Source organism: Yersinia sp. 1252 StPb PI (genome assembly GCF_048593885.1).
Lineage (GTDB): Bacteria > Pseudomonadota > Gammaproteobacteria > Enterobacterales > Enterobacteriaceae > Yersinia > Yersinia enterocolitica_E.
Genome location: NZ_JAZGQE010000013.1, coordinates 1 through 48,758 on the forward strand (window position 1 = coordinate 1; position 48,758 = coordinate 48,758).

Consider the following 48,758-nt stretch of genomic DNA (forward strand, 5'->3'; position numbering starts at 1 on the left):
TTCTAAATATTCCTTTTTTGTGTCGCAACGCATATTAGGAAGCAACACCATGAAAAAAGAGTGGTTTGCCGCTAAGGAACTGGCAGGTCTTGAGGGATTACCCTCATCACCACAAGGCATTAACCTCATGGCGAAACGTGAGGGGTGGGAACAGCGCCGTCGTCGTGGCGTTCAAGGGAAGGCGGTGGAGTATCATGTTGAAAGTTTACCTTGCACCATACTGAATTCATTACATTTAAGAGAAGAGCCGGCACAGTATACGCCAGTACGGCAAGACCCATTAGCCCTATGGATAGAGGCTTACTATCGTTTTACGGAGGCTGAACGGGAGCAGGTTATTACCTTTATTTTTCGTGAAGGAGCTAAAAGCCTGATCGAGCAATTGAGAATCGATTAAGCCCGCCAGATGTGCACTTTGTGCCAGGAACTTGCTACAGCAGCTCATTGATAGAGAATGGATATGAAAAAACAATGGATTACCGCTGCTGAGCTTATTGGTATTGGCGGGTTGCCTAAAACGCCTGCAGGGGTTAATGGTCGAGCCAGAAAGGAAGGTTGGGAACGAAGACGTAAACTTGGGGTGCAGGGAAAGGCGGTAGAATACGCTATCGAGGGGCTACCATCTGATGTACTGAGTGTTTTACGCTTGAAAGAAACCCCCGCGGAATATGTTGTGCAGCGCAATGACCCATTGGCTATATGGATTGAAGCTTACAATCAACTCACTGATGCTGAGCGCTCGCGAGCTATTGCATTTTTGCTGCGGGAAGGGGTAGGAACACTGATGAAACGTTTGGATTAATAGCAAAAAAGATAAACCCGGGCGGCAAAGCGCGGGTTTCTTAATGGTTTCTCAAAAATCGCGTTGTACGGCAATGTGCGCTAAACCCTCAAGAGCCAGACGGTATTCACTTTCAGGGAGAATCTGTAACGCAGCAATAGCTTTGTCAGCCTCTTCCTCTGCACGCCGACGGGTATAGTCAAGTGAGCCACACTGCTGCATTGCAGCCAATACGGGTTCGAGTAAATGGCGGCCATTGCCTTGTTCAATTGCTTGCCGAATCATGGCTGCTTGTTCCACTGTGCCATTACGCATGGCATGCAGTAGGGGCAATGTAGGTTTACCTTCATTGAGGTCGTCACCGGTATTCTTACCCAAAGTGGTGCCATCAGAGCTGTAATCGAGCAGGTCATCAATGAGCTGGAATGCAGTACCCAGATAACGGCCATAATTCTGTAACGCCAACTCCTGCGTTTCAGTGGCATCCGCCAGCACGGCCGCAGACTGTGAGGCTGCCTCAAACAAGCGAGCCGTTTTGCTGTAAATAACCTGCATATAGTTTTCTTCAGTGATGTCTGGGTTATTACAGTTCATTAACTGTAAGACTTCACCTTCAGCAATAACGTTTGTGGCTTCTGACATCAAAGTAAGAACGCGCAGTGATTCGAGGCCGGTCATCATCTGGAATGAGCGCGTATAGATATAGTCGCCCACCAATACACTGGCGGCATTACCAAATGCCGCATTAGCCGTCGCTTTACCACGGCGCATATCAGATTCATCGACCACATCATCATGCAGCAAGGTCGCTGTGTGGATAAATTCAATCAATGCCGCGACAGTGATATGCTTACTGCCTTGGTAGTGCAACGCACGGGCCACCAAAACGGCGATCATAGGGCGAATTCGTTTCCCGCCACCACTGATAATGTAATGGCCCAATTGATTGATGAGAACAACATCAGAGTTCAACTGGTCGAGAATTGTTGTGTTTACTGCCGCCATATCCGGCGCGGTTAACTCGATAATCTTTTCTAGGTTCATTGTTATATTCAGCTGTTTTTCTCTTTAACTGCGATGAGATTACCGCCCACATTATTACATGACGTTCCCTGAGACTATGATTGTACTTGAAAAATCCATCAAATAAACATGATGTAAGAAACTGTGCTTTTTTTCTTCGCTTGGGCTGATTATATACTTGTCATTCACTACATTTTTGCGTAGAATTCGCGCCCTATTGTGAATATTTATAGTGCGCTCTGGACTACAAAAGTGGAGTGCACGGAAAGCGGAGTTTTATATGTACGCGGTTTTCCAAAGTGGTGGTAAACAACACCGAGTAAGCGAAGGTCAAACCATTCGCCTGGAAAAGCTGGACATCGCAACTGGTGAAACTGTTGAGTTTGACCAAGTTCTGATGATTGCTAACGGTGAAGAAATCAATATCGGCGCTCCTTTAGTCGATGGTGGCAAGATCAAGGCTGAAGTAATTGCTCACGGTCGTGGCGAGAAGATTAAGATTGTTAAATTCCGTCGTCGTAAGCATTACCGTAAGCAGCAAGGTCATCGTCAGTGGTTCACTGATGTTAAAATCACCGGTATCAGCGCTTAAGATTTAGGAGAGCGGATAAATGGCACATAAAAAGGCTGGTGGCTCGACTCGTAACGGTCGTGACTCCGAAAGTAAACGTCTTGGCGTAAAACGTTTTGGCGGCGAAGCAGTTCTGGCAGGCAGCATCATCGTTCGTCAACGTGGAACTAAGTTCCATGCAGGCACCAACGTAGGTTGCGGTAAAGACCATACTCTGTTTGCTTTGGCTGACGGTAAAGTCAAGTTCGAAGTTAAAGGCCCGAAAAACCGTAAATTTATCAGCATCGAAGCTGTATAAGTTTTTCGCGTCCTGTAAATAGATGTAAGCCCTGCAATTTCGTTGCGGGGCTTTTTACATTTCAGGGTTAACCCCCTTCGGTAAAAAATGGATACGAAGCAGCAGGCTGGTTTAGGTATTTTTTTGGCACTAACCACTGCCGTATTCTGGGGTGCCTTGCCGATCGCAATGAAGCAAGTGCTTGAGGTGATGGAGCCTTTTACCATTGTTTGGTATCGCTTCACGATGGCGGCTATCGGCTTGGGGATTATTCTGGCTTCGCGTCGTCAGCTACCCTCGCTTACACTTTTTCGCCAACGTCGCTGGCTGGTATTACTGATAGTTGCGACGTGTGGCCTGCTGGGGAATTTCATCTTCTTCAGTTCATCATTACAATATCTAAGTCCGACGGCATCCCAGGTTATCGGGCAATTATCACCAGTCGGTATGATGGTTGCCAGTGTGTTGATTTTAAAAGAGCGGATGCGCATTACCCAGGTTATTGGTGCGGGTATGCTGATTTGCGGCTTGTTGTTATTTTTTAATACCAGTCTGCATGAAATCTTTACCCGTTTGACTGATTATACGCTTGGCGTGGCATTGGGTGTCTGTGCAGCGGTTGTTTGGGTCAGCTATGGTGTCGCCCAGAAGGTGCTATTAAGGCGTATGGCATCGCAACAAATCCTATTATTGTTGTACACTTTATGTGCAATTGCATTATTCCCAATGGCGAAACCAGCCGTTATTTTTCAGCTAAATGGGTGGCAGTTTGCCTGTTTACTATTTTGTGGGGTTAATACCCTGGTGGGTTACGGTGCTTTGGCTGAGGCCATGGCGCGCTGGCAGGCAGCTCAGGTAAGCGCACTTGTCACATTGACGCCGTTGTTTACCTTGTTTTTTTCAATTCTATTGGCGCTGGCCTGGCCAGAAATGTTTGCTGCACCGTCCCTCAATCTTGTGGGATACGCAGGCGCATTCGTGGTAGTGGCCGGCGCAATGTTTTCCGCAATTGGACATCGTTGGTGGCCACGTCGGACAGAAATAAACCTGGTTGCTCCGCAAAAGCAGCGGCCCGGTGAATGATTTACGGAGAAAGTAAATGAAGTTTGTTGATGAAGCTACGATTTTGGTTGTAGCCGGTGACGGTGGTAACGGTTGTGTCAGCTTCCGCCGCGAAAAATATATCCCTAATGGTGGTCCTGACGGTGGTGATGGTGGTGATGGTGGCGATATTTACCTGCTGGCCGATGAAAACCTTAACACGCTGATTGATTACCGTTTTGTGAAGTCTTTCCGTGCTGAACGTGGGCAGAATGGCCAGAGCCGTGACTGTACCGGCAAACGTGGTAAAGATATCACCATTAAAGTCCCGGTTGGTACCCGCGTACTGGATCAGGGTACGGGTGAGATTGTGGGTGATATGACCCGCCATGGTCAGGTTCTGATGGTCGCGAAAGGGGGGTTCCATGGGTTAGGGAACACTCGATTCAAATCATCGGTAAATCGTGCGCCACGCCAGAAAACCATGGGTACTGAAGGCGAAACACGTGAATTGATGCTTGAGTTGTTGCTGCTGGCTGATGTGGGGATGTTAGGTTTGCCAAACGCGGGTAAATCCACCTTTATTCGTGCGGTTTCTGCGGCTAAACCAAAAGTAGCTGATTATCCATTTACGACATTGATCCCAAGTCTGGGTGTGGTACGAATGGATCATGAGCAGAGCTTTGTGGTTGCCGATATCCCCGGTTTGATCGAAGGCGCATCAGACGGTGCTGGTCTGGGTATTCGCTTCCTGAAGCATCTGGAACGTTGTCGTGTACTGTTGCACTTGGTTGATCTGGCTCCGATCGATGAATCAGATCCGATTGAGAATGCCAAAGTCATCGTTAATGAGTTACAGCAATACAGCGAAAATCTTGCAGAGAAGCCACGCTGGCTTGTTTTCAATAAGATTGACCTGATAGGTACAGAAGAAGCTGAGGTCCGCGCTAAGGCCATTGTAGAAGCGCTGGGATGGGAAGATAAGTACTACATGATTTCCGCAGCAAATCGCGACAATGTAAATGCGCTGTGCTGGGATGTCATGAAATTCCTTAACACCCAACCTAAAGCTATGGCCATTGCAGAAAGTGCGCCAGAAAAAGTTGAATTCATGTGGGATGATTATCACCGTGAACAACTGGCTGAAGTGGAAGCGGCAGCGGTAGAAGAAGATGACGACGATTGGGATGAGGAAGATGATGACGGCGTAGAGTTTATCTACGAACGTTAAATTTCCGGTTGTTGTGAGTCATAACGTTGTTATGAGTATAAATGAGGGCTGCCACTTCACCTGTGGCGGCCCTTTTATTTGAACACCTAATGGGCGACACTAGCTAAATGGAGGTAACGCCGTGCCATGGGTGACGGCAGGTATCCAGCATTGCGCCTGCAGTCCTGAACGGTCTGGGCGGTTCTCCAGTGTTAACCTGCCTTGGTGCAGTTGAACAATACGGATCACGATATTTAGCCCTAACCCACTGCCGCCATAGCGTTGATCCATACGACGAAACGCTTGAGTCAGTTCACCCGCCTGTTCTGGTTTTATTCCCGGCCCTTCATCCATCACTTGCAGAATGGCACCCAAGTTTTCAGTAACGAGTTTGACTGAAATCTGGCTACCAACCGGGCTATAACGATGGGCATTTTCAACCAGATTTCGCAACATCAGGCGCAGTAGCGTGGCGTCACCTTCTGTCTTGGCATAAGGCGGAAATTCCCACTGGATAGTTTGTTGCCGAAGATCACACATTTCCTGTAATTCATCTTGCAGTGGCTGCACCACATTTTCAGTCCAATCAAGAGATTGATATAGGCCACTAGCAAAATTTTGGCCTGCTCTGGAGAGTGTCAGTAACTGTTCAATAGTATGCATCAATAAGTCGATGCGACTAATCAATGAGTTACTTTCAGTGATCCCTTGTTGTTCCATCAACTCAAGGTGCAGACGAATCCCGGCCAGAGGTGTGCGTAACTCATGTGCGGCATCGGCAGTGAACAGGCGTTCTTGCGCAATAGTATTAGAGAGCCGGAATAACAACTGGTTAAGTGTCGATGTTACAGAGACGATTTCTTGCATATCGCTCTTAACAATCACTGGGGTGAGATTATCGGCTGAACGTTCAGCCAGCTTTTTTTGCAATTGATCCAGTGGACGAATAATCCAACTGATCGCCCAGAAAGAGAGCAAAAGGGTGATGGCCATCATGATGAGCGACGGCGCAAGCAGTGATGCAATGGCTTCCGCTATTTCCGTATCAACCCGCTCATTACGCGCTTGTGCGCTAAGGGTTTCATCAACCAGGAAGCTGATTTGCTCCTGACTTTCATGCCATAACCAAAAGGCACTGATCAACTGGGTAACCAATAATATTAACGCCAGCATTAAAATCAGACGGCGTCGCATACTGATCATGATTGTGCCTCCAGACGATAGCCAATACCCCTTACGGTACGAATACGATCTTTGCCTAATTTGCGGCGAAGATTATGGATATGCACTTCTAGCGTATTGGAGCCGAGATCATCATTCCAGGTATACAGATCCTGCTGTAATAACTCACGGTTAACGGTTTGACCGGCCCGCATAATTAAGCGCGAGAGGATCGCAAACTCCTTGGGCGTGACTTCCAGCGGCTGATCCTGCAAACAGACTTGCTGTGTTGATAAGTTAAGGCTCAGGTCATCTTGTTGCACCAAATTGTCACTTTGCCCCTGATAACGACGAATCAATGCGCGAACGCGTGCCAGTAACTCGGCTAACGCGAAAGGTTTGATAAGGTAATCGTCAGCACCGGCATCCAGCCCGTCAACCCGATCTTCCAGTGCATCACGGGCGGTGAGGATAAGTACCGGTAAGGTGACATGCTGGCGCCGCCATTGACGCAACAACACGGCACCATCTTGATCCGGCAGGCCGAGATCGAGGATTACCATGCTGTACTGACTGGTGTGTAATAAACTGTGCGCTTCGGCTGCGGTACCGGCACAGTCACAGGCATAGCCCTGATTGGTCAGGGCCATAGCTATCCCGCGTTGCAGCAGTTCATCATCTTCAACAATCAGTAGTTTCATAATTTTTAATTATTCTGATAGATGTCTTTATACAGGCGGCTTTCGAAGCGAACCAAAGGTGCCCGACGATTTTTTTGATCTTCAGGTGGTACGGCGTAACCCGACAAGAATTGGACAAATGCCATGCGTTGCCCACTGGCGGTAGTAATAAATCCGGCCAGATTGTATACGCCTTGTAGTGCACCGGTTTTGGCCGAAACTTTGCCATCAACACCCGCTTCATGCAGGCCACCACGATAACGTAATGTACCGTCATAGCCCGATAATGGGAGCATTGAGATAAAATTAAGTTCTTGATCATGTTGAGCTATATATTGCAAAGCTTGCATCATGGTTGCCGGTGAAATGAGATTATGACGTGACAAACCCGATCCATCCACGACAATACTGTTCCCCAGATCCACACCGGCCTTCTGGCGCAGAACCTGACGCACCGCATCGGCACCGGCGCGCCATGTGCCCGGTACACCAAATCGCTGATGACCAATGGTCCTGAATACGGTATCGGCAATCATGTTGTCAGACTTTTTCAACATGATTTTCAGTAAGTCATGTAACGGTGCTGACTGCGCTTGCGCTAGCACGGTGCCAGCGGCATTGGGGGTCGTCTGCCGGCGTAGGCTGCCGTCAATCTGAATATCCGCTTTTTTCAGTTCATCTTTCAAGATGGCACCGGCATAGCTGGCACCATTTTGTACTGCAAAGGCCAGAGGCAGCGGTTCACTGCGTTGTGTCAGGCATCCGGTAAGCGTGAATCGGTTTAATTCGCCTGGAACGACATCTAACTCGCAATATTGCGCATCTGGTGAACCTTTAGCTAAAGTACGTACTTCACTGAACATTTGCACCGGATAATAGGATGCAACTCGGATAAATGCCATGTCACCCGGATTAGGTGCGCTGTATAGTGAGACTGAAAAACAGTTACGATCGACAATGGCCGCCGCAGGTGGGGCACTAAAACATTGTGTCATATCGTTCCACGGCCAACCGGGTGCTTTGTCGTGGCTGGCAAAAACCGACGTATCAATGATCAAATCACCTGCAACTTGTTTTACACCGGCTTTTCTTAGCGTAGCCACCATATTACGCAACTGCTGGCGTGTTAAAGTGGGGTCACCATCAAAACGTGCAACTAAATTGCCGCGCAACACACCGTCGGTGATCGGACCGTGACTTTCTAGTGTGGTATTGAAGCGAAAATCAGGTCCAAGCTGTAGCAAAGCGGCCAATGCGGTCAGGACTTTTTGCGTACTGGCGGGTAAGGCCATCTGCTGAGCGTGATAGTCTATTGCTGGGGTCGTAGCCCCGATTTTTTGTACTACTAACGCAAGATTTGCCCCATCAGGCAGATACTGTGTGTAATTTTCGACCTGAGCCGCATTGGCGTTAGATATGCTGATATTGATCGCAATAGCACAGGCCAATCCACTGACAATTCGTGAAAAATGCATAATTTCGGTATAACTGCTGAATAACGTGTTGCCATACTACGGTGCAACGAGGGCGAAAGTAAACGATGACCCTAAAGGAACTCTACGTTAAAATGCATATCAAAATGCAGAATTGATCCTGACTTGGGGTTTTGGCTCCGGGGTGATTTTTTTTGTTTATCGCCTGGAGGCGGGTAGGCTATCAAACTAGCCGCATTTTCATTCGAAAACGTTAGGATGACGGTTTTTTGAACAGGATAGATTTAGAGGTATTTAAAAGATGAAACAGATTCCGATGACGGTAAATGGCGCAGAGAAACTGCGTGAAGAGCTGGATTTTTTAAAAGGCGTTCGTCGCCCTAAAATTATTGCTGATATCGCCACTGCCCGCGAACACGGTGACTTGAAAGAAAATGCGGAATATCATGCAGCCCGCGAGCAACAAGGGTTCTGTGAAGGCCGGATTCAAGAAATAGAAGCAAAACTCTCTAATGCGCAGGTGATTGATATCACCAGAATGCCTAATAATGGCCGCGTTATTTTTGGTGCCACGGTTCGTGTATTAAATGTGGATAGCGAAGAAGAGCAGCAATACCGGATTGTGGGTGATGATGAAGCGGATTTTAAACAAAATCTTATTTCGGTTAACTCACCTATCGCTCGTGGCCTGATTGGTAAGGAAGTCGATGACGTCGTTGTTATTCGAACTCCAGGCGGCGAAGTAGAATATGAAATTCTTAGCGTGGATTATGTGTAATACTTGTCCATCTGAGCAGCTATTACGCGTTATTTCTCAAAAATGAAGTTGTAAAGAAAAGTAAAAGGCCGCTTGCGGCCTTTTATCAGAACAAAGTGCATGGCACCTTTTCTCTAAAACAAGCGTCATTAACGCGGTAAAATAATTTTCCGCTCTTTCGCTGGGCGATAGAGCACTAAAATATTACCGATGATTTGGACGTTAACGGCACCGGTCTCACGCACGATGGCATCAGCAATTAGGGCTTTGGTTTCACGCTCTTCAGCAGTGATCTTCACCTTAATAAGTTCATGATGTTCCAGCGTTTGTTCGATTTCAGCCAGCACCCCTTCGGTTAACCCGTTATTGCCCAGCATGACTACTGGCTTTAATGGATGGGCCAGGCTTTTCAGGTGCTGTTTTTGTTTGTTATTCAGATTCATCGTCTTTTTTGCTTAAGTTGGGATTGAAAACGGTTCATTCTACCGCCATCTCATGTGTATCACCAAATCGGTCTACGTCGATGGGGAGTTTACGCGAGCTAAGCAACAGATGCGCGGGCTCTTAATTAAGATAGTTGGAAAAAGAGATGTCTAATAAAAAGCGTTCGGCTAGCTCTAGTCGCTGGTTACAAGAACACTTTAGCGATAAATATGTAATTCAGGCACAGAAAAAGGGGCTACGCTCCCGCGCCTGGTTTAAACTTGATGAAATACAACAGAACGATAAACTTTTTAAACCCGGTATGACAGTAGTCGATTTAGGCGCTGCACCCGGCGGTTGGTCCCAATATGCAGTAACCCAAATAGGCGGTAAAGGGCGGGTCATCGCATGTGATCTTCTACCAATGGATCCTATCGTTGGTGTCGATTTCCTTCAGGGCGATTTTCGTGATGAACTCGTCCTGAAAGCTTTACTTGAGCGTGTTGGGGATAAAAAAGTTCAGGTGGTCATGTGTGATATGGCCCCGAATATGAGTGGTACTCCGGCAGTCGATATACCTAAATCAATGTATCTGGTTGAATTAGCTTTAGATATGTGTCGTGATGTACTTGCGCCAGGCGGAAGTTTCCTGGTGAAGGTGTTTCAGGGAGATGGCTTTGATGAATACCTACGGGAAATTCGCTCCCTGTTTACGAAAGTTAAGATTCGTAAGCCAGACGCTTCTCGTGCGCGATCGCGTGAAGTGTACATTGTAGCGACAGGGCGGAAACTGTAGTACCCTAACGCTGTTTGTTAACACAGTTGTAATATGAGGTTAATCCCTTGAGTGACATGGCGAAAAACCTAATTCTCTGGTTAGTTATTGCAGTCGTACTGATGTCTGTATTCCAGAGCTTTGGACCCAGCGAATCGAATGGCCGTAAAGTGGATTACTCTACTTTCATGTCCGACGTAACCCAAGAACAGGTTCGTGAAGCGCGTATTAATGGGCGTGAAATTAACGTCAGTAAGAAAGATAACAGCAAATATACGACTTTCATTCCGGTCAACGATCCAAAGCTGTTAGATACCTTATTGACTAAAAATGTGAAAGTTGTTGGTGAGCCACCGGAAGAGCCGAGCTTGCTGGCCTCTATCTTTATTTCCTGGTTCCCAATGTTGTTGTTGATTGGGGTCTGGATCTTCTTTATGCGTCAAATGCAAGGTGGCGGCGGCAAAGGGGCGATGTCCTTTGGCAAGAGCAAAGCCCGCATGCTGACAGAAGATCAAATAAAAACCTCTTTTGCTGATGTGGCCGGTTGCGACGAAGCAAAAGAAGAAGTCAGTGAATTGGTTGACTATCTGCGTGAGCCAAGCCGCTTCCAAAAACTGGGCGGTAAGATTCCGAAAGGCGTATTGATGGTTGGTCCTCCAGGGACAGGTAAAACCTTGCTGGCGAAAGCCATTGCAGGTGAAGCTAAAGTGCCATTCTTCACTATTTCTGGTTCTGACTTCGTAGAAATGTTCGTTGGTGTGGGTGCATCCCGTGTCCGTGACATGTTTGAGCAGGCTAAAAAAGCCGCACCTTGTATCATCTTTATCGATGAAATCGATGCGGTAGGCCGTCAACGTGGCGCTGGTTTGGGTGGTGGTCATGATGAACGTGAACAGACACTGAACCAAATGCTGGTTGAAATGGATGGCTTTGAAGGCAATGAAGGCATCATCGTCATCGCAGCAACTAACCGTCCAGACGTTCTTGACCCGGCGTTACTGCGTCCAGGTCGTTTTGACCGTCAGGTTGTGGTTGGCTTACCTGATGTCCGTGGTCGTGAACAGATTCTGAAAGTTCATATGCGCCGCGTGCCATTAGATACCGATATCGATGCTTCAGTTATCGCACGTGGTACACCAGGCTTCTCTGGTGCTGACCTGGCTAACCTGGTCAACGAAGCCGCGTTGTTTGCTGCTCGTGGTAACAAGCGTGTTGTTTCGATGGCTGAGTTTGAGAAAGCGAAAGATAAAATTATGATGGGTGCGGAACGTCGCTCCATGGTAATGACAGAAGCACAAAAAGAATCAACGGCTTATCATGAAGCAGGCCATGCGATCATCGGTCGTCTGGTACCTGAACATGACCCAGTACATAAAGTGACCATTATTCCACGTGGTCGTGCGTTGGGTGTAACATTCTTCCTGCCGGAAGGTGATGCTATCAGCGCTAGCCGTCAGAAACTGGAAAGCCAGATCTCTACCTTATACGGTGGTCGTCTTGCTGAAGAGATAATTTACGGGCCGGAAAAAGTCTCTACCGGTGCATCGAATGATATCAAAGTTGCCACGTCTATCGCGCGTAACATGGTGACGCAGTGGGGCTTCTCCGAAAAACTGGGGCCGTTGCTGTATGCTGAAGAAGAAGGCGAGGTATTCCTTGGCCGTTCTGTGGCAAAAGCCAAGCATATGTCTGATGAAACCGCGCGTATTATCGATCAGGAAGTTAAATTACTTGTCGAGCGTAACTATCAGCGTGCACGTACTTTGCTGATGGAAAATATGGATGTTCTGCATACCATGAAAGATGCTTTGATGAAGTATGAAACGATTGATGCACCGCAGATTGATGATTTGATGAATCGCAAAGAAGTTCGCCCGCCAGCGGGTTGGGATGATGCGACCAAGAATAAATCATCTGACAATGACAGCACACCAAAGGCACCAACGCCGGTTGATGAGCCAAATGTACCAACGCCAGGCAATTCAAATACCATGTCAGAACAGTTGGGCGATAAGTAAGTCAACTGTTGGCATCTAAAAGCGTTGTGATTAATATAAACCTCGGGCTTGCCCGGGGTTTTTCTTTTTCTGTCATATCCTGCTTACTTGGCGTTGCTGCGGTTCCCACTTGAATCACTGAACTTTGGTCTGTTCATCGGGGCTTGTTCGGTTTGCCTTGCTGCAACGCAATGACTTTGGGTATAAAATTAAAGTGAATTGCCACTTTTGAGGCGTAATTACATGCAGTTAACTGCCAGAGATCGTGTTCTGGATCTCTCTCTCCCACAAGTTATGGGTATCTTGAATGTCACCCCGGATTCGTTTTCGGATGGTGGACATCACAATAATATTGATAAAGCATTACAGCATGCCCAATTGATGTTATCAGCAGGTGCTACGCTGATTGATATTGGTGGCGAGTCCACCCGTCCTGGTGCTGCACAAGTGAGTGAGCAGGAGGAGCTTGATCGGGTAGTGCCAGTTGTCGAGGCATTAGCCAAGCGCTTTGATATTTGGTTATCTGTAGATACCTCTAAAGCGGCGGTTATCACTGAATCTGCTCAAGCTGGCGCCCATCTGATTAATGATATCCGCTCATTACAAGAGCCAGGTGCGCTTGACGCTGCGGCAAAAACCGGTCTGCCGGTGTGCCTGATGCATATGCAGGGGCAACCGCAAAGTATGCAGCAGTCACCGCATTACGATGATTTACTGGCTGATGTAAACCAGTTCTTTGAATACCATATCGCTCGCTGTGTTGCGGCCGGTATCGCAAAAAGTAAATTGTTACTCGACCCAGGCTTCGGTTTCGGTAAAGATTTGGCGCATAATTATCAGTTATTGGCGCGACTGGCTGAACTGCACCATTTTGGGTTGCCATTGTTAGTGGGAATGTCGCGAAAATCGATGGTGGGTCAGTTATTACATGTTCCGCCACAACAGCGGGTCATCGGGAGTGTCGCTTGTGCTGTCATTGCCGCTATGCAAGGCGCACAGATTGTCCGAGTGCATGATGTCAAAGAAACTGTCGAGGCGATGCGTATCGTCGAGGCAACACTTTCAGCGAAGGGATAAACAAAAATTATGAGTAACCGTAAATACTTTGGTACAGATGGCATTCGCGGCAAAGTGGGTGAGAGTCCGATTACGCCTGATTTTGTATTAAAGCTCGGCTGGGCTGCCGGTAAAGTTCTGGCTCGACATGGTTCTCGTAAAATTATCATCGGTAAAGATACGCGTATTTCCGGCTACATGTTGGAATCGGCGCTGGAAGCCGGCTTGGCTGCCGCTGGGCTATCGGCATCATTTACCGGCCCGATGCCGACCCCTGCTGTTGCTTATCTGACCCGAACTTTCCGCGCTGAAGCCGGTATTGTTATTTCAGCGTCCCATAACCCTTTCGAAGATAATGGCATTAAATTCTTCTCAATTGATGGCACCAAACTGCCTGATGATGTGGAGGAGGCCATTGAAGCAGAAATGGAAAAACCATTAACCTGCGTTGAATCTGCCGAATTGGGTAAAGCTAACCGTATCGTGGATGCGGCCGGGCGCTACATTGAGTTCTGTAAAGGCACCTTCCCGAGCGAACTTAGCCTGAAAGAGTTAAAAATTGTGGTCGATTGCGCCAATGGTGCCACCTATCACATCGCCCCAAGTGTATTACGTGAACTCGGGGCAAATGTTATCACCATCGGCTGTGAACCTGATGGCATGAATATCAATGAAGAATGTGGTGCCACGGATGTTCGCTTGCTGCAAGCGCGTGTGCTGGCTGAAGAGGCACATGTTGGCCTGGCATTTGACGGTGATGGTGACCGCTTGATGATGGTTGATCATCTGGGCAACAAGGTTGATGGCGACCAGATTTTGTATATCATCGCGCGCGAAGGCTTGCGTCAGGGCCAACTGAAAGGCGGTGCGGTTGGTACGCTAATGAGTAATATGGGCCTAGAGCTTGCACTGAAACAGCTCGGCATTCCTTTTGTTCGTGCCAAAGTGGGCGACCGCTACGTGCTGGAAGCCATGCAAGAGAAAGGCTGGCGTATTGGTGCTGAAAACTCAGGCCACGTGATTTTGTTGGATAAAACTACCACCGGTGACGGCATTGTTGCTGGTCTGCAAGTGCTGACGGCGATGGTGCGTAACCATATGAGCCTACATGACCTGTGCAGTGGCATGAAATTGATGCCACAAATTCTGGTCAATGTGCGTTTCTCCGGCGATCATGACCCACTGGAATCAGAGAAAGTTAAAGAAGTTAACCACCAGGTTGAAAAAGAATTGGGCGAGCGTGGCCGCGTTCTGTTGCGTAAATCAGGTACCGAACCATTAATCCGCGTGATGGTTGAAGGTGATGCTGAAGAATCATTGATTGCTGAAATGGCAAACCGGATCGCAGATGCGGTGAAAGCGGCAGGTTAATGGTGTTTTTATGGGGGAGGGTGTGACTCTTTCCCCCATAAATTGCGCTGAAGTTGAATAACTTGACGTTTTTTTCTGCAAATGAACTCGTGTTGTGAAATTGCCCTTGCGTGTACTATGCGCTTTGGTTAGTATTCACACCCGCTTAAGTGGGTGAATAAGTCCCCGCTGATGGGTGAAAAGCATTTGGCATGCGGTGAATCCGCAAGGATACAGGTACAACTATGTACGAAGCTCTTCTGGTATTTTTCTTGCTGATTTCGATTGGGCTAGTTGCTCTGATCATGTTGCAGCAAGGTAAAGGCGCGGATATGGGAGCCTCATTCGGAGCAGGTGCGTCTGCAACTCTGTTCGGTTCGAATGGTTCCGGTAACTTTATGACTCGCATGACGGCTTTATTGGCGACGCTGTTCTTCGTCATTAGCTTGATTCTGGGCAATATGAGCACCAACCAGGGCCATACAGGCAGCGAGTGGGAAAACTTGGGTACGCCTGCAAAAACTGAGCAGACTACAGCTCCAGTAGCACCAGCTAAGCCAAGTAGCGATATCCCGCAGTAATGTTTTGCCAGCAGTAAGTAGTAACGATAGAAAAAAGTTTTAAAATGGTTGTGACGACTTAAATAGTAAAAACAACCAGTTGAATCAGTGCCGGGGTGGTGGAATTGGTAGACACGCTACCTTGAGGTGGTAGTGCCCGATTGGGCTTACGGGTTCAAGTCCCGTCCTCGGTACCAAATCAGTCAGATAACTTGCTTTTTTGTCGTTATCAACGTAATATTTGCCACGTTTTCGGACGCGGGGTGGAGCAGCCTGGTAGCTCGTCGGGCTCATAACCCGAAGGTCGTCGGTTCAAATCCGGCCCCCGCAACCACTTTCCTAAAGTGTTTTTTTTCAAATGTTGTATTCGGTAGACCTCAGATACTTTCGATTTCAATTTGAAAAAAATACTTGTCAGAAAGTTGTACCGAAGCCGCTTTGCGGCAAACAGGGTCCAGTTGCATAAAGCCCCGAATTTCGGGGTTTTTTGTTATTTGACAGCAGAATCACTGGGCTATTAGGCCCTTTTTTTATGTCTTGGGGGTGGGCTTGTCCACATTAGAACAAAAGTTAACAGAGATAATTTCAGCACCGGTTGAGGCCTTAGGCTATGAATTAGTCGGCATCGAGTTCATCCGGGGGCGCCAATCGACGCTACGAATCTATATTGATAGTGACGACGGAATCACTGTTGATGCTTGTGCTGATGTCAGCCACCAGGTCAGCGCTGTATTGGACGTAGAAGATCCAATTACGGTCGCTTACAACTTAGAAGTTTCCTCTCCGGGCCTTGATCGCCCTATGTTCACCGCTGAACACTATACTCGTTACCTCGGTGAAGAAGTCACTTTGGTTTTGCGTATGGCAATGCAGAACCGCCGTAAATGGCAGGGCATTATTAAAGCCGTTGATGGTGAAATGATCACGGTTACTGTGGATGGAAAAGATGAAGTGTTCGCGCTGAGCAACATCCAGAAAGCGAACCTGGTACCCCACTTTTAAAGTTTGGATGAGGCAACTAGGATGAACAAAGAGATTCTGGCTGTTGTAGAAGCAGTTTCCAATGAGAAATCCCTTCCGCGCGAGAAGATTTTTGAGGCGTTGGAAACCGCTCTAGCGACAGCGACCAAGAAAAAATACGAACAAGAAATTGAAGTTCGCGTCAGCATCGACCGTAAAACCGGTGATTTCGACACTTTCCGCCGTTGGGTCGCAGTTGACGAAGTTACCATGCCAACGCGTGAAATCACGTTGGATGCGGCTCAATATGAAGATCCAACCCTCCAGTTGGGTGATTATGTCGAAGACCAGATTGAATCTGTTACTTTTGACCGTATCACAACCCAAACAGCTAAACAGGTCATCGTACAGAAAGTACGTGAAGCCGAACGTGCTATGGTGGTTGATCAGTTCCGTCAGTATCTGGGCGAAATTGTTACCGGTGTGGTGAAAAAAGTTAACCGTGACAGTATTGCACTGGATCTGGGTAACAATGCTGAAGCCGTTATTGGCCGTGAAGACATGCTACCGCGTGAAAACTTCCGTCCAGGCGACCGTATCCGTGGTGTTCTGTATGACGTGCGTCCAGAAGCTCGCGGTGCTCAGTTATTTGTCAGCCGTTCACGTCCTGAAATGCTGATCGAACTGTTCCGTATTGAAGTGCCAGAAATTGGCGAAGAATTGATCGAAATTAAAGCTGCCGCCCGTGATCCTGGCTCGCGTGCTAAAATTGCGGTCAAAACCAACGACAAACGTATCGATCCAGTCGGTGCTTGTGTCGGTATGCGTGGTGCCCGAGTTCAGGCTGTTTCCAGCGAGCTTGGCGGCGAGCGCATTGATATTGTATTGTGGGATGATAATCCAGCCCAGTTTGTTATTAATGCCATGGCGCCAGCTGATGTTGCGTCTATTGTGGTTGATGAAGACAGACACACGATGGATGTTGCCGTTGAAGCCAGCAACTTGGCCCAGGCAATTGGCCGTAACGGCCAGAACGTACGTTTAGCAGCACAACTGAGTGGCTGGGAACTGAACGTAATGACGGCGGACGATCTTCAGGCGAAGCATCAGGCCGAAGCTCATGCCGCTATTGATACCTTCACCAAATATCTTGATATCGATGAGGACTTTGCCACCATATTGGTAGAGGAAGGTTTCTCTTCTCTGGAAGAATTGGCTTACGTGCCAATGAAAGAACTTCTGGAAATCGATGGTCTTGACGAAGATACGGTTGAAGCGCTGCGTGATCGCGCCAAAGCTGCATTGACCACGCTGGCCCTGGCACAAGAAGAAAGTCTTGGCGACCAAAAACCCGCTGATGATCTGCTGAACCTGGCGGGTCTGGAACGTAGCATGGCATTCAAATTGGCTGCGCGCGGTGTGTGTACGCTGGAAGATCTTGCCGAGCAGGGTATCGACGATCTGGCAGATATTGAAGGGCTTAGCGATGAGCAAGCCGGCGAGCTGATTATGGCTGCACGTAATATCTGTTGGTTTGGCGATAACGCGTAATAAACTGTAGCAGGAAGGAACAGCATGACAGATGTAACCGTAAAATCGCTGGCAGCTGAGATTCAGACCCCAGTTGATCGCCTGGTACAGCAATTTGCTGATGCAGGGATCAAGAAGTCTGAAGTAGACTCAGTTACCCAGCAAGAAAAAGAAACATTGCTGGCGCACTTAAACCGTGAACACGGCAGTGCGCCTAATAAACTCACGTTGCAACGCAAAACGCGTAGCACCTTGAATATTCCGAGCACCGGCGGAAAAAGTAAATCGGTGCAAATCGAGGTCCGCAAGAAACGCACTTATGTAAATACGCCGGAAGCTGAACAAGCGAAAGCGGAAGAGCAGGCACAGCGTGAAGCGGAAGAGCAGGCACAACGTGAAGCGGAAGCAGCAGCGCAGAAAATCGCTGAAGAAAAAGCTAAACGTGCGGCCGAAGAACAAGCCAAACGTGAGGCCGCTGAAAAAGCTAAACGCCAAGCAGCGGAAAAAGAAAAAGTGACGAATCAACAAACCGACGAAAAAATCAAGCCAGCTCAGACCGATAAAGCACGCCGTGAAGCTGAAGCTGCCGAGCTGAAACGCTCAGTAGAAGAAGAAACACGCCGTAAGGTCGAGGAAGATGCTAAACGCGTTGCTGAGGAAGCCCGTAAAATGGCAGCCGAAAACGAAGGTAAATGGCCAGAACCTGTGGCTGAGCAGACTGAGTCTGCTGACTACCATGTAACCACCTCACAACATGCGCGCGCCGCGGAAGACGAAAACGACGCCAAAGTTGAAGGTGATCGCCGTAGCCGCACTCGTGGTGGTAAAGCAACTAAGCAGAAAAAAGGCAATAAACTCTCCGAGTCTAAAGCTGATCGTGAAGAAGCACGTGCTGTTGGCCGTAAAGGCAAACGTAAACCAAGCACACTGCAACAGAGCTTCAACAAGCCTGTTGTTGCGGTTAACCGCGATGTTGTGATTGGTGAGACTGTAACAGTTGCTGAACTGGCAAACAAAATGGCTGTTAAAGGCTCTCAGGTCATCAAAGCAATGATGAAACTGGGTGCTATGGCAACCATTAACCAGGTTATCGATCAAGAAACAGCACAGATGGTTGCTGAAGAGATGGGCCACAAAGTGATTCTGCGTCGTGAAAACGAACTGGAAGAAGCTTTGATGAGCGACCGTGATACTGGCGCTGAAGCCGCAGCCGAGCATCGCGCTCCGGTTGTGACCATCATGGGCCACGTTGACCACGGTAAAACCTCTCTGCTGGATTACATCCGCTCCACGAAAGTGGCGTCAGGTGAGGCCGGTGGTATTACACAGCACATCGGTGCTTATCACGTTGAAACTGAAAACGGCATGATCACCTTCCTGGATACCCCAGGACACGCCGCGTTTACTTCAATGCGTGCCCGTGGTGCTCAGGCGACTGATATCGTGGTGTTGGTTGTTGCAGCCGACGATGGCGTGATGCCACAGACTATCGAAGCTATTCAGCATGCCAAAGCGGCGAAAGTGCCGGTTGTGGTTGCAGTGAACAAAATCGATAAGCCAGAAGCTGATCCAGACCGCGTTAAAACCGAGCTGTCTCAGTACGGTGTCCAGCCAGAAGAGTGGGGCGGTGACTCTCAGTTCATCAACGTATCTGCGAAAGCTGGTATCGGTATTGATGAATTGTTGAACGCAATCCTGCTGCAAGCTGAAGTTCTGGAACTGAAAGCAGTTCGTACTGGCATGGCAAACGGTGTGGTTATCGAATCCTTCTTGGATAAAGGCCGTGGCCCTGTTGCTACCGTGCTGGTTCAGAAAGGTACCTTGAACAAAGGTGATATCGTACTGTGTGGCTTTGAGTATGGCCGTGTACGTGCGATGCGTGACGAGTTGGGCCGTGATATCACGTCTGCTGGTCCGTCTATTCCGGTGGAAATCCTGGGTCTGTCCAGTGTTCCTGCTGCCGGTGATGAAGTGACCGTGGTTCGTGACGAGAAGAAAGCTCGTGAAGTTGCACTGTACCGTCAGGGCAAATTCCGCGAAGTTAAACTGGCTCGTCAGCAGAAATCTAAGCTGGAAAACATGTTTGCTAACATGACCGAAGGCGAAGTTTCTGAACTGAACATCGTAATCAAGTCTGACGTACAGGGTTCTTGTGAAGCTATCTGTGATTCACTGGAAAATCTGTCTACCGATGAAGTGAAAGTGCGCATTGTTGGCTCAGGCGTTGGTGGTATCACCGAAACTGACGCAACACTGGCCGCAGCTTCTGGCGCAATCATCCTTGGCTTTAACGTTCGTGCTGATGCTTCAGCCCGTCGTGTGGTTGAAACTGAAGGTCTGGATCTGCGTTACTACTCAGTAATTTATAGCCTGATCGACGAAGTCAAACAGGCGATGAGTGGTATGTTGGCACCTGAGTACAAACAACAAATCATTGGTCTGGCTGAAGTTCGTGATGTGTTTAAATCACCGAAATTTGGCGCCATTGCAGGTTGTATGGTTACTGAGGGTGTGATTAAGCGTAACAATCCAATCCGTGTTCTGCGTGACAACGTGGTTATCTATGAAGGCGAGCTGGAATCTCTGCGCCGCTTCAAAGATGACGTTAACGAAGTTCGTAATGGTATGGAGTGTGGTATCGGCGTTAAGAACTATAACGACGTCCGTACTGGTGATGTGATCGAAGTCTTCGAAATTATCGAAATCAAACGTACTATCGATTAATCGCCTCAGATCTGCTTATATCCATTTGGGGGGCCTTGGCCCCCCAATTTGTCTGGAGAATCCAAATGGCAAAAGAATTCAGCCGTTCTCAACGTGTTTCGCAGGAAATGCAAAAAGAGATCGCACTCATCTTACAACGCGAAATCAAAGACCCACGTGTTGGTATGGCTACCGTATCCGGTATCGAGCTGTCCCGTGATTTGGCTTACGCTAAAGTCTTTGTGACCTTCCTGAATGTGTTAACCGATAACGCAGACCCGGATACAGTTAAAAATGGCATTAAAGCACTGCAAGATGCCTCTGGTTATATCCGCACTCTGCTGGGTAAAGCGATGCGCTTGCGTATCGTACCGGAACTGACCTTCGCTTATGATAACTCATTGATTGAAGGCATGCGGATGTCTAACCTGGTGACTAATGTCATCAAAAATGATGTAGAACGTCAGGTTAATCCAGGTAACGACGAGGAGAAGTAATGGGGCGTCCACGTCGTCGCGGCCGTGACATTAACGGCGTTCTGTTATTGGATAAGCCGCTGGGCCTCTCCTCTAATGATGTTTTGCAGAAAGTAAAACGTCTCTTTAGCGCTAACCGCGCAGGCCATACCGGTGCACTCGATCCACTGGCGACCGGTATGTTGCCTATCTGTCTTGGTGAAGCGACCAAATTCTCTCAATTCTTGCTCGATTCTGATAAGCGCTACCTGGTGGTTGCCCGTTTGGGCCAGCGCACAGATACTTCGGATGCCGAAGGTGCGTTAATCAGTGAGCGTGAAGTTAACGTCACTCAGGCGCAGATGGATGCTGCTCTGGATAGTTTCCGCGGCGATAGCCAGCAGATACCTTCCATGTATTCGGCACTGAAGCATCAAGGTAAACCGTTGTATGAATATGCCCGGCAGGGGATTGAAGTAGAGCGCGACGCCCGTAGCATTACCGTGTATGAATTGCTGTTTATCCGCTGGGAAGGCAATGACCTTGAGCTGGAAATTCATTGCTCAAAAGGCACCTACATTCGCACTATTGTTGATGATTTGGGTGAATTATTAGGCTGTGGGGCACATGTTAGCTATCTGCGTCGTTTGCAAGTGGCCGCTTACCCAAGTGATCGCATGGTGACTTTAGAGCAGTTGACTGCCATAGTTGAAGCGGCACAGGCAGAAGAGCGCTCACCAAATCCAGAGCTGGATTTACTGTTGCTACCGATGGACAGTGCAGTATTAAACTTCCCTGAAGTCAATCTGTTACCTGCTGTTGCAGCCTATGTAAAGCAAGGGCAACCGGTGCATGTTGCTGGCGCGCCAAGCGAAGGTATGGTCCGTATCACTGAAGGCGAAGAGCGTAATTTCATTGGTATCGGCACTATCGCAGAGGATGGCCGTGTTGCACCCAAACGCCTGGTAGTAGAGGCGCAGGAAAATGCACTATAGGCCATACCTTATATAATTCGAGTTGCAGGAAGGCGGCTACCTTGCGATTCCGCAGTGCAAAGAGTAGAATAGTGCGGCTTACATATTGGGTTGCTGAATTAGAGATCGGCGCCTGTTTTAATTTATCTATATATTTGGAGTTGTATCATGTCTCTAAGTGTTGAAGCGAAAGCTAAAATTGTTGCTGACTTCGGTCGCGGTACCAATGACACCGGTTCAAGCGAAGTTCAGGTTGCTCTGTTGACTGCTCAAATTAACCATTTGCAAGGTCACTTCTCCGAGCACAAAAAAGATCACCACAGCCGTCGTGGTCTGCTGCGTATGGTATCCACGCGTCGTAAGCTGCTGGACTACCTGAAGCGTGAAGATGTAGCACGTTATGCTTCCCTGATCGAGCGTCTGGGTCTGCGTCGCTAAGTCTGCGAGTTTCGGGAGAAAGGGGCCAAATTGGCCCCTTTTTTCTAAGAAGCAATGATAGAATACGTTAGTATATTGTTGTTCATTACCCAAAGTAATTGAAGTTGTAAGTAAGCAGCAAACGGATCCGCCCCGCAGAGTTGGCTCAGGTCAGTGATTCGGGTGAGTGAGAAAGGTTAACACTGCTGTAGCGTCAAGTATGAAGCGTAAATTTCAAACATAGGATCTTCCGGTGCAGAGGTTCGCGCGGCTAATGAGAGACTTTAACTCAATGAGAGTTAAGGATTGTCATTAGTCGCGAGGATGCAGTGTGAAGGTATTAGTAACAGGTGGATGAGGTCGTCAATACGATCCGGCACCGCATAGTATAAGGATACTATTTTGCTGACTCCGATTATTCGTAAATTCCAGTACGGTCAACATACCGTTACCATTGAAACCGGTATGATGGCTCGCCAGGCAACGGCTGCTGTAATGGTAAGCATGGACGACACCGCAGTATTTGTGACTGTTGTTGGCCAAAAGAAAGCCAAGCCAGGTCAGAGCTTCTTCCCTCTGACTGTTAACTATCAGGAGCGTACTTACGCTGCTGGCCGTATCCCAGGTAGCTTCTTCCGTCGTGAAGGCCGCCCAAGTGAAGGCGAAACACTGACTTCACGTCTGATTGACCGTCCGATCCGCCCACTGTTCCCAGACAGCTTCTTGAACGAAGTGCAGGTGATTGCGACCGTTGTTTCTGTTAACCCACAAGTTAACCCAGACATCGTGGCACTGATTGGTGCCTCAGCGGTGCTGAGCCTGTCAGGTATTCCATTTAACGGCCCAATTGGTGCTGCTCGTGTTGGTTACATCAACGACCAGTATGTGCTGAACCCAACGACCGATGAACTGAAAGAGAGCCGCTTGGATCTGGTTGTTGCCGGTACTGCTGACGCAGTATTGATGGTTGAATCAGAAGCACAGATTCTGTCTGAAGATCAAATGTTAGGCGCGGTCATCTTCGGCCACGAACAACAACAAGTTGTGATTGAGAATATCAACGCTCTGGTTGCTGAAGTTGGCAAACCTAAGTGGGATTGGCATGCAGAGCCAGTTAACGAAGCGCTGCACGCGCGTGTTGCTGAGCTGGCAGAAGCTCGTCTGGGTGATGCTTATCGTATCACTGAGAAACAAGAGCGCTATACTCAGGTTGATGCTATTAAAGCTGACGTCACTGAAGCGCTGTTGGCACAAGATGAATCTTTAGATGCTAGCGAGATTCATGACATTCTGGGCGATGTTGAGAAAAACGTCGTTCGTAGCCGCGTATTGCGTGGCGAGCCACGTATCGATGGCCGCGAAAAAGACATGATCCGTGGTCTGGATGTGCGTACTGGCGTATTGCCACGTACCCATGGTTCTGCGTTGTTCACCCGTGGTGAAACTCAGGCGCTGGTTACTGCAACACTGGGTACTGCCCGTGATGCGCAAAATATTGATGAGCTGATGGGTGAGCGTACTGACTCATTCCTGCTACACTATAATTTCCCTCCATATTGTGTTGGTGAAACAGGTATGGTTGGTTCACCTAAGCGTCGTGAGATTGGCCATGGCCGTCTGGCGAAACGTGGTGTACTGGCAGTAATGCCAAGCCCGAGCGAGTTCCCTTACACTGTTCGTGTGGTTTCTGAAATCACCGAGTCTAACGGTTCTTCCTCAATGGCTTCTGTTTGTGGTGCTTCTTTGGCCCTGATGGATGCAGGTGTGCCAATTAAAGCCGCTGTTGCGGGTATCGCGATGGGTCTGGTTAAAGAAGGCGAAAACTTTGTTGTTCTGTCTGATATTCTGGGTGACGAAGATCACTTGGGCGACATGGACTTTAAAGTGGCCGGTAGCCGTGACGGTATTACTGCACTGCAAATGGACATTAAAATTGAAGGTATCACCCGCGAAATCATGCAGGTGGCTCTGAACCAGGCCAAGGGTGCGCGTCTGCACATTCTGGGTGTTATGGAACAGGCTATCAGCACACCTCGTGGTGATATCTCTGAGTTTGCTCCACGTATCTACACCATGAAAATCAATCCTGAGAAAATCAAGGATGTGATCGGTAAAGGTGGTTCTGTGATTCGTGCGCTGACTGATGAAACTGGCACCACCATTGAAATCGAAGATGATGGCACCATTAAGATTGCAGCAACCGACGGCGATAAAGCGAAACACGCTATCCGCCGTATCGAAGAAATCACTGCTGAAATCGAAGTGGGCCGTATCTATGCGGGTAAAGTAACTCGTATCGTTGATTTCGGTGCATTTGTGGCAATCGGCGGCGGTAAAGAAGGTTTAGTTCATATTTCTCAAATCGCTGACAAGCGTGTAGAGAAAGTGACTGACTATCTGCAAATGGGCCAAGAAGTGCCAGTTAAAGTAATGGAAGTTGATCGCCAGGGCCGTATCCGCCTGAGCATCAAAGAAGCCACTACTCCTGACGCAGAAGCTCCGGCACCAGAAGCAGCAGAGTAATAAAGTATTCCATAGCTCCTTACCTCTGGTGAGGGGCTGTGTTATCTCGAGGGCAGGATGCTCTTGTGTTAAACAAATGGATGAAAGGATATTTATCCAATGTTTGTCTTCGGGAGTAGGAAATGAAGCCTTTCTTGCGCTGGTGTTACGTTGCGACAGCACTCATGCTGGCAGGATGCAGCAACCATGATTGGCGTAAAGACGAGGTGTTGGCTATCCCGTTGCAACCTACGTTGCAGCAGGAAGTGATTCTGGCTCGCATGGAACAAATCCTTGCAAGTCGGGCACTTACGGATGATGAGCGCGCGCAGCTTTTATATGAGCGCGGAGTGCTGTATGATAGCCTCGGGCTACGGGCACTAGCGCGAAATGATTTTTCGCAAGCGTTAGCTATTCGTCCTGATATGCCAGAAGTTTTTAACTATCTGGGCATTTATTTAACGCAGGCAGGCAATTTTGATGCTGCCTATGAAGCGTTTGATTCTGTACTAGAGCTTGATCCAACTTACAATTACGCGCGTTTAAACCGGGGTATCGCTCTGTATTATGGCGGTCGACTCCCGTTGGCGCAGGATGATCTGCAGGCGTTTTATCAAGACGATCCAAATGATCCCTTCCGTTCGTTATGGCTGTATCTGGTGGAAAGAGAAATCGATCCCAAGGCGGCTGCAGTAGCGTTACAACAGCGCTATGAAAAATCGGACAGAGGGCAATGGGGATGGAATATTGTCGAATTCTACTTGGGCACGATCAGCGAAAAAACGCTGATGGAAAGGCTCAAGTCAGATGCAATGGATAACACTTCGCTCGCTGAGCATCTCAGTGAAACTGACTTCTATTTAGGTAAACATTACCTAAGTCTGGGGGACAAGGACACCGCTTCGGCGCTGTTCAAACTGACGGTAGCTAACAACGTTCATAATTTTGTTGAGCACCGCTATGCATTGTTGGAATTGGCGCTTTTGGGCCAAGAACAAGACGACCTATCGGAATCGGACCAGCAATAGCTGACGAACAACTATTAGCCTGACTATCTTGGTTTTTACCAATGTTAATCACCCTAACAGGTGATGGCCTTTTTGTTCGTTTTATAATCTAATTTGAGCCGGTTCACACTTTTCAATGAAAATGACTGAAAATTTTCTCGACGAGTTATGTAGACTGGCTGCCATTATTAATGAGGCACGTGTACATGACTACTGAGCTTGAAACCTCTTTTGCTGATCTGGGGCTATCTGCTCCTATTCTTTCCGCTCTGACTGATCTTGGTTATGAAAAACCATCTCCTATCCAGTTGGAATGTATCCCACACCTGTTAAACGGCCGTGATGTTCTCGGCATGGCGCAAACAGGCAGTGGTAAAACAGCCGCGTTTGGTTTGCCGCTGTTACACAATATTAAAGCTGAGCTGAAAGCTCCACAGGTTCTGGTGCTGGCACCAACCCGTGAGTTGGCTATTCAGGTCGCACAGGCATTGTCTGATTTCTCTAAACACATTAATGGCGTCAACGTTGTAGCCCTTTACGGCGGCCAGCGTTATGACGTTCAATTACGCGCTTTGCGCCAGGGGCCACAAATTGTTGTTGGTACCCCAGGTCGTCTGTTAGACCACCTGAAACGCGGTACTCTTAACCTGTCCAACCTGAGCGGTTTAGTGTTGGATGAAGCAGATGAAATGCTGCGTATGGGCTTTATCGAAGACGTCGAAAACATTCTGGCGCAGATGCCGGCTGAGCATCAGACCGCACTGTTCTCTGCGACTATGCCAGATGCGATCCGTCGTATTACCCGTAAATTTATGAAAGATCCACAGGAAGTCCGCATCCAGTCTAGCGTGACTACCCGCCCTGACATCAGCCAGAGCTTCTGGAGAGTGGGTGGCGGCTATCGCAAAAACGAAGCACTGGTACGTTTCCTGGAATCTGAAGATTTCGATGCAGCTATTATCTTCGTGCGTACCAAAAATGGCACACTGGAAGTGGCTGAAGCCTTGGAAAGTAGCGGTTATAACTGCGCTGCCTTGAACGGTGACATGAACCAGTCTTTACGTGAGCAGACACTGAACCGCCTGAAAGATGGCCGTCTGGATATTCTGATTGCAACTGACGTTGCGGCACGTGGTTTGGATGTTGACCGTATCAGCCTGGTCGTAAACTATGATATCCCTATGGATTCAGAGTCTTACGTTCACCGTATCGGCCGTACTGGTCGCGCCGGTCGTGCTGGTCGTGCGTTGCTGTTCGTTGAGAACCGTGAACGCCGTCTGTTGCAAAACATTGAACGCACCATGAAACTGACTATCCCAGAAGTTCAGTTGCCAAACCCCGAATTGTTGGGTGAACGTCGTTTAGCTCAGTTTGCTGCTAAAGTTGGCCAACAGCTGGAAAGCAGTGATTTGGACCTGTACCGTGCATTGCTGGCTAAGCTGCAACCAGAAGAAGAGTTTGATCTCGAAACCCTGGCTGCTGCACTGCTGAAAATGGCACAGGGCGAACGTCCTCTGATTCTGCCACCAGAAGCTCCGCGTCGTCCGCAGCGTGAATTCAATTCCCGTGATGACCGTGGTAGCGATCGTGGCCGTGATCGTGGTGACAGTCGTCGTGAGCCTCGTCCTGACAGCCGCGCTGACAGCCGTGATGGTGGTGAGCGTCCAGCACGTCGCGAACGTCGTGATGTTGGTGAGATGGAACTGTACCGCATTGAAGTGGGCCGTGATGATGGTGTTGAAGTCCGTCATATCGTTGGCGCGATTGCTAACGAAGGCGACATCAGCAGCCGTTACATTGGTAATATCAAGCTGTTTGCTTCGCATTCAACTATCGAGTTGCCAAAAGGCATGCCGGGCGAAATGTTATCTCACTTCACCCGTACCCGTATCCTGAACAAGCCGCTGAACATGCAGTTGTTGGGTGATGCGCAGCCACATGAACGCCGTGAGCGTCCTGCTGGTGGTGCTGGTGCCGGTGGTGAGCGTCGTGGTGGTGGTGGCCGTTCATTCGGTGGCGAACGTCGTGATGGCGCAGCAGGTGCTCCTCCTCGTCGTTCATTCGGTAGTGACCGTGCTCCAGCCGGTGGTGGCGAACAACGTCGTGGCAACCGTGATGGTCAGCGCTCAGCAGCTCCGCGTCGTGAAGATGCACCAGCGCCTGCACCAGCAGCAGCGGCACCTACTCGCCGTCGTTTTGGTGACGCATAAGTCTTAATCATTTCTGATGATTAAAAATAAAAACCAGCCCTCGGGCTGGTTTTTTTATGTCTATAATTTTGCTTCAGTTGGCGAGTTATAGGTGCTCAACAGCTTGTAACTCTGGCTGTAATCCGGCAACTATTTCAAATGAATATAGTCGTGCCTGATGGTCGAAAATCTGGCCATTCACCATCAATTCGTCAGCCTGGGTCTCCCGCAGTAATGACTGAAGCCCATGCCGCACTTTACTTTTATCACCAATAATAGATAGGCGTAGCGCCTGATCGACACCAAATTGTTCGGCGGGTGAGCAGATCTTATCCATGTTTTCTACTGGTGGCGGTAGTTGACCCGGCGTGCCGCGGCGCAAATTGACAAATTGCTGCTGCATGGAGGTAAACAGGAAATGGGCATCGCGCTCGCTATCTGCGGCCACCACGTTCACACAAACGATAGCATAGGGTTTTGGCCATTGAATGGACGGCTTGAAGTTTTCCCGATAGAGCTTGAGCGCCTGGAATAACATATCTGGTGCGAAATGTGAGGCGAAGGCGAACGGCAGGCCCATGGCCGCAGCCAATTGAGCGCTATACAGGCTGGAACCCAGTAGCCACAATGGAACGTGCAAACCCTGCCCAGGCACGGCTTGTACCGCTTGCCCCGGTTGTACTTCAGCAAAGTAGTTTTGCAGTTCGCCAACATCGGCGGGGAAGTTATCCACTTCACCGGACAGATGGCGGCGTAATGCCATCATGGTGCGTTGGTCACTGCCGGGCGCACGGCCAAGGCCGAGATCGATACGGTCTGGGTAGAGAGAGGCGAGGGTACCAAACTGTTCTGCAATCACCAGTGGTGAGTGGTTAGGTAGCATGACGCCGCCGGAGCCGACACGGATGCTCTTGGTACCTCCGGCAATATAGCCAATCAGTACTGAGGTCGCCGCGCTGGCAATACCTGTCATGTTATGATGCTCAGCGAGCCAATAGCGGTGATATCCCCACTTTTCAGCATGTTGAGCCAGATCCAGCGAAGCATGAAAAGCCTCTCGTGGTGTTTTGCCTTGCGCTATCGGCGATAAATCAAGCACTGAAAGCGGAACTGTCTTTTTGTCAGTCATAGAATCGTCCATCTTAACCTTATGTCGAGTCGCTTGAAGGGCGAACGCACTAATTTATTAAACCAAACAGGGGAGCTAGCCGCATTAATACGCACATAAGAAGCCACATACAGTGCGCGACTATCACCTATAAAAGCATAATCTAAATCGTGGTTTGGCAAGGGGGAATAAATGCGGCGGCAAAAGGATGATTGAAGCGATGAAAAAGAGAACGCTATGGCCCCTACGATTCGTTGTGGTAGCTATATCGAGTGACTGGGTAAGCATGCCTGCGCATGGAGTGATACGGGCGTAGTGCTACGCCCGATGGGTTCTTATGACACCAATTCCAGCCCGGCGAGACGCCGCCAGTAGCCGTTACAGTCGGCTTTATCGGTCAAGATGAGTGGGCTCAATCCCTGCTCATTAGCCCGGAACTGCTCGATAACTGTCAGCGTATCCAGACCTTGCGGAGAGAGTCGCACGATATCCACTAATCCTTGCATGGAAATCAGTTCATTACCGAGGTTATAGCAGTAGCCACTTTGGGTTTGAATACCGTTTAGGATGAATACCTGTTGGTCTTCTTGTGATAATACCGGCCGCCCTTGTGGGTAGTTGATGCAGCAGGTTTCACACTCATCTTTGGCTCGGTCTTCTGAGCGCGCGGTGAAGCAACGGGCAGAATAAGCCAGCGGCAGGTGGCCGTAGCTCAATACTTCTACCTCAAACTGATTGCGGAACCCCAACTCTTCGCACTGTTGCAGCACATTAACCAGCCAGTCACGTGATAGCTCAACCGGCATACACCAACGCATCATGCCCTGACGGTGTAAAATTCGCAGAGTATAAGCGTTGTAGCAATTCAGGGCATGGCCGGCAACAAAGGGTAAGCCACGTTCAGCGGCCATATTCACCGCCCCCAGGTCATTGGCTTCCAGCAAAAACTCACCGTTTTCCACATAACGCTTTAATTCATTCAACTCTGACGGTGCTTGCAGCAGCGCCAGTGTGGAAATCACCACCTGTTTGCCACTGGCAGCCACTTCTTTAGCAAGTGCCAACCAGTCACCCACCTTCATTTCACGGCGTTTGGTACAGACATTCTCACCGAGATAAATAATGTCGGCGCTGCTGTTGGCCGCAGTCTGGTAAAAGGTTTCGATATCAGTTTTTGGCCAGTAATAGAGTACTGCGCCTAAGGCGTACTTCATGTTTCCTCCGGCTACTGCCACTTACGATGATAAGCACCCAATGTAGTTTGAGTACCTTCGGACATTGCGCCCAGTTGTTCCATCCATTCCGCTTTGGCGACAAACTGCGAAGGGTTGGCCTGATAGCGGTCAATCGCCTGTCGCCAGACCTTGGCAACCTGGCTGACATAAGCTGGACTGCGTTGGCGGCCTTCAATTTTCACTGACGCAATGTTGGCAGCAAACAGCTCCGGTAATAACTCAAGCGTATTCAAGCTGGTTGGCTCTTCCAATGCATGATAGCGCTGACCGTCTACCCGATAACGGCCTTTGCACAGGGTGGGATATCCAGCATTCTCATTATCTTCATAACGGTCGATCAGCACTTCATTAAGGCGAGACTCCATCCCCTGTGGGGTTTGCTGCCAGCGAACAAAGCGCGCTGGAGAGCAGGCTCCGACCGTATTGGGTGATTCACCGGTCAAATAGGAAGAAAGGTAGCAACGCCCTTCAGCCATAATGCATAAGCTGCCAAAGGCAAATACCTCCAGTGGCACCGGGCTGGTACGCGACAGTTGTTTCACCTGATGCATTGACAGTACGCGTGGTAAAACCACTCGCGCCACATCGAAATGACGTTGATAAAAGCGGATAGCTTCATCATTGGTGGCCGACGCCTGTACCGATACATGGCGCTCAACCTCTGGGTAACGTTCGGCGGCATATTCCAGCATGGCCAAATCAGCCAGGATCAGGGCATCCGCCCCAAGCTGTGCCGCCATATCCACCGCCCGCTGCCACCGGGAATAACCGTCAGGGTGGGCGAAGGTGTTAATGGCGATATGCAGTTTACGTTTGCGGCTATGAACGTAATTGACCGCTTCCTGCAACTTTTTATCGGTGAAATTGAGGCCAGCAAAATGGCGGGCGTTGGTATCATCTTTCAAGCCAATATAAACCGCGTCGGCACCATTATCGATGGCGGCCTTTAATGCGGGTAAGTTGCCGGCAGGACAAAGCAGCTCCATAGAGTTTTCCTGAATGAGTCAACGGCTCGCCTTGCTGAGGTTACCGCTGGCAATTATTGTTCCCCATCCGAAGATGATATTCGTGGCGATGAAAATTTTATCGAGTGGCGATTCTAGTTAACCTGCTCCCCCCGGACCTTGATTTAAGGCAGTTTCTTTGGCATTGGTGTCATTCTTCTGATATTTAGCAATACTTTCAGCGATAACTTGGTGCAAAATTTATCGATATAACGCGCTTTCCGGTTTTGCTAATGTGGCAAAATAGAACTTTATTTTATGCAGATTGATACCCAAAGTAATTGGAATTGCAGGTAGCCAACACCCCTGCGGCTTCAAGTACAAAGGGGATATCACCAAAAAGGAGTCTGCCTGTGTTGGGAGAACTACGAGCACGTCTGGTGCGTCAAGGGCCGGCGCTACTGCGGGGTCCGTTAAAATTGACCCCCTTTGCCTTAAAACGTCAGGTAATAGAGCAAGTGCTGGGGTGGCAACTTCGTCAGGCTCTGCTGGACGGAGAACTGGAATTTTTGGAATCCCGCTGGTTAAAAATTGAAGTGCGAGACCTCGCATTGCAATGGTTTATGACAGTAGAACACGGTAGGCTGGTCGTAAGCCAACAGGCTGAAGCTGATGTGAGCTTTAGCGGTGATGCCAACGATCTGATTTTGATCGCTGCCCGTAAAGAAGATCCGGATACGCTGTTTTTCCAGCGCCGGTTACGAATTGAAGGGGATACCGAATTGGGCCTGTATGTCAAAAATCTAATGGATGCCATTGAGTTGGAGTCCATGCCAACACTACTGCGTGTTGGCATGCAACAACTGGCTGAATTTATCGAGGCAGGTCAGCAAGAGGGTGCGGTGAGTGCTTCCCGTACATTAGCATCGTGCTGATCCGGGTTGAAATTCCGGTGGATGCGCCGGGGATAGACGCCCTGTTGCGTCAAGTCTTCAAGCAAGATGCAGAGGCCGAGCTGGTACAGCAACTGCGTGAAGATGGCTTATTGACGTTGGGTATCGTGGCAACTGACGATGAAGGCGGTGTGGTTGGCTATGCAGCATTCAGCCCGGTTGAGGTGGGAGGTGAAGACCGTCAATGGGTCGCACTGGCACCACTGGCCGTGGCGGAGGGGTTGCGCCGCCAGGGTTTGGCTGAAAAACTGGTCTACGAAGGGCTAGACTCTCTGAATGAGTTTGGCTATGCCGCTGTCGTGGTGCTAGGCTCCCCAGCCTATTATCAGCGTTTCGGTTTTGTACCAGCGGCTCGTCATCAATTGACCTGCCGTTGGCCCGGTACTGAAGAGGCTTTTCAGGTTTATGCGTTGGCGGAAGATGCACTGGCGGGTGCTGATGGTGAAGTGGTGTTCTCTGCCCCGTTTAATCGCTTTTAACGCCAGGTAACGATAGCAACGAAGAAGGCTGGCTAATTACCAGCTTTTCTTTTTGCTGCTTATTGAGTTGCTTCACCCGATATTCTAACTTCAATGCTGTCGATCTATCCCCTGCCTCACACTGAAATACCAATGTTAACTCACCTTTTCCTCGCAGCGCTTTCGCGCCTTTCCCTACCTGATGTTGGGCCAATCGCCGTGTTACATCTGTGGTGATACCGGTATAGAGCATGCCAGTGGGGGTGCGCAGTAGATAGAGATACCATAGGCTGTCCGACATAATTTTATTCCAGTCCGGGGGTAGCGGTGCGGAACATTATTACCGGAATCGGCTGCGGTATCCTGATTTTTTTATCTACTGGCACCTGATTGGTTAAATATACGGGGGAAGTGACCTTCCACCCGCAGGGTTATGGTTAGTTATTTGGTTTTTGCTGCAAACTCAAAGCGTGGTGAAACCAAACCGTACAGTGTCCAACCAAGGAAGGTAACAATCGCACCCCATGTCATGGCTTCTTGCCCTGAGCTGTAAAGCGCATAGAAGCTATACATCGCACCAATGAAGGCAATGATATTGGCTTTACGTGCTTTGGCTGGTGGCACATTGGCGGTTTTCTGGATAATGACCAGCGCCGCCATCGACAGAATATAAGGGATGATATTGGTGACTACCGCCAGATTGACCAGCACGTTGAACTGTTTGTTCAGTGACGGGCTAATGGTCATCAGGGACAGCACACTCTGGATGACAACAATGGTCAGCATCCCTTTGATGGGGGCATCGGCTTTACTGACTTTTGAGAAAATTTTCGGGAAGAAGCCTTCATCAGCAGAGGATTTGAATACCTGAGCGATGGTGAACTGCCAACCCAGTAATGAACCCACGCAGGACATGATCATCAATGCCATGATGATTTTACCGACCGCAGGGGTGAACATATAAGCGAACGCCAGGCCAAACGGCGCTGTAGAGTTAGCCAAATCCATATTTGGTACGATACCGGCAATCACGTTGGTTGAGATGATATAGATAACAGCTGCACCTAAAGTCCCACCGAGTACGGCGATCGGAACGTTACGTTCAGGGTTTTCGACAGCATCAGTATTGGCACAAGCAGATTCCAGACCAAGGAAGGCCCACAGCGTCATTGAGATTGAAGAGCCGATGGCTTCAAAAGTGGGAACTGCATGTGGGTTCCAGGCTGCCATATAGGCTGAACCACTAAACCAGAACCAACCAACGATTGAGATACCGACCACTGGGATAATAACCCCCCAGATAGTAACACTACTGATCTGCCCGGTAATGCGCGCGCCACCGAAGTTAGCAACTGTTGCCAGCCACAGCACGCCAATGGTTGCAATACAAATACCCAGTGGTGTTAGTGTCGCTCCCAACAATTCAGTGCCGTAACCTACCGCAGAGATTGCAATGGCGATATTGGCAATCAACAGTGAAGCACCATAGGTGTAGTTCGCCATAAAGTTGCCAGATTTGCCGAACGCATATTCAGCATAGCCGCCCATACCACCGGATTTACGGCTGAACATCCCACATTGGGCGAAGGCATAGGCCAGTGCCATTGAACCTACTGCGGTGACTAACCATGAGACGATAGAGATTGTCCCGACTTCGGCGAGTTTGGTTGGCAGCATAATTATTCCTGACCCCATCATATTGACGGCGGTTAGAATTGTTAGCTGTACTACTCCCATCTTATTATTTGTTTTACTCATTTTTATTATCTCTTTTTTAATTTCAGAGACTGCAGGAATAATTTATTCCCGCAGGTTTGAGTTATTGGTGTCGTCAAATCCCTTTTTATTTGAAATTACAGCCTTGTTGGCGATTATCATTACTCGGTCCATCCTACTTGGGCCACGCAAATAGAGTTGTCACCCGAATCACTTAATGTTAACCAGTGATTCGGGGTTATTTCGTTTGCCGCCAGGCTGTAACGCCAACTAAATTGGGTATAAATTTATTATTGTTAACTTATTGCTTCATCATATAACCGTATGCACGGTTCCAACCATCTTCGTCGACTTGTAAATAAACGCCTTGTAACTCAGGCGCAAACCCTGGTAGTAAATTAATACTTTCTTCTAATGCCAGGAAATAACGCTGTGCAGCACCCCCCCAAACTTCACCAGGGACTACACACAATACTCCCGGTGGGTAAGGAAGCGCACCTTCAGCAGCAATTCGACCTTCGGCTTTACACAATGGTACTAATTCGGCATGACCACGGACGAATTCAATATTGGCATCCTGTGGATTCATCATAACTTTAGGGAAATACTGTTTGCGGAACATCTCTTTCTGTAGCTGTTTAACATCATAGCTGACATAAAGGTCATGCATTTCCTGACATAATTTGCCAATAGTATAACCTTTGTAACGTGTTTCATTATTACGATACACAGTAGGTAATACATCGCTTAACATTGCATCTTCTTCGATGAAACGTTCAAAACGGGCAATTTGTGCGACCAGGTGCTGCATTTTCGCCAAGTCTTCTGCTGGCGTTAATAAGAATAGGATCGAGTTGAGGTCACATTTTTCTGGCACGATACCATTTTCGCGCAGGAAGTTAGCCAGAATGGTTGCTGGGATCCCTGATGCTGTATATTCACCAGTATTAGTATCAATACCCGGAGTGGTTAATAATAGTTTGCATGGGTCAACAAAATATTGTGACTCTTCATAACCTTCAAATGCATGCCATTTTTCGCCAGGAATAAAGTTAAAGAAGCGTAAGTCTTGTGCCATGGCATCGGTGTCATATTGCTGCCACAGTTTGCCATCAACTTCTACCGGTACAAAAGGCTTAATCATATTACAGGTATTCAAGATCATTTTACGTGCTTCAATACCGGTCTTAACACAATCAAGCCACATGCGTTGACCACTTTTGCCTTCATGCATTTTTGCGTTAACATCTAAAGCAGCAAACAATGGATAGAATGGGCTGGTGGAGGCGTGTAGCATAAAGGCGTTATTAAAGCGTTTATGATTGCAGTAACGATCCTGACCTTTAATATGTTTATCTTTTTTATGGATCTGCGACGTTTGTGAGAAACCGGCTTGTTGTTTATGTACTGATTGAGTAACGATAATGCCCGGATCATTTTCATTCAGTTCAAGTAATAATGGTGAACAATCTTTCATCATTGGAATGAATTGTTCGTAACCTACCCAAGCAGAATCGAACAGAATATAGTCGCAAAGGTGGCCAATTTTATCCACAACCTGGCGAGCGTTATAGATGGTGCCGTCATAAGTACCCAGTTGGATGATAGCCAGACGGAATGGGCGCGCTTCGTTAGCACGATCAGGTGCTACGCTACGGATTTGTTCACGCAGGTATTTTTCTTCAAAACAGTGGGCATCAATACCACCAATAAAGCCAAATGGGTTACGGGCAGTTTCCAGATATACCGGTGTTGCACCGGCCTGAATCAGCGCACCATGATGGTTGGATTTATGGTTATTACGGTCAAACAGCACCAGGTCACCACGTGCTAACAGCGCATTGGTAGCGACTTTATTAGAAGCAGAAGTGCCGTTCAGTACGAAATAAGTTTTATCGGCGTTAAATACTTTTGCTGCATGTTTTTGAGCATCACAAGGTGCGCCTTCATGAATAAGCAAATCACCTAATTTTACGTCGGCATTACACATATCAGAGCGGAAAATAGTTTCGCCGTAGAAGTCAAAAAATTGGCGGCCCGCTGGGTGTTTACGGAAGAATTGACCACCCTGATGACCAGGGCAAGCAAAGGTAGAATTACCCATCTCCACGTATTTCTTTAGTGTACTAAAGAACGGTGGCAGCAGCTCTTTTTCATATTTTTCTGCGGCTGATTCCAGTTGTTTACCATAAAAATCAGTATTGTCGCCACACAGTTCAAATACCCCATTTAAAGAGGGTAATACATCGGTATTCAACTCTTCTTCACAGCAGACAGCGGCAAAAATTGGAATTTCTAAACCCAACTCATGAATGCTATCAATTACACCATTATTAATGTCCTGAACTGAAAGCACCACGGCTGCAATATCAGTAAAATCGGTATGTAAAACATCTACGACTTCGCGCTGTGATTCAAAGCAAGGTATTGCCGATAAACTTGCCGCGATATTTAATTTTTTCATCATAAATTCTCTTTTATTTTAAGAGGCTATTTTACTTGTCACTTTGAGGTTGAGCAGTGCTCGAAATCCTCACGTAGCCATGATTTATAAGGTCATGGTGTACGCTCCGGTTTCTGTGCGCTGGTCGTACTAAAATTGCCTGTGACAATTACGCCTACATTATTTGTTGGTTTATTTAAGTTAATTGCCATTAAATTTTTTGTATAGCAGTCCGTATCAATGAAATAACATTCATTAATAGTCTTGGCTGCTTTCTGCGTAACACCGTGACTGAATTTCAGACGCAGTGATCCTCTGGTCATTTAGCATTAATGACAAAGGTGACAGTAAATTTTACAGGATAGCTATGTTTCTGCTGAAAGATGAATAACACAAGCTGAGTATCGATTGGTTAATAAAAACCCACAATCAGATAGACGTATAAATATAATCGAGTGTTAGTCTCTTCGGAGAAAGCAGACAATAGTTAACTCAACGTAAAGGTCGTAAACACTTTTCGCATTTGTTAAATATTGTGCATAGACAATGACTATCCAATAAAAGTGGATGTCATCGCAGGGAGGATGTTATCTATAGTGATAATAAGAAAAGTTAAAATAACTACGATGTGCCGGCATCATTAAATGCGTTGTTCGCCTTATATGCGCCATTTTTTTGTTGTTATTTTCCATTTACGTAAGGTCTCTATTTTTTAATCAAGGTTTACGAGCAATGAACTGATGGTGGCTATTTTAGTCATAACACTTATTCATTCTGTGACTCAAGTCATGTTTTCTACCGATTTTAAAAGGTGACATGACTAAAAAATGAATAATTTATCGATTTTATTCATTTTAAACGTTGTTTATTCAAAACTGTACTGTATGTTATGCAAAACAGTAAGGTTATATTTAACACGACGGATACATTGGCAGGCTTATTATTATCCAATATTAGTAATGAGAGCGGGTTCTTAATAGTTTTTGTATTTTATTTGTTAATCCATAATTATTTGTTACATCCAAATTTATACGTAAATTTTGCATATAAATTCATATGTGCCTTATGCGGTAAATGTTAGCTAAATCACGTTATTAGGTTGTTTCTCGGCTAAGACCCTATTATCAGGAAGGATATGCTGGCAATGATCCCCTGCTCAGAGATAAGTATGGGGAAGGAGGGGCAATGGCTTTTCAGTGTGAGTAAGCTCAACTGAATAGCCGCAGAGCTGCTTGTTGCGGGGGACTTGATGTACAATCAGGACTATTTCTAAGCCAGAGGGTGTTGTGAATTATGAGTGACGTGAATAACCCTGAGGATCTGCTTGGTATTAACCGCTTTCTGCGCCAGCAACATGTACTGACGCTGTGTGCGGGCAGTGGTATCGATATGTGGTGTGCCAACTGTTTTTACGTATTTGACGAAACACAGATGGCACTTTTTATCATGACAGAAAAGCACACCCGACATGGTGAACTGATGCAGATAAACCCACAGGTTGTCGGCACCATAGCCACCCAGCCGCGTACAGTAGCCTTGATTAAAGGTATTCAATACCGCGCAGAGATAAGCGAATTAACGGGAGATGCGGAACACCGCGCCCGCCAGCGCTACTGCCGCCGTTTTCCGGTGGCTAAAGTGGTATCCGCCCCACTCTGGCAGCTCAATCTGCTGGAAATCAAGATGACCAATAATACCCTTGGTTTTGGCAAAAAACTGTATTGGCAGCAAGACTCTTCACTATAAATTCCCTGTTTTAATGATAACTGCTATTTTTCGATGCTATGTCATATATCCGTCATACTTCAAGCTGCATGTGTGTTGGCTGCCTTTGTTCACCCCAGTCACTTACTTATGTAAGCTCTTGAGGACTCGCTCAGTTGCCGCCTTCATGCAACTCGAATTATATAGGGTATAGTGTTTCTGGTATGTATTATTCATAACGATTGATTTCAATAATTGTTTCTGCACTTTTTCGCGGCATTAGCATCAATACCAGAAGGCAGGAGGTCAGATGGCGAAGGTATTATTACTGGGCGCAAGTGGCCTGGTGGGGGGCGAATTACTGCGCCTGTTACGTTTGGATGCCAGAGTGACATCCATCATTGCACCTAGCCGTAATCCCTTGCCAGCCATGAATAAACTGGTTAATCCACAGGGTGAAAATATCGGTGAGTTGCTGAAAACCTTGGATCAACCGGTGGATTTGGTCTTTTGCTGTTTGGGGACCACTCGTAAGCAAGCTGGCAGCCAGGCGGCATTTCGTTTGGTGGATTATCGGTTGGTATTGGCCGCTGGTGAAACCGGCTTGCGGCTGGGCGCACGGCATTTTCTATTGGTAAGCGCGATGGGGGCTAATGCCAACTCATGGGTGTTTTATAACCGCACCAAAGGTGAGGCCGAGCGTGACTTACAGGCTCAGGGCTGGCCACAACTTACTTTTGCCCGGCCCTCAATGCTGGCGGGTCAGCGCGACAAGCCCCGCTTGATGGAGAGCCTAAGTGCACCTCTGTTTGCCTTATTGCCGGATAAGTGGCGCTTGATTAAAGGCAAAGATGTGGCTCAGGCGATGCTGGATCAGGCTTTTGCGCCGCCGAAAGAGGGTGTGACAATCTTAACCTCCGCTCAGATGCAGCAGCGTTGATCATAATAGGGTAATCGTCTGATTATCATGGGCGATTGCCACCCCTGCCGGTAATGGGTGGTCAAGCAACCATCGATCAAGTTGGTGGCTGGCGTGGGTCAGCAACGTCTGTTGTGGCATTAGCAAATCCTTAATGGCTAACGCGATGGTTACATCATTATGATTGCGTGGCGGCGGTGTCTGCGGCGGATGGCTGCAATCCAGCACCAGCAGATCGATATTTTTGCTGGTCAGAAATAGCGCACTATCAGCGGGTAGCCCGACGGTATCGGTTAAATAGGCGATGGTCCGGCTGGGGCTTTGCAATAAATAGCCGAAGGTTATTTTGGAATGGGTTAGCGGCACCGGTGTGACCCGTAAGTCACCAAAATGGATGGTCTGGAATGCGGCCATCGGCGGCTGAAAATGCAGAATTCCAGGATGTTTGAACAGATCGTCACAGCCGTCTGGATCCGGCGGTCCGTAGATCGGGATCGAATTTCCGCATCCCCAACGTAACGGAAATAACCCCTGAACATGATCCATGTGGTAATGTGTAAGCAAAAAACGCTGAATTTCCCCCGCAGTAAACTGCTGATCCAGTGTCGGTAATCCGGCATCAATCAAGGTGGTTTCCCCTTGATATCGCAACATGGCACTGCAAGGTTTGCGGCCCAATGCGGGCTGCACTCTGGCTTTAGCACAAATCACGCAGTCACAACCAAATACCGGCACCTGCTGGGCGCATCCGGTGCCTAACAGTGTCAGTTCCATTTTTTATCCCCCATTTCTTTACCAGCTAGGGGAGCTACCAGTAATTGTTGTAACTGCCCCAGTGTGTGGTGCAACTCACCGTCATTAGACAGTTGTAAACAGTTAACCGGTAGCTGTTGCTGATAGTGCTGCGCCCGTTGTAATCGTGCATTGATCTGTTCACTGTTCTCTCGGCCACGTTGTTGCAATCGTTGCGCCAAAATAGCCGGAGAAACCGTCAGACAGAGCGGCAAAAGTTGGTCGGGATAGCGCCGTTGTGCCTCTGGCAGATAAGCTCTGGAGCCATTAACCACCACATCCAGCCCGTGTTGTAGCCAGATATCAATCTCAATACCTATCCCATAGCGATACTGATGTGCTTGCCAGTACAACGCGAATAATCCTTGGGCCGCCCGCAGTAAAAACTCCTGTTCACTCAGCGCAACATGGTTTTCCGCCCCGGCATTGGCCTGGCGGGTGATATAACGATGTGCCACGATAATATTTGCCGGATTGGCTGCCCGCAGAGCCGACAGTAGGCAATCTTTTCCGGCCCCCGATGCCCCCATCAGATAGATTAAGCGCCCCATCAGAACACCTGTATTCCCTGACGCCAGACGTTTTGCACGTACACATGTTTACTTTGCGCACTGTCATGAGCGCGTGCCAGTATCAAATCAGCTCGTTTACCTTCGGCAATAACACCGCGATCCTTTAGTCCCAAGGCGTTGGCAGGATTACGTGTTACCAAATTAACCGCTTGCGGTAAGGTGAAGCTATTGGTTGCATCGTGTGCGATACGAAAGGCCGCATCCAGCAAGCTGGCCGGGTAATAGTCAGACGATAAGATATCCAGTACTCCAATAGCGGCCAGTTGGTGTGCTGCAACATTGCCTGAATGGGAGCCGCCACGGACGATATTTGGCGCGCCCATCAATACTTGTAAACCATGCTGATGTGACGCTCTGGCTGCCACCTCTGTGGTTGGAAATTCAGCAATCACACTGCCCAGTGCTTGTGATTGTGCCACATGTTCCGCCGTGGCATCATCGTGGCTGGCGAGGGCAATGCCCCGCTGAGAGCAGTGATCGGCGATCGCTGTTCGATTCGGCGCGGACCAGCGCGCTGACAGTGTGATTTGCTCTTCCTCAAACTCTGCCATTTGTTGATCATTAAGATGGTATTTGCCCTGATAATACTCACGATATTTTGCCCGGGAGGCGAATTGACGCTGGCCTGGTGAGTGATCCATCAGCGATACCAATGACAGTTCAGGCTGCATCATCAGTTCTTCAAACAGCGGCAGAGTACTTTCATGAGGTAATTCACAACGTAAATGAATCCGGTGTTCTGCCCGGTTCAGTCCCGCCCGCTGACTATCCACCACTGCATTAATCATTTTTTGCAGATTATCCAGACGATGCCCGCCATCGCGTACATCGCCAATCGCCACTGCGTCCAACACGGTGGTGATCCCACTGGCAACCATCAGCGCATCATGGCTGCTCATCGCCGAATGAGCTGGCCAATCAACGTTGGGGCGTGGGGTAAAAAACTTGTCCAGATTATCGGTATGCAGCTCGATCAATCCCGGCAACAGCCAGCCATTTTGTCCATCTATGGCGGCAGAGAGTTGGGTTGGGCGATCACTGTAATTGTGGATAACCCCGTTTTTGATTTCGAGTGATCCGTTGACCACCTGATCTTCAAGAATAAGGTTGATGTTATTGAGGATCATGCGGGTATCTCCGGACTGGCATCGGCGGGAAAGGGCGTCATGACCAGTAAGCGATCACTGACATGGTTACGTACGGCCTCATCGTGGAAAATTCCAATGATGGCGGCCCCTCGCTGTTTAGCTTCATCAATCAGGCTAACAACTGCCGCGCTATTGGTGCTGTCGAGCGAGGCCGTTGGCTCATCAAGCAGCAATATGGGGTAATCTTTGATAAAACCACGGGCGATATTGACCCGCTGCTGCTCGCCGCCGGAAAAGGTCGAGGGGGCCAGATCCCATAACCGTGGTGGAACATTGAGGCGAGTCAGGAGATCCTGCGCGCGTTGTTGGCATATATGGCGTTCAACGCCAAGCTCCAGTAGCGGTTGCATCACCACATTTAATGCACTGATCCGTGGGATCACCCGCAAGAATTGGCTGACCCAACCCACGGTATGACGGCGTACCGCCATAATTTGTCGCGCTGGGGCTGCCACAATGTCGAGCCATTCCCCCTGATGCTTGACCCAGATATGACCGCTGTCTGGCAGATAGTTGGCATATAAAGAGCGTAGCAGAGTAGATTTACCGCTGCCGGAATGGCCGTGTAATACCACACATTCACCGCTACTCACTTCCAGTGAGGTTTGATGCAATACCGGCAAGCGAATACCATGCTGGTGGTGTAGTACGAAGGTTTTACTGAGATTTTCAACTCTCAGTTGTGGGTGATTGATAGGCGGTTGCTGGTGATTCATAGTGAGTTCTCGTTAATCTATTCACGGGTTAACAGACAAAACAGTCAGTTTTGTAGCACCGATGAAACCAATAGTTGGGTGTAGGGATGATGGGGATCGTCTAGCACTCGATCGGTCAGGCCGCTTTCGATAACCTGACCCTCCTTCATCACCAGCAACCGGTGTGCCAATAGCCGGGCCACACCGAGATCATGAGTGACAATCACCACTGCCAGTTGCATTTCCACCACCAGATTGCGCAGTAAATCCAGTAGTCGCGCTTGTACTGATACATCCAGGCCGCCCGTCGGTTCGTCCATAAATACCAGCTTGGGATGGGTCACCAGATTGCGGGCAATTTGTAGGCGTTGTTGCATGCCGCCGGAGAAGGTAGTGGGTAAGTCATCCAGACGTGATAGTGGGATCTCGACATCCTCCAGCCAGCGCCCTGCTTGTTGGCGGATGTCGCCGTAATGGCGCTGGCCAATAGCCATCAGACGCTCGCCGATATTGCCACCGGCGGAAACCTGTGGGCGCAAACCATCCAGTGGATGCTGATGAACCACCCCCCATTCGGTGCGCAGTAAACGGCGGCGCTGACTTTCAGCCATCTGATATAAATCAACCGGTTGCTGGGCACCAGAGTGGTAAATAACCTGCCCATGCTGTGGCGGCAACCGGGCAGAAATCGATTTTAATAAGGTGGTTTTGCCAGAGCCGGATTCACCGACAATTCCCAATACTTCACCGGGATAGAGCTGGAAAGAGACGTTGCTAAACCCCTTACCTGGCGCATACAAATGTGTGAGATTCTCCACTGATAGCAGTGGGTGAGCGGCTGCGGATGATGAAGTAACCTGTTCGGAAATCATTGAATATTTACCTCTTGTGCCACCCGTTGCTGCTGGCAAAAATCAGTATCAGAACAGACAAACATTCGGCTGCCCTGATCGTCCATCACCACTTCATCAAGATAGCTGTGGCGCGAGCCGCACAAGGCACAGGGTTCATCCCATTGCTGCACGGTAAATGGGTGATCGTCGAAATCCAGACTTTCCACCTTGGTAAAGGGAGGCAGGGCATATAACCGCTTCTCGCGACCGGCCCCGAACAGTTGCAGCGCGGGCATCATGTGCATTTTGGGGTTATCAAATTTTGGGATCGGCGAAGGGTCCATCACGTAGCGATCGTTCACTTTGACCGGATAGGCGTAGGTGGTGGCGATATGGCCGTAGCGGGCGATATCTTCATACAGTTTTACCTGCATCACGCCGTATTCTTCCAGCGCATGCATTTTGCGCGTTTCGGTTTCGCGTGGTTCGATAAAGCGCAGTGGCTCTGGGATCGGTACTTGATAGATAAGGATCTGATCTTCGCTCAGAGGTGTTTCAGGAATGCGATGCCGGGTTTGGATCAAGCTGGCATCGACCGTGCTTTCGGTGGTCGCCACCCCGCTGACGCGCTGAAAAAAGCGGCGGATAGAGACAGCATTGGTGGTGTCATCTGCCCCTTGGTCGATCACTTTTAACACATCTTTGCGGCCAATCAGGCTGGCGGTCAGTTGAATGCCACCGGTGCCCCAACCATAAGGCATCGGCATTTCCCGCCCGCCGAACGGCACTTGATAACCGGGGATCGCCACTGCTTTTAGCAGCGCGCGGCGTAAAGTCCGTTTGGTTTGCTCATCCAGGTATCCCAGATTATAACCGGTGAGAACCTCAGTCATGGCGTGGTTCCTGTTCTTGAGAGGATGGCTGTTGCGAGGCGAGTAAGTGCTCACGACGCAGGCGTTTTAGCAATTCCAGTTCCGCTTGAAAATCTACGTAGTGCGGCAGTTTAAGATGAGAAACAAACCCCGCGGCTTCGACATTATCGGCATGGGAGAGCACGAATTCTTCATCCTGCGCCGGGCTGGTGACCTTTTCGTCATATTCGCGGCTTTGTAAGGCTCGATCCATCAGCGCCATCGACATCGCTTTGCGCTCACCACGGCCAAACACCAGACCATAACCACGTGTAAAGTGCGGAGGTTCTGATTCCGGGTTGACAAAGCCATTCACCATCTCGCATTCGGTCAGTAAGATTTCGCCGATATCAATAGCAAATCCCAGTTCTTCCGGCTGAATTGAAACGGTCAGGTGACCGGTGCGGATCTCGGCGGCAAAGGGATGGGTGCGGCCATAACCGCGTTGCGTGGAATAGCTCAGCGCCAGCAGAAAACCTTCGTCACCACGGACCAATTGTTGCAGCCGGGCCGAGCGATTGCAGGGATAAACGGGGGGATTGCGGGTGATATCTTCCGGCTGAGTACCGTCATCTTGCTCTGTCAGGGCAAGCTGCTCTTGAACTAATAAATCAAACACATGGGCACAGTTATTGCGCAATAAATCATCGGATAATGTTTCGCCACCGTGGCGGGCTTGCGGTGCCTCGCCTGCGGCCAGCAGGGTAAAATCCAGCAGCCGGTGGGTGTAATCATAGGTTGGACCGAGCACTTGCCCGCCGGGCAAGTCTTTGTAAATGGCTGAAATACGACGCTCTAGCCGCATATGCTCGCTTGCTAGCGGTTGACTGACAGCCAAACGGGGTAAGGTTGTGCGGTAAGCGCGTAGTAGGAAAATGGCTTCCACCAAGTCACCACTGGCTTGTTTAATTGCCAGTGCGGCCAGCTCGCGATCATAGATGCCCCCTTCGGTCATCACCCGATCAACCGCCAGACCGAGTTGTTGCTCAATTTGCTCGCAATCGACTGCCGGGATCTGGCTGTCGCCACGCCGTTGCTGTTCCAGCAATTGATGGGCTGCTGCAATCGCTTTTTCGCCCCCTTTGACTGCAACGTACATCAGCACACCTCCACATGGGTGGTTCGTGGGATTGCCATCAGGTTCTCGCCACAGGTAAACAGAAAATCGATGCCAGCCGGAAATGCAGCAGGGCGGTTAAGCAGATAATTCAAGACGGTGGCGGGCAGGTGTGGTGCAACGGTGCGGCTGTGTTCAATACCTGGCCCGCGTAACCGTAATGGCATGCCGTGATGTAGGCTGTCGGTCTGAATCACCACCGTAGTGGATTGTTCCGGTGACAGTTCATTACCTGCCGGGCAGGTGGCGAGTTGCTCCGCTGTTATCTCATTATTAAATAATGAAAAAGAGGATTTATCACTGCATGTCATCAGGGGCGCACCGGTATGAAAACGCACATTGTGTTGCACGCTGTCACTATTAAGTGCCGCGTCGAGATAGAGCGGCGTCTCTTGGTCGGCCAGCGTGAGCAGAACACTGGTGGTTGCTGGGTTCAGTGGTTGCCAGCCGGTAGCATGGGGCAGTGTTACCAGCACTCCCGGTTCACTCAACGCTTTGAGAATACGACGAAAAGTGTGCTGCGCATCATCTACCGGATGCTCAAAATGAGTTAATAAGTTCATCAGTCCTCTCCTCGCACCAAGGTGAAGAAATCAACCTTACTGGCGGTGATAGCATCAGCGCGTAATTGCCGCCGTTCTTGTTGTATTGCGGCCAGTGGGTGAATCACGGTTTTCAGCAATAATTCATTCAACCCGGCGGGTTTACCCTTGACGGTGGAGAGTTGTAACAAGGCATCCAGCACGGCACACAGCTCGGCATGAGGCTTATTACGCCCGGCAATGTAGCTGTAACCATAAACATCCGTGCTGTCGTTAAGCTTGATAACGGCACGCGTTATAGTCATATCACCAAGGATAAAACGGCGACCAGTAGCCCCCATCCGTGCCTGTAATTGGTTTAAACCTATCTCTGGGGCGCGGATCACCTGATATTCCGGTGATAAATTCAAGGCTTGCCAGTGAGCGAGCAACTCTGCTGGCTGGCAGTGGGCTAACACCGACATCCAGTTTTGCCGAGTGGTATGGCGAGTTTCCATTCAGTGCTCCATCGTCAATTCAATCATGTCGGCCCGCGTCAGGCTGACGGAGTATTCCGCCACCTGCTGGCTATCAACACAGATATTTAAGGTCCGCACACAGAGCAGCGGCGCATGAGTCGCAATCTCGAGTAAGCGGCTCTCTTTTGCCTGAGCACGACGTGCGCTGATGCGGGTTTGGCTACGACTCAGTGGTTGTTGTAAATGCTGGGTGATGAATTGATGCAATGAACCGGAGTTGAATTGTTGTAAAGCAGGCCACCAGCGTAGGTCTGGCAGGTAGTGATCGATAACACAGACTGGCACGCCATTAACCCGCCGCAGAGTACGTAAATGGATCACTGTGGTGCCTTCTGCCAGTGAGAGCGCTTTGGCTACATGCTCTATACACGGGCGCAAGACTGCGAGTAAGCGCTCACTGGTGGGGTCGCTACCTTGATCCAGCAAGTTCTGGCTAAAGCGAGCATTAGCATGCAGTGGATAGTCATACGGGCGCATTAATACCAGCGTGCCGATACCCTGGCGGCGTTGTAGCCAGCCACGTTCAACCAGTTCATCCACTGCCCGGCGCAAGGTATGGCGGTTAACTTGATAGCGATCAGCCAGTTGTTGTTCAGAAGGCAGGTAATCGCCACAACGATAGGCACCACGCAATTCCTGTTCTAATTGGGCCGCAATTTGTTGATAGCGGGTGGGGTAGCTGGTCGGTGGTCTAGATAAGTGCATGGCAGATATACCCTCTCAGTGCTATCCCCCTCATGGCCGTTTCTAGCCGCAGCGAAGTAACAGAAGTAGCAAAACGGACGAGCAGAGGGCGGATAGTCATAGTGATAACCGGTAAGTGATCTCACCGCTATGCTGGCTGTTTTTGATGACAGTAGGGTTAAGCTGAGATGGCGGAACGATGAAGTTTTTGCGCTTATCGGTGCGGGTTTTATTCAGAAAATAGAGATTTTTATAAGAAAAAGTTTTATCGCATTATCAAAATGATACATATCCAGCCGATAAATTTTCATTTCAAACAAAAAATAAACATTGTCTTAACTTGAGTGAAACATAAGTGTCTCTTATAGTTATTTCACGCCGCTGTGGCGTTCTCTCTGGGGGGTTATGCTATGAGCCCTAATAATATCAGCCGTCTGAGCACAATCAGTTTGGTAATATTGCTTGCCAGCTCACTTGCGGCATGTAGTGGAAGTGGTGGTGGTTCTCACAATACTGCGAAGAATAATTCGGGTCAGGCCGCCGGTGGAACCGGTTCTGGTAGTGATGGCAGTGGCGGCAATGGCAATGGTGGCACAGGCTCTGGCGGCGGAACGGGCGGAGGAACAGATAACGGTGGTGGGACAACCGCGAATAATTCCGCGGTCGGGAATGTGGTTAGTGGTGTCGGTACCGCCGTAGATGGTGTCGGCAATACGGTCAGTGATGTTGTCAGCCAAACACCTGTCGGCAGCTTGCCAATCGTCGGTGGTGGTTTGGTCACCGTGGTCGACAGTGCAGGTAATGCAGTCAGTGAGGTTGGGACCGGATTACAGAATGGCGTCGGCCAATTAGGAAATAATCCTAATGCTTTAGGCACGACAGCAGCCAGTGTACCGAAAGCCGTCGCTGATGTCGGTACTGGTGTTTCAGGATTGGGAGGCACGGTCTCAGGTATCGCTGCTAATACACCATTGGGCGGTGTTACCAGTACGGCAGGTGGGCTGGTGGATAAGACCGGCGGTGCGGTAACGTCCATTGGTAATGGGCTGGCGCAAGACCTGCAAACCGGTACCACCAGTAAGTTGACGACCGCAGCGACTGGCATAGTGACGCCGGTGGTGGGTCAGGTACAAGACATTACGCAAACCGTAGGTGGAACAACGGGGATTGGCGCGCCGGTTAATAACTTATTGACCGCGGTCGGCGGCACCGTTGCGGCGACGGGGACACAAGTGGGTACGAGTGTGCCAACCTTAGCGGGCGTGGGCCAGGTATTACAAGGCACCGGGCAGGCAGTTGAGAAGGCCGGTGGTCTGGTCACTCCTCCTGCGTCAACTGGTGGTTCTAATGGCTTATTGGCGGGCGTTACCACGACCTTGACTCCCAGCACCGGTGGCAGTAATAGCGGGTTGCTGGCAGGTGTGACTAACACCGTTGGTGGCATTACCGGTGGGTTGACTGCGGGCGTCTCCGCTAACGCAAATGCCAGTGCGGGGGGAGGCTTGGGCGGAATATTAAAACCAAAAACCAATTAAAAATATAATGAGATTTGCTCTCCCTTACTCTCTGGGGAGAGCCTCGCTATCTGACGATAATAAAAATAGGCTATTAAAATTATAATTTAATGTGCGCAT

At 49.0% G+C, this 48,758-nt stretch carries 49 protein-coding genes and 2 tRNA genes; 29 read left to right on the forward strand and 22 right to left on the reverse strand.

Annotated features, from left to right (window positions below; all coding sequences use genetic code 11):
• The first annotated feature begins 49 nt into the window (after nucleotides 1–49).
• Nucleotides 50–397, forward strand: coding sequence for a DNA-binding protein (locus tag V2A85_RS03630; RefSeq protein ID WP_420070911.1), 348 nt, complete (start codon nucleotides 50–52; stop codon nucleotides 395–397).
• Nucleotides 398–460: 63 nt separating this feature from the next.
• Nucleotides 461–802, forward strand: coding sequence for a DNA-binding protein (locus tag V2A85_RS03635; protein ID WP_372557839.1), 342 nt, complete (start codon nucleotides 461–463; stop codon nucleotides 800–802).
• Between the two features lie 51 nt (nucleotides 803–853).
• On the opposite strand, the gene ispB is transcribed toward V2A85_RS03635, so the two are convergent.
• Entirely contained in the window at nucleotides 854–1,825 is a 972-nt protein-coding gene (gene ispB, locus V2A85_RS03640) for an octaprenyl diphosphate synthase (protein ID WP_372557840.1), read from the reverse strand.
• A gap of 259 nt (nucleotides 1,826–2,084) precedes the next feature.
• Between ispB and rplU the strand changes: the two genes are divergently transcribed.
• The 4 genes from rplU (at nucleotide 2,085) to cgtA (ending at nucleotide 4,924) form a co-directional block, all read left to right on the forward strand.
• Complete coding sequence (gene rplU / locus V2A85_RS03645) at nucleotides 2,085–2,396, forward strand: 50S ribosomal protein L21 (protein WP_005186422.1); 312 nt, start codon at nucleotides 2,085–2,087, stop codon at nucleotides 2,394–2,396.
• Between the two features lie 19 nt (nucleotides 2,397–2,415).
• Nucleotides 2,416–2,673: a 50S ribosomal protein L27 gene (gene rpmA / locus V2A85_RS03650; RefSeq protein ID WP_083160917.1), complete on the forward strand. Its 258-nt coding sequence runs from the start codon at nucleotides 2,416–2,418 to the stop codon at nucleotides 2,671–2,673.
• An 87-nt stretch (nucleotides 2,674–2,760) separates the two neighbouring features.
• Nucleotides 2,761–3,735 carry a DMT family transporter gene (locus V2A85_RS03655; RefSeq protein WP_372557841.1) on the forward strand — a complete coding sequence of 325 codons (975 nt, stop codon included), beginning with the start codon at nucleotides 2,761–2,763 and terminating at the stop codon, nucleotides 3,733–3,735.
• A 16-nt stretch (nucleotides 3,736–3,751) separates the two neighbouring features.
• Entirely contained in the window at nucleotides 3,752–4,924 is a 1,173-nt protein-coding gene (cgtA, locus tag V2A85_RS03660; RefSeq protein WP_083160913.1) for an Obg family GTPase CgtA, read from the forward strand.
• Between the two features lie 99 nt (nucleotides 4,925–5,023).
• Here cgtA and pmrB read toward each other — a convergent pair whose 3' ends face one another.
• The 3 genes from pmrB to dacB are packed head-to-tail and all read right to left on the reverse strand — an operon-like array spanning nucleotide 5,024 to nucleotide 8,219.
• Complete coding sequence (gene pmrB, locus V2A85_RS03665; protein ID WP_372557842.1) at nucleotides 5,024–6,106, reverse strand: two-component system sensor histidine kinase PmrB; 1,083 nt, start codon at nucleotides 6,104–6,106, stop codon at nucleotides 5,024–5,026.
• On the reverse strand, nucleotides 6,103–6,765 hold the full coding sequence (pmrA, locus tag V2A85_RS03670) for a two-component system response regulator PmrA (protein ID WP_005186436.1): 663 nt from the start codon (nucleotides 6,763–6,765) through the stop codon (nucleotides 6,103–6,105). The genes pmrB and pmrA overlap by 4 nt, the downstream gene beginning before the upstream one ends.
• Before the next feature lie 5 nt (nucleotides 6,766–6,770).
• Entirely contained in the window at nucleotides 6,771–8,219 is a 1,449-nt protein-coding gene (gene dacB, locus V2A85_RS03675; RefSeq protein WP_420070901.1) for a serine-type D-Ala-D-Ala carboxypeptidase, read from the reverse strand.
• Between the two features lie 259 nt (nucleotides 8,220–8,478).
• On the opposite strand from dacB, the gene greA reads away from it, so the two are divergent.
• Nucleotides 8,479–8,955, forward strand: a complete 477-nt coding sequence (gene greA, locus V2A85_RS03680) for a transcription elongation factor GreA (RefSeq protein WP_005186441.1) — start codon at nucleotides 8,479–8,481, stop codon at nucleotides 8,953–8,955.
• A gap of 128 nt (nucleotides 8,956–9,083) precedes the next feature.
• Here the strand turns inward: greA and yhbY are convergent, their stop codons facing one another.
• Nucleotides 9,084–9,377, reverse strand: a complete 294-nt coding sequence (gene yhbY / locus V2A85_RS03685; protein ID WP_004389225.1) for a ribosome assembly RNA-binding protein YhbY — start codon at nucleotides 9,375–9,377, stop codon at nucleotides 9,084–9,086.
• 146 nt (nucleotides 9,378–9,523) lie between these two features.
• Between yhbY and rlmE the strand changes: the two genes are divergently transcribed.
• From rlmE to V2A85_RS03770, 17 genes are all read left to right on the forward strand, one after another.
• On the forward strand, nucleotides 9,524–10,153 hold the full coding sequence (rlmE, locus tag V2A85_RS03690; RefSeq protein ID WP_083160905.1) for a 23S rRNA (uridine(2552)-2'-O)-methyltransferase RlmE: 630 nt from the start codon (nucleotides 9,524–9,526) through the stop codon (nucleotides 10,151–10,153).
• 56 nt (nucleotides 10,154–10,209) lie between these two features.
• The gene (gene ftsH / locus V2A85_RS03695; RefSeq protein WP_083160903.1) at nucleotides 10,210–12,150 is read left to right on the forward strand and encodes an ATP-dependent zinc metalloprotease FtsH; all 1,941 of its coding nucleotides are present in this window, start codon (nucleotides 10,210–10,212) and stop codon (nucleotides 12,148–12,150) included.
• A gap of 222 nt (nucleotides 12,151–12,372) precedes the next feature.
• Complete coding sequence (gene folP, locus V2A85_RS03700; RefSeq protein ID WP_372557844.1) at nucleotides 12,373–13,206, forward strand: dihydropteroate synthase; 834 nt, start codon at nucleotides 12,373–12,375, stop codon at nucleotides 13,204–13,206.
• Between the two features lie 9 nt (nucleotides 13,207–13,215).
• Nucleotides 13,216–14,556, forward strand: a complete 1,341-nt coding sequence (gene glmM, locus V2A85_RS03705) for a phosphoglucosamine mutase (protein ID WP_420070902.1) — start codon at nucleotides 13,216–13,218, stop codon at nucleotides 14,554–14,556.
• A 224-nt stretch (nucleotides 14,557–14,780) separates the two neighbouring features.
• Entirely contained in the window at nucleotides 14,781–15,116 is a 336-nt protein-coding gene (gene secG / locus V2A85_RS03710) for a preprotein translocase subunit SecG (RefSeq protein WP_005186467.1), read from the forward strand.
• Between the two features lie 89 nt (nucleotides 15,117–15,205).
• Nucleotides 15,206–15,292: transfer RNA gene (locus V2A85_RS03715), tRNA-Leu, on the forward strand.
• Between the two features lie 60 nt (nucleotides 15,293–15,352).
• A tRNA-Met gene (locus tag V2A85_RS03720) sits at nucleotides 15,353–15,429 on the forward strand.
• A 215-nt stretch (nucleotides 15,430–15,644) separates the two neighbouring features.
• Nucleotides 15,645–16,097 carry a ribosome maturation factor RimP gene (rimP, locus tag V2A85_RS03725; protein ID WP_002222054.1) on the forward strand — a complete coding sequence of 151 codons (453 nt, stop codon included), beginning with the start codon at nucleotides 15,645–15,647 and terminating at the stop codon, nucleotides 16,095–16,097.
• Nucleotides 16,098–16,118: 21 nt separating this feature from the next.
• Nucleotides 16,119–17,606, forward strand: a complete 1,488-nt coding sequence (gene nusA, locus V2A85_RS03730) for a transcription termination factor NusA (protein ID WP_083160895.1) — start codon at nucleotides 16,119–16,121, stop codon at nucleotides 17,604–17,606.
• Between the two features lie 24 nt (nucleotides 17,607–17,630).
• Entirely contained in the window at nucleotides 17,631–20,309 is a 2,679-nt protein-coding gene (infB, locus tag V2A85_RS03735) for a translation initiation factor IF-2 (protein ID WP_372557846.1), read from the forward strand.
• Nucleotides 20,310–20,374: 65 nt separating this feature from the next.
• Nucleotides 20,375–20,785, forward strand: coding sequence for a 30S ribosome-binding factor RbfA (gene rbfA / locus V2A85_RS03740; protein WP_032816249.1), 411 nt, complete (start codon nucleotides 20,375–20,377; stop codon nucleotides 20,783–20,785).
• Nucleotides 20,785–21,738, forward strand: coding sequence for a tRNA pseudouridine(55) synthase TruB (gene truB / locus V2A85_RS03745; RefSeq protein WP_372557847.1), 954 nt, complete (start codon nucleotides 20,785–20,787; stop codon nucleotides 21,736–21,738). The genes rbfA and truB overlap by 1 nt, the downstream gene beginning before the upstream one ends.
• 147 nt (nucleotides 21,739–21,885) lie before the next feature.
• Nucleotides 21,886–22,155: a 30S ribosomal protein S15 gene (rpsO, locus tag V2A85_RS03750; RefSeq protein WP_050085613.1), complete on the forward strand. Its 270-nt coding sequence runs from the start codon at nucleotides 21,886–21,888 to the stop codon at nucleotides 22,153–22,155.
• A 381-nt stretch (nucleotides 22,156–22,536) separates the two neighbouring features.
• Nucleotides 22,537–24,657 carry a polyribonucleotide nucleotidyltransferase gene (gene pnp, locus V2A85_RS03755; RefSeq protein ID WP_083160892.1) on the forward strand — a complete coding sequence of 707 codons (2,121 nt, stop codon included), beginning with the start codon at nucleotides 22,537–22,539 and terminating at the stop codon, nucleotides 24,655–24,657.
• 122 nt (nucleotides 24,658–24,779) lie between these two features.
• Nucleotides 24,780–25,664: a lipoprotein NlpI gene (nlpI, locus tag V2A85_RS03760; RefSeq protein WP_083160891.1), complete on the forward strand. Its 885-nt coding sequence runs from the start codon at nucleotides 24,780–24,782 to the stop codon at nucleotides 25,662–25,664.
• 121 nt (nucleotides 25,665–25,785) lie between these two features.
• Nucleotides 25,786–25,860 carry a protein YrbN gene (yrbN, locus tag V2A85_RS03765; RefSeq protein WP_223499600.1) on the forward strand — a complete coding sequence of 25 codons (75 nt, stop codon included), beginning with the start codon at nucleotides 25,786–25,788 and terminating at the stop codon, nucleotides 25,858–25,860.
• The gene (locus V2A85_RS03770) at nucleotides 25,850–27,853 is read left to right on the forward strand and encodes a DEAD/DEAH family ATP-dependent RNA helicase (RefSeq protein ID WP_420070903.1); all 2,004 of its coding nucleotides are present in this window, start codon (nucleotides 25,850–25,852) and stop codon (nucleotides 27,851–27,853) included. Before yrbN ends, V2A85_RS03770 begins: the two co-directional genes overlap by 11 nt.
• An 85-nt stretch (nucleotides 27,854–27,938) precedes the next feature.
• Here the strand turns inward: V2A85_RS03770 and V2A85_RS03775 are convergent, their stop codons facing one another.
• The 3 genes from V2A85_RS03775 to ubiU form a co-directional block, all read right to left on the reverse strand.
• On the reverse strand, nucleotides 27,939–28,961 hold the full coding sequence (locus tag V2A85_RS03775) for a luciferase-like monooxygenase (protein WP_372557849.1): 1,023 nt from the start codon (nucleotides 28,959–28,961) through the stop codon (nucleotides 27,939–27,941).
• Between the two features lie 314 nt (nucleotides 28,962–29,275).
• Entirely contained in the window at nucleotides 29,276–30,154 is an 879-nt protein-coding gene (locus V2A85_RS03780; RefSeq protein WP_372557850.1) for a U32 family peptidase, read from the reverse strand.
• A gap of 11 nt (nucleotides 30,155–30,165) precedes the next feature.
• Nucleotides 30,166–31,161, reverse strand: coding sequence for a ubiquinone anaerobic biosynthesis protein UbiU (ubiU, locus tag V2A85_RS03785; protein WP_083160887.1), 996 nt, complete (start codon nucleotides 31,159–31,161; stop codon nucleotides 30,166–30,168).
• Nucleotides 31,162–31,532: 371 nt separating this feature from the next.
• On the opposite strand from ubiU, the gene ubiT reads away from it, so the two are divergent.
• Entirely contained in the window at nucleotides 31,533–32,054 is a 522-nt protein-coding gene (ubiT, locus tag V2A85_RS03790; protein WP_420070904.1) for a ubiquinone anaerobic biosynthesis accessory factor UbiT, read from the forward strand.
• Nucleotides 32,048–32,551 (forward strand): GNAT family N-acetyltransferase, encoded by a 504-nt coding sequence (locus V2A85_RS03795; RefSeq protein ID WP_372557852.1) that lies wholly within the window; start codon nucleotides 32,048–32,050, stop codon nucleotides 32,549–32,551. Before ubiT ends, V2A85_RS03795 begins: the two co-directional genes overlap by 7 nt.
• Here the strand turns inward: V2A85_RS03795 and V2A85_RS03800 are convergent.
• The 4 genes from V2A85_RS03800 to speFL all read right to left on the reverse strand — a co-directional run bounded on the left by V2A85_RS03800 (nucleotide 32,538) and on the right by speFL (nucleotide 37,381).
• Nucleotides 32,538–32,831 (reverse strand): GIY-YIG nuclease family protein, encoded by a 294-nt coding sequence (locus V2A85_RS03800; RefSeq protein WP_083160882.1) that lies wholly within the window; start codon nucleotides 32,829–32,831, stop codon nucleotides 32,538–32,540. The two genes, V2A85_RS03795 and V2A85_RS03800, sit on opposite strands and share 14 nt — an antisense overlap.
• A gap of 140 nt (nucleotides 32,832–32,971) precedes the next feature.
• The gene (gene potE / locus V2A85_RS03805; protein WP_050085596.1) at nucleotides 32,972–34,288 is read right to left on the reverse strand and encodes a putrescine-ornithine antiporter; all 1,317 of its coding nucleotides are present in this window, start codon (nucleotides 34,286–34,288) and stop codon (nucleotides 32,972–32,974) included.
• Nucleotides 34,289–34,547: 259 nt separating this feature from the next.
• Nucleotides 34,548–36,710, reverse strand: coding sequence for an ornithine decarboxylase SpeF (speF, locus tag V2A85_RS03810; RefSeq protein WP_372569846.1), 2,163 nt, complete (start codon nucleotides 36,708–36,710; stop codon nucleotides 34,548–34,550).
• Nucleotides 36,711–37,276: 566 nt separating this feature from the next.
• The gene (gene speFL / locus V2A85_RS03815) at nucleotides 37,277–37,381 is read right to left on the reverse strand and encodes a leader peptide SpeFL (protein WP_105877053.1); all 105 of its coding nucleotides are present in this window, start codon (nucleotides 37,379–37,381) and stop codon (nucleotides 37,277–37,279) included.
• Nucleotides 37,382–37,982: 601 nt separating this feature from the next.
• Here speFL and V2A85_RS03820 point away from each other — a divergent pair.
• On the forward strand, nucleotides 37,983–38,435 hold the full coding sequence (locus V2A85_RS03820) for a YhbP family protein (RefSeq protein ID WP_193784741.1): 453 nt from the start codon (nucleotides 37,983–37,985) through the stop codon (nucleotides 38,433–38,435).
• Between the two features lie 268 nt (nucleotides 38,436–38,703).
• The gene (locus tag V2A85_RS03825) at nucleotides 38,704–39,333 is read left to right on the forward strand and encodes a hypothetical protein (RefSeq protein ID WP_420070905.1); all 630 of its coding nucleotides are present in this window, start codon (nucleotides 38,704–38,706) and stop codon (nucleotides 39,331–39,333) included.
• On the opposite strand, the gene phnP is transcribed toward V2A85_RS03825, so the two are convergent.
• From phnP to phnF, 10 genes are all read right to left on the reverse strand, one after another.
• A complete protein-coding gene (gene phnP / locus V2A85_RS03830; RefSeq protein WP_420070906.1) occupies nucleotides 39,334–40,086 on the reverse strand; it encodes a phosphonate metabolism protein PhnP in 753 nt (250 codons plus the stop codon).
• Nucleotides 40,077–40,655, reverse strand: coding sequence for a ribose 1,5-bisphosphokinase (gene phnN, locus V2A85_RS03835; RefSeq protein WP_420070907.1), 579 nt, complete (start codon nucleotides 40,653–40,655; stop codon nucleotides 40,077–40,079). The genes phnP and phnN overlap by 10 nt, the downstream gene beginning before the upstream one ends.
• Nucleotides 40,655–41,803 (reverse strand): alpha-D-ribose 1-methylphosphonate 5-triphosphate diphosphatase, encoded by a 1,149-nt coding sequence (gene phnM, locus V2A85_RS03840; protein WP_372557856.1) that lies wholly within the window; start codon nucleotides 41,801–41,803, stop codon nucleotides 40,655–40,657. The genes phnN and phnM overlap by 1 nt, the downstream gene beginning before the upstream one ends.
• Entirely contained in the window at nucleotides 41,800–42,519 is a 720-nt protein-coding gene (gene phnL / locus V2A85_RS03845) for a phosphonate C-P lyase system protein PhnL (protein ID WP_372559810.1), read from the reverse strand. The genes phnM and phnL overlap by 4 nt, the downstream gene beginning before the upstream one ends.
• 65 nt (nucleotides 42,520–42,584) lie before the next feature.
• Nucleotides 42,585–43,391, reverse strand: coding sequence for a phosphonate C-P lyase system protein PhnK (phnK, locus tag V2A85_RS03850; protein WP_420070908.1), 807 nt, complete (start codon nucleotides 43,389–43,391; stop codon nucleotides 42,585–42,587).
• Nucleotides 43,388–44,245 (reverse strand): alpha-D-ribose 1-methylphosphonate 5-phosphate C-P-lyase PhnJ, encoded by an 858-nt coding sequence (locus V2A85_RS03855; RefSeq protein WP_372557858.1) that lies wholly within the window; start codon nucleotides 44,243–44,245, stop codon nucleotides 43,388–43,390. Before V2A85_RS03855 ends, phnK begins: the two co-directional genes overlap by 4 nt.
• The gene (locus V2A85_RS03860; protein WP_420070909.1) at nucleotides 44,238–45,362 is read right to left on the reverse strand and encodes a carbon-phosphorus lyase complex subunit PhnI; all 1,125 of its coding nucleotides are present in this window, start codon (nucleotides 45,360–45,362) and stop codon (nucleotides 44,238–44,240) included. Before V2A85_RS03860 ends, V2A85_RS03855 begins: the two co-directional genes overlap by 8 nt.
• Nucleotides 45,362–45,943, reverse strand: a complete 582-nt coding sequence (gene phnH, locus V2A85_RS03865; protein WP_372557859.1) for a phosphonate C-P lyase system protein PhnH — start codon at nucleotides 45,941–45,943, stop codon at nucleotides 45,362–45,364. The genes V2A85_RS03860 and phnH overlap by 1 nt, the downstream gene beginning before the upstream one ends.
• On the reverse strand, nucleotides 45,943–46,419 hold the full coding sequence (gene phnG / locus V2A85_RS03870) for a phosphonate C-P lyase system protein PhnG (protein WP_372557860.1): 477 nt from the start codon (nucleotides 46,417–46,419) through the stop codon (nucleotides 45,943–45,945). Before phnG ends, phnH begins: the two co-directional genes overlap by 1 nt.
• Nucleotides 46,420–47,145, reverse strand: coding sequence for a phosphonate metabolism transcriptional regulator PhnF (phnF, locus tag V2A85_RS03875; RefSeq protein WP_083160850.1), 726 nt, complete (start codon nucleotides 47,143–47,145; stop codon nucleotides 46,420–46,422).
• 389 nt (nucleotides 47,146–47,534) lie between these two features.
• On the opposite strand from phnF, the gene V2A85_RS03880 reads away from it, so the two are divergent.
• Nucleotides 47,535–48,659: a collagen-like triple helix repeat-containing protein gene (locus V2A85_RS03880; RefSeq protein WP_420070910.1), complete on the forward strand. Its 1,125-nt coding sequence runs from the start codon at nucleotides 47,535–47,537 to the stop codon at nucleotides 48,657–48,659.
• Nucleotides 48,660–48,758: the final 99 nt, after the last annotated feature.

Coding starts and splice junctions, on each gene's coding strand:
- ubiU (WP_083160887.1), bottom strand. CDS start 31,161: ATGGAGCTGCTTTGTCCTGCCGGCAACTTACCCGCATTAAAGGCCGCC.
- yhbY (WP_004389225.1), bottom strand. CDS start 9,377: ATGAATCTGAATAACAAACAAAAACAGCACCTGAAAAGCCTGGCCCAT.
- V2A85_RS03775 (WP_372557849.1), bottom strand. CDS start 28,961: ATGACTGACAAAAAGACAGTTCCGCTTTCAGTGCTTGATTTATCGCCG.
- ispB (WP_372557840.1), bottom strand. CDS start 1,825: ATGAACCTAGAAAAGATTATCGAGTTAACCGCGCCGGATATGGCGGCA.
- greA (WP_005186441.1), top strand. CDS start 8,479: ATGAAACAGATTCCGATGACGGTAAATGGCGCAGAGAAACTGCGTGAA.
- V2A85_RS03635 (WP_372557839.1), top strand. CDS start 461: ATGAAAAAACAATGGATTACCGCTGCTGAGCTTATTGGTATTGGCGGG.
- V2A85_RS03630 (WP_420070911.1), top strand. CDS start 50: ATGAAAAAAGAGTGGTTTGCCGCTAAGGAACTGGCAGGTCTTGAGGGA.
- phnF (WP_083160850.1), bottom strand. CDS start 47,145: ATGCACTTATCTAGACCACCGACCAGCTACCCCACCCGCTATCAACAA.
- rplU (WP_005186422.1), top strand. CDS start 2,085: ATGTACGCGGTTTTCCAAAGTGGTGGTAAACAACACCGAGTAAGCGAA.
- speF (WP_372569846.1), bottom strand. CDS start 36,710: ATGAAAAAATTAAATATCGCGGCAAGTTTATCGGCAATACCTTGCTTT.
- truB (WP_372557847.1), top strand. CDS start 20,785: ATGGGGCGTCCACGTCGTCGCGGCCGTGACATTAACGGCGTTCTGTTA.
- phnK (WP_420070908.1), bottom strand. CDS start 43,391: ATGATTTCCGAACAGGTTACTTCATCATCCGCAGCCGCTCACCCACTG.
- dacB (WP_420070901.1), bottom strand. CDS start 8,219: ATGCATTTTTCACGAATTGTCAGTGGATTGGCCTGTGCTATTGCGATC.
- infB (WP_372557846.1), top strand. CDS start 17,631: ATGACAGATGTAACCGTAAAATCGCTGGCAGCTGAGATTCAGACCCCA.
- secG (WP_005186467.1), top strand. CDS start 14,781: ATGTACGAAGCTCTTCTGGTATTTTTCTTGCTGATTTCGATTGGGCTA.
- phnH (WP_372557859.1), bottom strand. CDS start 45,943: ATGAACTTATTAACTCATTTTGAGCATCCGGTAGATGATGCGCAGCAC.
- V2A85_RS03770 (WP_420070903.1), top strand. CDS start 25,850: ATGACTACTGAGCTTGAAACCTCTTTTGCTGATCTGGGGCTATCTGCT.
- cgtA (WP_083160913.1), top strand. CDS start 3,752: ATGAAGTTTGTTGATGAAGCTACGATTTTGGTTGTAGCCGGTGACGGT.
- rpmA (WP_083160917.1), top strand. CDS start 2,416: ATGGCACATAAAAAGGCTGGTGGCTCGACTCGTAACGGTCGTGACTCC.
- V2A85_RS03825 (WP_420070905.1), top strand. CDS start 38,704: ATGGCGAAGGTATTATTACTGGGCGCAAGTGGCCTGGTGGGGGGCGAA.
- speFL (WP_105877053.1), bottom strand. CDS start 37,381: ATGGAAAATAACAACAAAAAAATGGCGCATATAAGGCGAACAACGCAT.
- rlmE (WP_083160905.1), top strand. CDS start 9,524: ATGTCTAATAAAAAGCGTTCGGCTAGCTCTAGTCGCTGGTTACAAGAA.
- rbfA (WP_032816249.1), top strand. CDS start 20,375: ATGGCAAAAGAATTCAGCCGTTCTCAACGTGTTTCGCAGGAAATGCAA.
- V2A85_RS03880 (WP_420070910.1), top strand. CDS start 47,535: ATGAGCCCTAATAATATCAGCCGTCTGAGCACAATCAGTTTGGTAATA.
- V2A85_RS03860 (WP_420070909.1), bottom strand. CDS start 45,362: ATGTACGTTGCAGTCAAAGGGGGCGAAAAAGCGATTGCAGCAGCCCAT.
- ftsH (WP_083160903.1), top strand. CDS start 10,210: ATGGCGAAAAACCTAATTCTCTGGTTAGTTATTGCAGTCGTACTGATG.
- rpsO (WP_050085613.1), top strand. CDS start 21,886: ATGTCTCTAAGTGTTGAAGCGAAAGCTAAAATTGTTGCTGACTTCGGT.
- V2A85_RS03855 (WP_372557858.1), bottom strand. CDS start 44,245: ATGACTGAGGTTCTCACCGGTTATAATCTGGGATACCTGGATGAGCAA.
- glmM (WP_420070902.1), top strand. CDS start 13,216: ATGAGTAACCGTAAATACTTTGGTACAGATGGCATTCGCGGCAAAGTG.
- V2A85_RS03655 (WP_372557841.1), top strand. CDS start 2,761: ATGGATACGAAGCAGCAGGCTGGTTTAGGTATTTTTTTGGCACTAACC.
- V2A85_RS03800 (WP_083160882.1), bottom strand. CDS start 32,831: ATGTCGGACAGCCTATGGTATCTCTATCTACTGCGCACCCCCACTGGC.
- V2A85_RS03820 (WP_193784741.1), top strand. CDS start 37,983: ATGAGTGACGTGAATAACCCTGAGGATCTGCTTGGTATTAACCGCTTT.
- pmrA (WP_005186436.1), bottom strand. CDS start 6,765: ATGAAACTACTGATTGTTGAAGATGATGAACTGCTGCAACGCGGGATA.
- phnG (WP_372557860.1), bottom strand. CDS start 46,419: ATGGAAACTCGCCATACCACTCGGCAAAACTGGATGTCGGTGTTAGCC.
- folP (WP_372557844.1), top strand. CDS start 12,373: ATGCAGTTAACTGCCAGAGATCGTGTTCTGGATCTCTCTCTCCCACAA.
- phnP (WP_420070906.1), bottom strand. CDS start 40,086: ATGGAACTGACACTGTTAGGCACCGGATGCGCCCAGCAGGTGCCGGTA.
- pmrB (WP_372557842.1), bottom strand. CDS start 6,106: ATGATCAGTATGCGACGCCGTCTGATTTTAATGCTGGCGTTAATATTA.
- phnN (WP_420070907.1), bottom strand. CDS start 40,655: ATGGGGCGCTTAATCTATCTGATGGGGGCATCGGGGGCCGGAAAAGAT.
- phnM (WP_372557856.1), bottom strand. CDS start 41,803: ATGATCCTCAATAACATCAACCTTATTCTTGAAGATCAGGTGGTCAAC.
- V2A85_RS03780 (WP_372557850.1), bottom strand. CDS start 30,154: ATGAAGTACGCCTTAGGCGCAGTACTCTATTACTGGCCAAAAACTGAT.
- nlpI (WP_083160891.1), top strand. CDS start 24,780: ATGAAGCCTTTCTTGCGCTGGTGTTACGTTGCGACAGCACTCATGCTG.
- potE (WP_050085596.1), bottom strand. CDS start 34,288: ATGAGTAAAACAAATAATAAGATGGGAGTAGTACAGCTAACAATTCTA.
- nusA (WP_083160895.1), top strand. CDS start 16,119: ATGAACAAAGAGATTCTGGCTGTTGTAGAAGCAGTTTCCAATGAGAAA.